The organism is Nostoc sp. DSM 114161, from assembly GCF_052692665.1.
The window spans coordinates 2,657,889-2,715,559 of sequence record NZ_CP195141.1; the positions used below are offsets into that span (position 1 = coordinate 2,657,889).

The 57,671-nt window shown below is 40.9% G+C and carries 50 protein-coding genes, 1 tRNA gene and 1 pseudogene (2 of these 52 cut by a window edge); 30 read left to right on the forward strand and 22 right to left on the reverse strand.

Annotation, left to right across the window (positions count from 1 at the left end):
* The 9 genes from NSTC745_RS11570 to NSTC745_RS11610 form a co-directional block, all read left to right on the forward strand.
* A protein-coding gene (locus tag NSTC745_RS11570) for a hypothetical protein (RefSeq protein ID WP_445637262.1) crosses the window boundary here: on the forward strand, positions 1-563 show its final stretch. Its footprint begins 877 nt before the window's first position; 563 of the gene's 1,440 nt are visible here — the last part of the coding sequence; the start codon falls outside the window, past its left edge; it ends in the stop codon at positions 561-563.
* A 238-nt stretch (positions 564-801) separates the two neighbouring features.
* Positions 802-1,263 (forward strand): ribosome maturation factor RimP, encoded by a 462-nt coding sequence (rimP, locus tag NSTC745_RS11575; protein ID WP_445637263.1) that lies wholly within the window; start codon positions 802-804, stop codon positions 1,261-1,263.
* Positions 1,264-1,517: 254 nt separating this feature from the next.
* Positions 1,518-2,819: a transcription termination factor NusA gene (gene nusA, locus NSTC745_RS11580; protein WP_445637264.1), complete on the forward strand. Its 1,302-nt coding sequence runs from the start codon at positions 1,518-1,520 to the stop codon at positions 2,817-2,819.
* Between the two features lie 148 nt (positions 2,820-2,967).
* Entirely contained in the window at positions 2,968-3,237 is a 270-nt protein-coding gene (locus tag NSTC745_RS11585) for a YlxR family protein (protein WP_445637265.1), read from the forward strand.
* 112 nt (positions 3,238-3,349) lie between these two features.
* Positions 3,350-3,589, forward strand: a complete 240-nt coding sequence (locus NSTC745_RS11590) for a hypothetical protein (protein ID WP_445637266.1) — start codon at positions 3,350-3,352, stop codon at positions 3,587-3,589.
* Positions 3,590-3,725: 136 nt separating this feature from the next.
* Positions 3,726-6,866 (forward strand): translation initiation factor IF-2, encoded by a 3,141-nt coding sequence (gene infB / locus NSTC745_RS11595; RefSeq protein ID WP_445637267.1) that lies wholly within the window; start codon positions 3,726-3,728, stop codon positions 6,864-6,866.
* A gap of 96 nt (positions 6,867-6,962) precedes the next feature.
* Positions 6,963-7,598, forward strand: coding sequence for a low-complexity tail membrane protein (locus NSTC745_RS11600; protein ID WP_445637268.1), 636 nt, complete (start codon positions 6,963-6,965; stop codon positions 7,596-7,598).
* A gap of 119 nt (positions 7,599-7,717) precedes the next feature.
* On the forward strand, positions 7,718-7,915 hold the full coding sequence (locus NSTC745_RS11605; protein ID WP_096541352.1) for a hypothetical protein: 198 nt from the start codon (positions 7,718-7,720) through the stop codon (positions 7,913-7,915).
* 433 nt (positions 7,916-8,348) lie between these two features.
* Positions 8,349-10,040 (forward strand): DUF1565 domain-containing protein, encoded by a 1,692-nt coding sequence (locus NSTC745_RS11610; protein WP_445638583.1) that lies wholly within the window; start codon positions 8,349-8,351, stop codon positions 10,038-10,040.
* 503 nt (positions 10,041-10,543) lie between these two features.
* On the opposite strand, the gene NSTC745_RS11615 is transcribed toward NSTC745_RS11610, so the two are convergent.
* A complete protein-coding gene (locus NSTC745_RS11615) occupies positions 10,544-10,837 on the reverse strand; it encodes a DUF3493 domain-containing protein (RefSeq protein ID WP_445637269.1) in 294 nt (97 codons plus the stop codon).
* 33 nt (positions 10,838-10,870) lie between these two features.
* Between NSTC745_RS11615 and NSTC745_RS11620 the strand changes: the two genes are divergently transcribed.
* The 3 genes from NSTC745_RS11620 to NSTC745_RS11630 all read left to right on the forward strand — a co-directional run bounded on the left by NSTC745_RS11620 (position 10,871) and on the right by NSTC745_RS11630 (position 11,724).
* Positions 10,871-10,942, forward strand: a tRNA-Thr gene (locus NSTC745_RS11620).
* 247 nt (positions 10,943-11,189) lie between these two features.
* Positions 11,190-11,399 (forward strand): toxin-antitoxin system, antitoxin component, Xre family protein, encoded by a 210-nt coding sequence (locus NSTC745_RS11625; protein WP_445637270.1) that lies wholly within the window; start codon positions 11,190-11,192, stop codon positions 11,397-11,399.
* On the forward strand, positions 11,386-11,724 hold the full coding sequence (locus tag NSTC745_RS11630) for a type II toxin-antitoxin system PemK/MazF family toxin (RefSeq protein WP_445637271.1): 339 nt from the start codon (positions 11,386-11,388) through the stop codon (positions 11,722-11,724). The genes NSTC745_RS11625 and NSTC745_RS11630 overlap by 14 nt, the downstream gene beginning before the upstream one ends.
* Before the next feature lie 279 nt (positions 11,725-12,003).
* On the opposite strand, the gene NSTC745_RS11635 is transcribed toward NSTC745_RS11630, so the two are convergent.
* The 3 genes from NSTC745_RS11635 to NSTC745_RS11645 all read right to left on the reverse strand — a co-directional run bounded on the left by NSTC745_RS11635 (position 12,004) and on the right by NSTC745_RS11645 (position 15,733).
* Positions 12,004-13,047 carry a M42 family metallopeptidase gene (locus NSTC745_RS11635; RefSeq protein ID WP_445637272.1) on the reverse strand — a complete coding sequence of 348 codons (1,044 nt, stop codon included), beginning with the start codon at positions 13,045-13,047 and terminating at the stop codon, positions 12,004-12,006.
* 288 nt (positions 13,048-13,335) lie between these two features.
* On the reverse strand, positions 13,336-14,283 hold the full coding sequence (locus tag NSTC745_RS11640; protein WP_445637273.1) for a glucosamine inositolphosphorylceramide transferase family protein: 948 nt from the start codon (positions 14,281-14,283) through the stop codon (positions 13,336-13,338).
* Between the two features lie 229 nt (positions 14,284-14,512).
* Positions 14,513-15,733 (reverse strand): glycosyltransferase, encoded by a 1,221-nt coding sequence (locus NSTC745_RS11645; RefSeq protein ID WP_445637274.1) that lies wholly within the window; start codon positions 15,731-15,733, stop codon positions 14,513-14,515.
* 936 nt (positions 15,734-16,669) lie between these two features.
* Between NSTC745_RS11645 and NSTC745_RS11650 the strand changes: the two are divergent.
* Positions 16,670-16,852: pseudogene (locus NSTC745_RS11650) on the forward strand (sugar transferase); the annotation flags it as partial.
* Positions 16,849-17,880 (forward strand): UDP-glucose 4-epimerase GalE, encoded by a 1,032-nt coding sequence (galE, locus tag NSTC745_RS11655; protein ID WP_445637275.1) that lies wholly within the window; start codon positions 16,849-16,851, stop codon positions 17,878-17,880. The pseudogene NSTC745_RS11650 and the gene galE, both read left to right, overlap by 4 nt.
* A gap of 45 nt (positions 17,881-17,925) precedes the next feature.
* Here the strand turns inward: galE and NSTC745_RS11660 are convergent, their stop codons facing one another.
* Positions 17,926-19,344 carry an S-layer homology domain-containing protein gene (locus NSTC745_RS11660; RefSeq protein ID WP_445637276.1) on the reverse strand — a complete coding sequence of 473 codons (1,419 nt, stop codon included), beginning with the start codon at positions 19,342-19,344 and terminating at the stop codon, positions 17,926-17,928.
* A gap of 536 nt (positions 19,345-19,880) precedes the next feature.
* The gene (locus NSTC745_RS11665) at positions 19,881-20,108 is read right to left on the reverse strand and encodes a hypothetical protein (RefSeq protein WP_445637277.1); all 228 of its coding nucleotides are present in this window, start codon (positions 20,106-20,108) and stop codon (positions 19,881-19,883) included.
* Positions 20,109-20,961: 853 nt separating this feature from the next.
* On the opposite strand from NSTC745_RS11665, the gene NSTC745_RS11670 reads away from it, so the two are divergent.
* Entirely contained in the window at positions 20,962-22,167 is a 1,206-nt protein-coding gene (locus NSTC745_RS11670; RefSeq protein WP_445637278.1) for a histidine kinase, read from the forward strand.
* 56 nt (positions 22,168-22,223) lie between these two features.
* Here the strand turns inward: NSTC745_RS11670 and NSTC745_RS11675 are convergent, their stop codons facing one another.
* Together NSTC745_RS11675 and NSTC745_RS11680 are read right to left on the reverse strand one after the other, a co-directional pair.
* A complete protein-coding gene (locus NSTC745_RS11675; RefSeq protein ID WP_445637279.1) occupies positions 22,224-23,255 on the reverse strand; it encodes a GGDEF domain-containing response regulator in 1,032 nt (343 codons plus the stop codon).
* Positions 23,243-23,443, reverse strand: coding sequence for a hypothetical protein (locus tag NSTC745_RS11680; protein WP_096541380.1), 201 nt, complete (start codon positions 23,441-23,443; stop codon positions 23,243-23,245). Before NSTC745_RS11680 ends, NSTC745_RS11675 begins: the two co-directional genes overlap by 13 nt.
* Positions 23,444-24,173: 730 nt before the next feature.
* Here NSTC745_RS11680 and NSTC745_RS11685 point away from each other — a divergent pair.
* Positions 24,174-24,434, forward strand: a complete 261-nt coding sequence (locus NSTC745_RS11685; protein WP_445637280.1) for a chlororespiratory reduction protein 7 — start codon at positions 24,174-24,176, stop codon at positions 24,432-24,434.
* Positions 24,435-24,576: 142 nt separating this feature from the next.
* Here NSTC745_RS11685 and NSTC745_RS11690 read toward each other — a convergent pair whose 3' ends face one another.
* Complete coding sequence (locus tag NSTC745_RS11690; protein ID WP_445637281.1) at positions 24,577-25,149, reverse strand: DUF2854 domain-containing protein; 573 nt, start codon at positions 25,147-25,149, stop codon at positions 24,577-24,579.
* A 549-nt stretch (positions 25,150-25,698) separates the two neighbouring features.
* Here NSTC745_RS11690 and NSTC745_RS11695 point away from each other — a divergent pair.
* On the forward strand, positions 25,699-25,878 hold the full coding sequence (locus NSTC745_RS11695; protein ID WP_445637282.1) for a hypothetical protein: 180 nt from the start codon (positions 25,699-25,701) through the stop codon (positions 25,876-25,878).
* Positions 25,879-26,121: 243 nt separating this feature from the next.
* Here the strand turns inward: NSTC745_RS11695 and NSTC745_RS11700 are convergent, their stop codons facing one another.
* Entirely contained in the window at positions 26,122-26,535 is a 414-nt protein-coding gene (locus tag NSTC745_RS11700; RefSeq protein ID WP_096541392.1) for a response regulator, read from the reverse strand.
* Positions 26,536-26,819: 284 nt separating this feature from the next.
* A complete protein-coding gene (ppk1, locus tag NSTC745_RS11705; RefSeq protein ID WP_445637283.1) occupies positions 26,820-29,000 on the reverse strand; it encodes a polyphosphate kinase 1 in 2,181 nt (726 codons plus the stop codon).
* A gap of 819 nt (positions 29,001-29,819) precedes the next feature.
* Between ppk1 and NSTC745_RS11710 the strand changes: the two genes are divergently transcribed.
* Entirely contained in the window at positions 29,820-30,233 is a 414-nt protein-coding gene (locus tag NSTC745_RS11710) for a hypothetical protein (protein ID WP_445637284.1), read from the forward strand.
* Positions 30,234-30,289: 56 nt separating this feature from the next.
* Here the strand turns inward: NSTC745_RS11710 and NSTC745_RS11715 are convergent, their stop codons facing one another.
* Positions 30,290-30,640, reverse strand: a complete 351-nt coding sequence (locus tag NSTC745_RS11715; RefSeq protein WP_445637285.1) for a hypothetical protein — start codon at positions 30,638-30,640, stop codon at positions 30,290-30,292.
* A gap of 239 nt (positions 30,641-30,879) precedes the next feature.
* On the opposite strand from NSTC745_RS11715, the gene NSTC745_RS11720 reads away from it, so the two are divergent.
* Positions 30,880-31,320 (forward strand): hypothetical protein, encoded by a 441-nt coding sequence (locus tag NSTC745_RS11720; protein WP_445637286.1) that lies wholly within the window; start codon positions 30,880-30,882, stop codon positions 31,318-31,320.
* 396 nt (positions 31,321-31,716) lie between these two features.
* Here NSTC745_RS11720 and NSTC745_RS11725 read toward each other — a convergent pair whose 3' ends face one another.
* Complete coding sequence (locus NSTC745_RS11725; protein WP_445637287.1) at positions 31,717-34,599, reverse strand: hypothetical protein; 2,883 nt, start codon at positions 34,597-34,599, stop codon at positions 31,717-31,719.
* Between the two features lie 399 nt (positions 34,600-34,998).
* Here NSTC745_RS11725 and NSTC745_RS11730 point away from each other — a divergent pair, with 399 nt between their 5' ends.
* Positions 34,999-36,483: a sensor histidine kinase gene (locus NSTC745_RS11730; RefSeq protein WP_445637288.1), complete on the forward strand. Its 1,485-nt coding sequence runs from the start codon at positions 34,999-35,001 to the stop codon at positions 36,481-36,483.
* A 500-nt stretch (positions 36,484-36,983) separates the two neighbouring features.
* Positions 36,984-37,778, forward strand: coding sequence for a hypothetical protein (locus NSTC745_RS11735; protein ID WP_445637289.1), 795 nt, complete (start codon positions 36,984-36,986; stop codon positions 37,776-37,778).
* Positions 37,779-37,865: 87 nt separating this feature from the next.
* On the opposite strand, the gene NSTC745_RS11740 is transcribed toward NSTC745_RS11735, so the two are convergent.
* The gene (locus NSTC745_RS11740; protein WP_445637290.1) at positions 37,866-38,942 is read right to left on the reverse strand and encodes a tetratricopeptide repeat protein; all 1,077 of its coding nucleotides are present in this window, start codon (positions 38,940-38,942) and stop codon (positions 37,866-37,868) included.
* A 96-nt stretch (positions 38,943-39,038) separates the two neighbouring features.
* A complete protein-coding gene (locus NSTC745_RS11745) occupies positions 39,039-39,668 on the reverse strand; it encodes a sigma-70 family RNA polymerase sigma factor (RefSeq protein ID WP_445637291.1) in 630 nt (209 codons plus the stop codon).
* A gap of 199 nt (positions 39,669-39,867) precedes the next feature.
* On the opposite strand from NSTC745_RS11745, the gene NSTC745_RS11750 reads away from it, so the two are divergent.
* The gene (locus tag NSTC745_RS11750) at positions 39,868-40,464 is read left to right on the forward strand and encodes a glyoxalase-like domain protein (RefSeq protein WP_096541419.1); all 597 of its coding nucleotides are present in this window, start codon (positions 39,868-39,870) and stop codon (positions 40,462-40,464) included.
* A 469-nt stretch (positions 40,465-40,933) separates the two neighbouring features.
* Entirely contained in the window at positions 40,934-42,295 is a 1,362-nt protein-coding gene (locus NSTC745_RS11755) for an alkaline phosphatase PhoX (protein WP_445637292.1), read from the forward strand.
* Between the two features lie 287 nt (positions 42,296-42,582).
* Here NSTC745_RS11755 and NSTC745_RS11760 read toward each other — a convergent pair whose 3' ends face one another.
* The 4 genes from NSTC745_RS11760 to lysS all read right to left on the reverse strand — a co-directional run bounded on the left by NSTC745_RS11760 (position 42,583) and on the right by lysS (position 49,563).
* Positions 42,583-46,596, reverse strand: coding sequence for a CHAT domain-containing protein (locus NSTC745_RS11760; protein WP_445637293.1), 4,014 nt, complete (start codon positions 46,594-46,596; stop codon positions 42,583-42,585).
* 87 nt (positions 46,597-46,683) lie between these two features.
* Positions 46,684-47,145, reverse strand: coding sequence for a hypothetical protein (locus NSTC745_RS11765; protein ID WP_445637294.1), 462 nt, complete (start codon positions 47,143-47,145; stop codon positions 46,684-46,686).
* Positions 47,146-47,205: 60 nt separating this feature from the next.
* Entirely contained in the window at positions 47,206-47,898 is a 693-nt protein-coding gene (locus NSTC745_RS11770; protein WP_445637295.1) for a hypothetical protein, read from the reverse strand.
* A gap of 135 nt (positions 47,899-48,033) precedes the next feature.
* Positions 48,034-49,563, reverse strand: a complete 1,530-nt coding sequence (lysS, locus tag NSTC745_RS11775; RefSeq protein WP_445637296.1) for a lysine--tRNA ligase — start codon at positions 49,561-49,563, stop codon at positions 48,034-48,036.
* Positions 49,564-49,626: 63 nt separating this feature from the next.
* Here lysS and NSTC745_RS11780 point away from each other — a divergent pair, with 63 nt between their 5' ends.
* A complete protein-coding gene (locus NSTC745_RS11780) occupies positions 49,627-49,848 on the forward strand; it encodes a hypothetical protein (protein WP_445637297.1) in 222 nt (73 codons plus the stop codon).
* Positions 49,842-50,222, forward strand: coding sequence for a Uma2 family endonuclease (locus NSTC745_RS11785; RefSeq protein WP_445638584.1), 381 nt, complete (start codon positions 49,842-49,844; stop codon positions 50,220-50,222). Before NSTC745_RS11780 ends, NSTC745_RS11785 begins: the two co-directional genes overlap by 7 nt.
* 40 nt (positions 50,223-50,262) lie before the next feature.
* On the opposite strand, the gene NSTC745_RS11790 is transcribed toward NSTC745_RS11785, so the two are convergent.
* Entirely contained in the window at positions 50,263-50,691 is a 429-nt protein-coding gene (locus NSTC745_RS11790; protein ID WP_445637298.1) for a hypothetical protein, read from the reverse strand.
* 194 nt (positions 50,692-50,885) lie between these two features.
* Positions 50,886-51,857, reverse strand: a complete 972-nt coding sequence (locus NSTC745_RS11795; protein WP_445637299.1) for a M48 family metallopeptidase — start codon at positions 51,855-51,857, stop codon at positions 50,886-50,888.
* 372 nt (positions 51,858-52,229) lie between these two features.
* On the opposite strand from NSTC745_RS11795, the gene NSTC745_RS11800 reads away from it, so the two are divergent.
* From NSTC745_RS11800 to NSTC745_RS11810, 3 genes are read left to right on the forward strand one after another with little or no spacing between them, the layout of a single operon-like run.
* On the forward strand, positions 52,230-53,804 hold the full coding sequence (locus NSTC745_RS11800; RefSeq protein WP_445637300.1) for a helicase C-terminal domain-containing protein: 1,575 nt from the start codon (positions 52,230-52,232) through the stop codon (positions 53,802-53,804).
* Between the two features lie 17 nt (positions 53,805-53,821).
* Positions 53,822-54,022 carry a hypothetical protein gene (locus NSTC745_RS11805; protein ID WP_445637301.1) on the forward strand — a complete coding sequence of 67 codons (201 nt, stop codon included), beginning with the start codon at positions 53,822-53,824 and terminating at the stop codon, positions 54,020-54,022.
* Positions 54,023-54,042: 20 nt separating this feature from the next.
* Entirely contained in the window at positions 54,043-54,258 is a 216-nt protein-coding gene (locus NSTC745_RS11810; RefSeq protein WP_445637302.1) for a DUF2839 domain-containing protein, read from the forward strand.
* A 343-nt stretch (positions 54,259-54,601) separates the two neighbouring features.
* On the opposite strand, the gene NSTC745_RS11815 is transcribed toward NSTC745_RS11810, so the two are convergent.
* Complete coding sequence (locus tag NSTC745_RS11815; RefSeq protein ID WP_096541447.1) at positions 54,602-54,910, reverse strand: RNA recognition motif domain-containing protein; 309 nt, start codon at positions 54,908-54,910, stop codon at positions 54,602-54,604.
* 755 nt (positions 54,911-55,665) lie between these two features.
* On the opposite strand from NSTC745_RS11815, the gene NSTC745_RS11820 reads away from it, so the two are divergent.
* On the forward strand, positions 55,666-57,132 hold the full coding sequence (locus NSTC745_RS11820) for an efflux RND transporter periplasmic adaptor subunit (protein ID WP_445637303.1): 1,467 nt from the start codon (positions 55,666-55,668) through the stop codon (positions 57,130-57,132).
* 73 nt (positions 57,133-57,205) lie between these two features.
* On the forward strand, positions 57,206-57,671 hold the 5' portion of the coding sequence (locus NSTC745_RS11825) for an efflux RND transporter permease subunit (protein ID WP_445637304.1). Its footprint extends 2,834 nt past the window's final position; the window shows 466 of its 3,300 coding nt (coding positions 1-466); the start codon lies at positions 57,206-57,208; its stop codon lies beyond the right edge, outside the window.

Here is a 57,671-nt window from a genome sequence, read left to right on the forward strand (position 1 = left end):
AATTAATTCGCTGGCTGTCGCAACAAGAAAATGTGCGTTCCTACATAGATATTAATAACGTCAATGAAATAGAAGCGATCGCAGGTCTTTTGGTAAAAACAGTTGTTTACCAAGTGCTACCCGAAATCCAACCAGCGATCGTTGCGATTTTGCGTCACAATATCGAAACCGTCATCCATCAAGTTCCCATCTACCGCAACCTCCAAAACCTTCCAGGCGTCGGGCAAGCCCAAACCCAACTCAGCGAACAACTAGCAACCCAAATCACAACAAATCTTTATAAAACTTTAGTTAGTGCTGTTGAAGACCCTGTTGGTGCAAAACTCACTACTCAACTAGTACAAAGTTTCAGCGACGCCTTGAAAGGGCAAATCAAAGAAAAGCACTTGCTTGGAGAAATTGAGAGTTTACTTTCTGACTTCTTAGAAGAAATCAAACTCAACTACGTTCAGCGTTTGTCCCAAGAAGATATCGAACAAATCATTGAGCAAACCAGACAACTACGAACACAGGCATCACTTCCAGCAGTACTCGATAAAAGCACCACTATTCCAGGGAGATGAGGTAGGGAAGGCAGGGGAAAAGGTTAAAGGTTAAAGGGAAAAGGAATAAATTTAATCTTTCCCCTTTTCCCCTTACCCCTTTCCCTTTCCCCATCCCCCATGTCCAATGCCCCACTCCAAAAGAAATGCGCTAAACTCGAATTAGGGCGAACCACCATTGGTTCGTCACAAGACTTCTTGGAAGATATCCCTATCGCAGGAAGTGGGTCGATGCCCACTTTTTTTATTGAATTTTCTCATGGCTCATCCCTTAATACCAAAAATTATTGATTTGGCGACACCAGTGGCAGAAGAACTGGGATTAGAACTAGTTGGTGTGGTTTTTCACACTAACCAAAGTCCACCAGTACTGCGGGTAGATATTCGCAATCCTCAGCAAGACACTGGGTTAAATGATTGTGAGAAGATGAGCCGTGCTTTAGAAACCTCCTTAGATGCTGCGGAAATCTTTCCAGATGCTTATGTCTTGGAAGTGTCCAGTCCTGGTATTTCGCGGCAATTGGTCACCGACAGGGAGTTTATCTCTTTTAAAGGATTTCCCGTCATTATCTCCACTTCCCCGCCTTATGAGGGACAACAAGAGTGGACTGGTCAGCTGATTCGCCGGGATGAGACAGCAGTTTACTTAAACCAAAAAGGTCGTGTAGTCGAAATTCAGCGCTCTCAAATTACTAGGGTGCAGCTAGACGAACGTCGATAAATAAATGACTAGAGACTGAGGATTAAAGACTGAGGATTAGGGATTGGAGATTAGGGATTAGGAACTAGGAACTGGGGAAGCAGAGGAGCAGGGGAGCAGAGGAGCTTCAGTGCAGAGGGGAAGTTGCAGTCAGTCTTTCCCATCTGCCCTCACCCCTCCGCCCCCCTGTGTCTTACCATGCCCCAATCCCCAGTCCCCAATCCCCAATCCCCAGTCCCCAATCCCCAGTCCCTAATTTTTAAAGGAGATTGCTTATGTCAATGGTTACCTTACCTGGATTAAAAGAACTAATTGAAAGTATTAGTCGCGAACGTAATTTACCTCGTCTTGCAGTTCAATCAGCTATTAGAGAAGCACTACTTAAAGGCTACGAACGTTATCGCCGCGCCCAAAATCTAGAGCGCAGACAGTTTGACGAAGATTATTTTGATAATTTTGAAGTAGAACTGGATATAGAAGAAGAAGGATTTCGCGTTCTTTCCACTAAAATTATTGTTGAAAAAGAAAAACTCAATAACACAGACCATCAAATTTCTTTAGACGAAGTTCAACTTGTAGCTCCCGAAGCGCAGTTAGGCGACTCTGTAGTGCTGGATGTGACACCAGATCAAGGAGAATTTGGCCGCATGGCAGCCATGCAAACCAAGCAAGTACTAGCGCAAAAACTCCGGGATCAACAGCGCCAGATGGTGCAAGAAGAGTTCCAAGATTTAGAAGGAACCGTTCTGCAAGCAAGAGTCCTGCGCTTTGAACGTCAATCAGTAATTTTGGCAGTTAGCAGTGGCTTTGGTCAGCCAGAAGTGGAAGCGGAATTACCAAAGCGCGAACAGTTACCCAACGATAACTATCGGGCAAACGCCACTTTCAAGGTATACCTCAAAAAAGTTTCTCAAGGTCAGCAGCGAGGACCGCAGTTACTAGTATCTAGAGCCGATGCTGGTTTGGTAGTTTATCTGTTTGCCAATGAAGTACCAGAAATCGAAGACGAAGTAGTACGGATTGTTGCCGTAGCTAGGGAGGCAAACCCCCCTTCCCGTTATGTAGGTCCCCGGACTAAAATAGCAGTAGATACTCTCGATCGCGATGTAGACCCAGTTGGTGCATGTATCGGAGCTAGGGGTTCGCGAATTCAAGTTGTAGTCAACGAATTACGCGGTGAAAAAATAGATGTAATTCGCTGGTCGCCAGACCCAGCAACATATATCGCTAATGCTTTAAGTCCAGCACGAGTAGATGAAGTCCGCCTGATGGACCCAGAAACCCGGCAAACTCACGTACTAGTGGCTGAAGACCAACTGAGTTTGGCCATTGGCAAAGAAGGACAAAATGTCCGTTTAGCAGCACGCCTGACGGGCTGGAAAATTGATATTAAAGATAAAGCGAAGTACGATCGTGCGGGAGAAGATGCTAAATTTCTAGCTTCTAGAGCTAAATATCAAGCAGAGCAAGAAGAGGATGAAGATGATGTTGATTTTGAGGAATTAGAGGCTGAAAATCAAGACGACTTAGAAGAAGAATTAGATAATGATACTTTTGATGCTGAGGATGAAGAATAATTTATCAATCTTGTTAAATTTTGTTACTGTTGATTTTAGTCCCAATCTCAAAAATTTTTTGTTGAAAACGAGTTGGTATAAATAAAAAATAGTAATAACGAACTTCTTTCTACATCCACAATGCAGAACCGAGATCCTAACAAAACTGATGAAACCAAATTATCGGCGCTGTATTAGCTGCCGCAAAGTAGGTTTAAAAGAAGAGTTTTGGCGGATTGTACGCGTCTTTCCTTCTGGAAAGGTACAATTAGATCGGGGCATGGGGCGTTCCGCCTATATTTGTCCGCAAGTGAGTTGCCTACAAGCAGCTCAAAAGAAAAATCGACTGGGGCGATCGCTACATGCATCAGTGCCAGAAACGCTGTATCAAAGCTTGTCGCAACGTCTAGCCAGCAATAATACCCAAAATCAAATTTAATTATTTGGAACAACTCAGTGGCGTCATCAATAGAGAAATTGTGCGAAAGTCGAATTAATCGCGCCTTTCTCATATTCTCTGTCGAACGCTAGGGTTAATGCCAAAATAGTAAATGGGTGTAGAAAGCATTCGACTCTTCGATCGAAAGAGGGGTAAGGCAACACTCCCAGAACAAAATGTACTCGATTGTGTTGTGGAAGACTCAGAATCAGCAAAACAAAAAACTACAAAATGGCAACCTGGTAGCGCTCAGGCGCAGTTCGGCGTCAAGGGTTCCCATAAAAATCTTTTATTTAAAAAATTTTTATGGGCATCTCTCAACCATCATTCTTGGTGGGGATGCCATCATTAAACCGAAACATCTCTCTTTCCTGATTGGAGGCACCGGCAAAATCACCAAGGGCAACCTAAAAACAGTAATCAAAGGATGGAGATGTCGCAAACCAGGCAGCCATCCGCTAAAACTGTAAATTAAAGGGGAAGAGTGGATGAACAACGGCAAAGTTAGAATCTATGAATTATCAAAGGAATTGAATTTGGATAACAAAGAGCTATTAGCAATTTGCGACCAGCTCAACATCGCGGTCAAAAGCCATAGCAGCACGATTTCAGAATCCGAGGCAGAACAAATTCGTACCGCTGCACAAAAACTCGCAGCGACAAATGGGACGCCCAGAAAGGAACCAGGTACAACCAGCCATAAATCAAATTCACTACCAAACGGCGGACGTAACCGACCTGCTGCACCCCACAAACAGCAAATTTTGGAAATACGCAAACCGAAAATATTGAGAAATACTACCTCCAACGCCTCAGAGGCGTCAGTTGCTACCAATACCCAAGCTGCTTTGTCTGAAGCTAATCCTCCCTCACCTCCACGGCCTTTCGCTACACCAGTCTCACCCATGAAGCCGACGGCACCAACTCGACCCGTACCCCGGAATCAATCTGAGACCACAGAGCAACCTCCTGTTAAAGACTTGGAACAAACACCTCCTCCAAATCAGCCACAGGAAAAACCAGTTGCCCAAAAATCGGAAAAAGTAATTCCACCCAGACCGAAACCGGACAAGCCTCAAAAACCGCAATTAGTTGCGCCACCGGCCAGGCCAGCAGCGGAACAACCACAGGTAACCGAACAGCAACCTCCGGCAGACAAACCGATCCTCAAACGCGAACGTCCGCGGCCCGCAGAAGGCGATCGCGACCATCAAATTATTAAGCCAAAAGTCGCTAAGCTGCCAACAGACCAGGCCTCGCCAGCGGCACCACAAAAACAGCCTCGTCCCACCACTTTACCCGGCAAACCGGAACCAAGAGGAAATCGGCCATCAGCGCCATCACCAATAGGAGACGGGCAACGACCAAGACCTGCTCGTTCTGGTGAGGCTGTAGCAGCAGCAATGCCAATTGCTACTCCACCAAGACATCTGTCAGCAATAGCGGCGAAAACTGAGGTATTAGGTGACGAGCCAATCGCCCCCGATCTCCTGGATTTAAAACGCCCAACTCCGCCCCGGCCAGCCAAAGGTGGCAAAAAGTGGGTAGAAGAAGAAATCATCGACGAAGTTAAAGAAAAAGCAGGCAAAGCCGGCGTCAAAGGCAAGCGAACCAAGCCAATACTTCTGGATGATGACGAATTTGAAGACGATTTACTCGATGATGACGATTTAGACGCACCAGCCACCGTCCAAGTCAGCCTTTCCATCGCCCGTCCCCCCAAACCCAAATCGACTCGGCCCGCACAAGCCCCAGCGGCAGCCTTGGTTAGTGCCCCAACAGCAAGAGGTAAAAAATCTACTTCTAACCGCGACCAAAACCGTCGCCAAGAAGTCGAAACCAAGCGCGATCGTCCAGAAAAAGTCGTGGTGACAGGGCCAATGACTGTCCAAGAATTGGCTGACCTGTTGGTTGTTGCCGATACAGAGATTGTGAAAATCCTGTTCCTCAAAGGCATGGCAGTCAGTATCACCCAAAATCTGGATATTCCAACAATTACTCTGGTAGCAAAAGAACTAGAAATAGAAGTTGAAACCGCCGAACCAGAAGCAGAAGCTCGGAAAGTTACGGAAATGGTCAGCGCCGAAGATATGGAAAATCTCCATCGGCGTCCGCCAGTAGTGACAATTATGGGTCACGTAGACCACGGTAAAACAACTCTACTTGACTCGATTCGTAAAACCAAAGTAGCTGCTGGGGAAGCAGGTGGTATTACCCAACACATAGGTGCATATCATGTGGATGTAGTACATGAAGGCAAACCACAGCAGATAGTCTTCCTAGATACTCCCGGTCACGAAGCCTTTACAGCCATGCGGGCACGAGGAGCGCGGGTAACAGATATTGCTGTGTTGGTAGTAGCTGCGGATGATGGCGTTCGTCCCCAAACCATTGAAGCTATTAGCCACGCCCAAGCAGCAGGAGTACCCATTGTCGTCGCCATCAATAAAATTGACAAAGAAGCTGCCCAGCCAGACCGGGTGAAACAAGAACTGACTCAGTATGGTTTGACAGCAGAAGAATGGGGCGGCGACACAATTATGGTGCCGGTGAGCGCTATCAAAGGCGAAAACTTGGATACGCTCTTAGAAATGATCCTCTTGGTAGCAGAGGTAGCAGAATTATCTGCCAACCCAGACCGCGCTGCCAGAGGAACAGTCATTGAAGCACATCTGGATAAAGCTAAGGGAGCAGTTGCTACCCTGCTAATTCAAAATGGTACCTTGCATGTGGGAGATATGCTCGTAGCCGGCTCCGCCTTTGGTAAGGTGCGGGCAATGGTGAACGACAGAGGCGCAAGAGTTGAAGCCGCTTCTCCATCCTTTGCTGTTGAGGTATTGGGCTTAAGTGATGTCCCAGCAGCCGGCGACGAGTTTGAGGTATTCGAGAACGAAAAAGAAGCCCGAAACCTAGCAAGCGATCGCGCCGACAAACAACGCCTATCCCGGCTCCTGCAAGGACGCGTCACCCTCACAACCCTCTCAGCTCAGGCACAAGAAGGCGAGTTGAAAGAACTCAACTTGATCTTGAAGGGAGACGTACAAGGTTCTGTGGAAGCCATTGTGGGAGCGCTGAAGCAAATTCCCCAAAACGAAGTCCAAATTCGGATGTTATTGGCTACCGCCGGGGAAATTACCGAAACAGATATCGACTTAGCATCAGCTAGTAACGCTGTAATTATTGGCTTCAACACCACCTTTGCCAGTGGCGCAAGACAAGCCGCTGATGAAGCGGGTGTAGATGTTCGGGAATACAACGTTATCTACAAACTCTTGGAAGATATCCAAGATGCCTTGGAAGGTCTTCTCGAACCAGAGTTGGTGGAAGAACCCTTGGGTCAAACCGAAGTCCGTGCGGTCTTCCCAGTCGGTCGTGGTGCCGTTGCTGGGTGCTACGTTCAATCTGGCAAGCTAGTTCGCAACTGCAAAGTGCGGGTGCGACGCGGCGGTAAAGTGATTTATGAAGGCGTGCTGGATTCCCTCAAACGGATGAAAGAAGACGCCCGCGAAGTCAACGCTGGTTATGAATGCGGTGTCGGTATTGATAAATTCAATGATTGGGCTGAAGGTGATATCATCGAAGCCTATCAAATGGTTACCAAGCGCCGTACTCTCACCTTAACAAGATAGTGCTCTTGGTAAAATGGTTAGAAGTTAGGAGTTAGGAGTTATGAGTTAAAACTCTCTAACTCCTAACTCTTAACTTTTAACTCATAACTTTAATATATGGCTTCATTTCGCTCTGAACCAATCTTGTGGATTCACGTCGCTGGATTAGCAACGTTACCTATTTTTTCAATACTCTGCTTATTGTTCCTGTCTGTGGGCGAGCCGTTTTTGCCCGTCTGGATGGAACTATTCTTAGTAGCGACCATTGGTGTTGTGCCGCTGCTATGGATGCAGCTGCGTCGCCCCTTTTACATCTTTGGCCTTTTGGGAATAGCCTTAAAGCCAGAAAATTTGACTGAGCGGCAGCGAAAAATTCTTTGTTTAACTAATACAAAGTTAAATCGTATTTTAGCCCTAGCGACATCAGTATTGTCGATTTGGGCGTTGTGGCATATCTATCAATTTGCTCCATCAGTAGCAAATACAGCTAAATTTTTACCGCAATGGCGCAGCCTTGGTTTAATACTTGCCGCCTTAGCCTTTTTAGCCAGTAATTTATTTTTACAAATACCCATTAGTGTCATGCGAGTTTTAGTGACTAATGACACAGAATTTGCGGCCATAGAACCGTTATCTTTAGACAAGATTAAACAAGATTTTACAATTCTAGGCGTGCGGGTTAATCAAATGTTGCCCCGATTGTTTGAATCTTTGTTCGCAAGAAAAATAGATTCACAGCAGCCCCCAGAGTAAATATTATTTTATTTGAAGTGGCTAGTAGCAGACGCTCTTACGCCGGGACGCAAAGAAAAACTAATGACTAATGACCAATGACTAATGACTAATGACTAATAACAGAGGAATGAGGAATTATGGCTCAAATTCCAGCTTATAGCGATCGCCAATTTTCTGCTGATAGTGAAATTTGGTATAGCCTCAAATGCGCTATCTCTAATAGTTCCGGTTTTCAACGCTGGCAACTAGAACGCGGCGCTCAATTACAAGGACTTCGCTTAGAACAGCAGGTACAACGATATTTACGAGAAACTTTAGAAACTTTAGCTTATTAGATACCCAGCAAATTTTCTAGGTAACGAAGTTGGTGGTAGACTTTCTCCAAGCGATCGCCACTGCTTCCTATAATGACATCCCAGCATAATTAATTGCGAAATCCAGCTATAGTACTTTGACTCAGCAAGGAATTTAAGCCCTTGTTTGGTTAATTGAGACTTTAGCTGGATTTTGCTTTGCTGTACTATTAGGACTTGACAAGGCTGATTCTCTACTCCTACGCAAGTCAAAAATCAGATCCGATTGCCATAGTAAAATTTTCTGAATTAAAGTATATAACTTATGTATAAGTTCTGTGATTTATCTCAGGAATTTAGCTGAATCAGTGCTTATCATTCGGTATAGTTTTGCATGGGTTTTATAGCAGCTTACAAAACTGCTAGCTTTAACCTTGTTCGACATACCGTAATTCAGCACATCACAGACTCAAAAATGAAACATCGGGGTTTTCAGACTTCTCCAGCGAAAAATTTTCGCCTTCTTTCTCGCAATCATCTCGGATATAGCCTACGCATAGCAGCCGGACTAACGGCTTTGTTAGTTGTTTCCGGTGGGTCAATCGTACTACCTGGTGAGGTAAATGCTGGCGCTACTCACCCAGAAGGTACCGTCCCAATCACAGCCCAAGTTCCCACCACTGCAACAGTCATTTACGTTAATCCTACAACTGGTGCAGATAACACTGGTGCTGGTACTACGGCTAATGCACCTTACAAAAGCATAAGTTTTGCTCTTAGTCAAGCCCAACCAGGGACAACAATTCAACTTGCACCTGGAAATTATAGCCAGGAAACTGGGGAAACCTTTCCCATCTTGCTCAAACCAGGGGTAACACTGCGGGGCGATGAAGCTACTAGAGGTCAGGGAATATTAATTTCAGGTGGAGGTTTCTACACTAGTCGCACCTTTGCCAGACAGGACATTACCATCCTTGCCGACCAAAATACGACTATTACAGGGGTCACTGTCACCAACCCAAATAGCCGAGGTACTGGTGTTTGGGTGGAATCAACGAATCCCATCATCAAAAACAGTACTTTTACTAACAGCATCAGAGAGGGCGTTTTTGTCACTGGTACAGGCAACCCCAAAATCGAAAGTAACATCTTTGTGCAAAATAAAGGCAACGGAGTTTCAGTTGCTAAATCTGCCCAAGGAGAAATCCGCGGTAACTTATTTCAGGATACTGGTTTTGGTATAGCGATCGGTGGTACTTCTACACCCTTAGTTGTAGAAAACCAAATTATCGAAAACCAAGACGGTCTTTTTATCTCAGAGTCAGCTAAGCCCGTATTACGTAAGAATGTCATTCAAAACAATAAGCGGGATGGTGTTGTCGCGACTGTTAGTGCTTTACCTGACCTTGGTACCAATGAAAATCCTGGTGGTAATCTGATTCGTAATAATACTCGTTATGATGTCAACAATGCTACTAAAACTGGTACAATTCTCGCTGTTGGCAATGATATCGATCAAAAACGAATTGCTGGTTCGGTAGATTTTGTTGCCGCAGTTGTTGATGTACCCCCAGGAGGGGCTGTCGCCTTTAAAGATGTGCCAGCAAATTACTGGGCAAAAGCCTACATCGAAGCCTTAGCTTCCCAAAATATTATTGCTGGGTTTCCTGATGGTACTTTTAAACCCAATGAACCTGTAACCCGCGCTCAATTTGCCACCATTATCACTAAGGCTCTGACACCACCAGCCAAGCGCCCAGCTATTAACTTTAAGGATGTAGCAAGCAATTTTTGGGCTTTTGCTGCAATTCAATCTGCTTACCAAAGTCAATTTGTTTCTGGTTATCCTGATGGTACTTTTAAACCACAACAACAAATTCCCAGAGTGCAGGCGTTGGTAGCTTTAGCAAATGGTTTGGGCTTAACTGCCAACGATCAAAGCGTTCTTTCGTTTTACACCGATGCGGGCCAGATTCCTAATTATGCGATCGCCCCTGTTGCTGCTGCAACTGTACGCCAACTAGTAATCAATTATCCGACTGCTAAGCAACTCAATCCTAATCGTCAGGCGACTAGAGCTGAAGTTGCTGCCTTTGTTTACCAAGCACTTGTTAATAGTGGACGTGCCCAACCAATTCCTTCATCCTATTTGGTAACAGTTCAATAGACCTCTTGCAAAAGTGCTTTTTGCACTTTTGTGGGAAAAGGGAAAAGGGAAAAGGTTAAAGCGAAAATAACAAACCTTTTCCCCTTTCCCCCGCCCCTTATCCCCAGAGGGGACCCCACCTTCCCCTTTTCCCGACTTCTGCAAGAAGTCTAATAAAGAGTGCTGTAAAGGCTTAATTGATTAATTGAAAACGCCAGACTGATAAATTACCAGTCTGGCGCTTCCAGTATTGTGAATTTTATTAAATCTCAGGTTTGAGTTATAAAATTTGGGGTCTTTAAATATAGTTGACCCCATTTGAATCTAATTGAGTTTATAGTCAGGGTCTTTATATTGGCTGACCCCGTTTCAACGATTTTTAGTTTCTCAGAAATTTTTACTTTTTGAAATTTCGTAATAATTTCTTTATTTTTTCTTTCCTGATATTTTAATTATTATCAAAATATTTAAGCTTATAAAGATATGTAAAAATACCATCGCAAAAATTAACAATCCAAATGGATTCAGGAATTAGTATTTTTACCAGATTTGCGGCTTTCTTGGCGATGCTGCTCCCAGCGCCAGAGAAAAACCATCAATGTAACGATTCCTATTTGGAGGGCCAAATTCGGCAAAGCGCTGTCAATATCGCGGCCTGCAAGCACTCTGAAAAAAAAGATGAATGCCCCAATTAAACCAGAAGCACCAAAAGTAATATAAAAAAATTGTCGCAAGCCGCGATAAGGGGCTGCCATTTCTGCTTTGAGACGGTTATATTGTTCGGGGCTGAGACGATTTTTGGAATTTGGATTTACCATAGATTAATCATGCTATACTATTGGATTGTGTACGCCGATGTGGCTCAGTGGTAGAGCAGCTGATTCGTAATCAGCAGGCCGTGGGTTCAAATCCCATCATCGGCTTTTGTCAAGTATTACTAAACACTAAAGTTTGGCATAAAGCAAGCATTTAGCCAAATCAGTGTCAAAAAATAGCATAGCTAGATTGAATAACGATGCTGATTCAGGCTAAAAATTCCCAAAAATTAAACTTCCAACTGAGTTTCGCAGAAGGCTTTTAATAAATTAATACAGTTAGCGATCGCTTTGATGGTTAGGGAACACCAAAAACTATAATGAGTGTATAACGTGGGTTACAAGAATCTAAACAATGCAAGTTGATAGCATTTTAGAGCAAAGGCTACTTGAAAAACTTCGGCAGCTGTCTCCTGAAGAAGTTTTGCTAGTTGAAGATTTTATTGATTCTTTAGAGAAGCAGAAAGCAGACAGTAGCCTTACCTTCGCAGCGGCAAAACTTTCTGAACCAGTTCTGCTTAAAATTTGGGATAAGTCTGAAGATGCAGAATATGACACATTATGAATTTGGTGATGTCATTTTAGTGCCGTTTCCTTTTACTGACCAAACTACTACAAAAAAACCTCCAGCAGCAATTGTGAGTTCTAATAGCTATCAACGCGAGCGTTCCGATTTAATATTGATAGCTATTACAATTCAAGCGAATCCAGCAACTTCCTTTGGTGAAATCACAATTACAAAATGGCGAGTAGCTGGTCTTCTTAAACCTTCAATTATTAAACCAGTTTTAACTACTATAGATAAAGAGCTAGTAATTAAAAAGTTAGGTCAGCTTGAAGAACCAGATATTCAAGCTTTGCGAACTCTTCTTCTAAGTATTTTGGGTTGATATAGAAATCTGATTTGATTATTGAAAAAATCTAAGTATGTGTAGGGTGCGTTATTACGAAGTGTAACGCACCTGATTCTGGGCTTTGGTGCGGCGCTTAGCGACAACACACCCTACATATTTGTTCAAAAATCAAATATAAATTTTATATAGCAATCCTATTTAATTTCGTTCAAATTTACGATGTCAAGATATCCGACTTATTTAATAAGTAGGATATCTAGCTTGTGAGACGGTAACCAAGAAAAAGAATTTCATCTCAATGAAAAGCTGAAATTCTCACTGCGATTCAGTTTCAGAGAAGGCTTTTAATAAATCAATACAATTAGCGATCGCTCCTAAATGAGCAATTTCATAACCGTGGGTATTTTGAGTAGGAAATGCTAAACAAGCAGCACGTCCAACATGTCCAAATTTCATGGCAATTGAAGCATCGCTGCCAAATCCACTCAGAGTTGTAAACTGAATTGACATATCCAATTGCTTAGCACATTGGCGTATTTGTCCATTTAATCCCTCATCATATATCCCGTAAGCATCTTGAGATAAAAGTACGGGAATTTCCCCATCTTTAACAGGATATTCCTCAGATAATGGACAAATTTCTAACGCAATTAAGGCATCTAAAGGCTGATTTTGAGTAAAAAATAATGCGCCAATTGCCCCGACTTCTTCTTTTGCTGAAGCCACCAGATAAACATCGACAGCTGGCTGTTTTAGGCTTTCAGCTAAAGCTAACAAAATGGCAACAGAGGCTTTGTTATCTAATGTGTAACTCCCAATATGATCCTTTAATCTAATTGGCGACTTGCGATGTTTGCCAATCACCATTCTCGTTCCAGGTCGAATCCCAGCACTTTCTAGTTCAGCCGTAGTGCGTTTGGTTTCAATCCAGGCATTTTCCCACTTGACGCTAGTATCTTCTTGCTGGACTTTTTGCGGAGATTCGTGGGAAACGTGGCGGGAACCAAAGCTGAGAATCCCACTGATGGTTTCATTGTCTCCCAGTAAATCTACCACACCTTCGCCGTAAACCCACGGGAAAGACCCGCCGAGTTTGCGGACTTCAACGCGACCTTCATTGGCGATATTTTTAACAATCCCACCAATTTCATCTTTATGGGCTGTAATGGCAATAGCTCGGTCTGGACTTCGCCCAGGAATTTTTGCAATAATGTTGTCGGCGCGATCGCACCAGACTTCTACACCCAGTGCTGTAAATCGTTGGATTAACAACTGGTTAATTTCGGCTTCTGCACCACTAGGAGAATGATGCATCACCAACTCTGCAATAATTTGAAATAAGCGATCGTAATCCCACATTAATAATATTCTTGTCAACTGTATGAGACGATTGTGCGCTAGAAACCAGACCCGCAGTCGTAAGTGCCGACCTTTTTTGCTGGCGCTTGAGTACTCCTACTGTACCGAAAGTAGCAACTGCCAACAATGTCCCCAACTCTGTCGAAGGTTCAGGAACAGACTTAGCCTCAATCGCCGCCAGTGCAGTGTCCGCTATCCCCTGATGAGTAACGGTGGTTGGGTGGTAATAATCCCAGATGAGAAACTTGTTGTTGACTGGATTACATATATATATCTCGATGTCTATTGTCATCCTCTACCATCTACACAAGCAATCCATCGATCTTCATGAATGAGATGAGGATCGATATGATGCATTCCAGAACTATTCCAACCATAACCACTTGGTGTCAGCACCAGACTTTTTTCTATTTCTCTTTCTTGATAATTTGTAGTTGTTAACTCGGTAATTTCAAATGCTCTTACCTGAGTACCATAATCTGGCTGACAGTCTTGAGTAAAACGAATAATTTTATCTTTCATCACTAAAACTCTACCACCAGGTCTAGCAATATGTGCATTACCATTAATAATTGGACTTTTTGGGTGTTCCAACCAATTGCTAAGCAAATCATCAGCATAATAAAGACGGAGAGTGTCAAGTTTAAACTGAGGATTAGTTTCAGCAAACATCCACCATTTGTCAGCGTAACGAAAAATAGAAGGATCTAAAAACAATCCCTCACTTTTGATATTCCCAATAAAATCCCATTTTAGGGGAAATTTAGAAGCTTTATAAAGTCGAATCGAGTTAGCTTGATAACTTTCTGGAATTAGATAATATTCATTTTGCCATTCAAAAACGTATGGATAAGATAAGTGAAATGGTTCTGCTAATACAATCTGTTCATACTTCCAGTTAAGTGCATCCTGACTAGTGGCACATCCAATTTCTCCCCGACGCGTACTTTGATTAAAAACTTCAAAGAACATGAACCAGGTTGATTCAACTTTCAGCATAAAAGGATCGGCAACAAACCTTGCTCTGATGTCTGAGATCTGGCGACGAGTCATCACAGGATTTTTGACATCCAAAGGAGCAGTTAGAGAAAAAGGAGATTTGCCACTATAAATGCCAATTGACCATCTTTCTTTACTACTTAATGCTGCTAATGGTAGCTGATTTGCCATTGATACTGGCAGGCTATTAACTACTAAATAATGAAATTCTTTGATAATTTTTTTTAGGTATTTCATTGATGAATTATGTTTACAGTAACATCTGATTTTCTTATAATTAAATTTAACACTTAAAAAGTATCGTAGTTTTGAAAAAGTACTTTACCAAATTGGGAAGTTTTACTATTAATCAACTGAAGAAACATTTGCTCTAACTCGCCGAAATGTTTCTCTTAGCAAGAAATACCGCGATTTTGACCACCTAATATTTCTGTATTACCAAAAAATGAAGGGATGATTAAAATATTCATTCAATTAATTCAGTCAAAAATTTTGCGAATTGCTGGTGATTTTTGCATGAATCAAAAAAATTTCTCTGTATAGAAATAGCCTCTTGTCTGAGAGAGTAGTAAGTCTCAGGTTTGCGGAAAATCTCCGCGATTTTATTAACAGCGATCGCCACATCGAAATCTTTTTCCAAAAGGATACCACCACCATCAATGAGCATCTCAGGCACAGCCCCAACAGCTGTAGCAATAATAGGAACTCCAAAACTCATAGCTTCCATAATTGAAACTGGCTGTCCCTCTGAGGCACTTAAGTTAATAAAAAAAGAAACTTCGTTCGTCTGTAAAAAAGACATCACAAACTCGTTTGGCTGCCGACCAAGTGCTTTAACAGTGAGGTTAGGAACAGAATCAAGATCGCTTTCTATACCGAGTTCGTCTTTTGCAGCCCCAATGTGAGTCCAAGACACACTCAAATCAGGATTAATTGCTGCAAACATAGAAATAAATTTTGCAATAAGTGGCAAACGTTTTACTTTCCTGGCATAAGAACACGAGAGAAATGAAATTTCACTTTTATGACCACTTGCATTAAAAGGTGCAGGGGTATGAGATTCAACACCAAGTTTATGCACCGCGATTCTCGATGGTTCTGTTTCATAATGCGCCATCAAATAATCACCTGCTGAGTTTGATAGCACCACAATCTTATCGACAAGGCGCACAAGGTTATGGCGATATGGAATCCACCCTCGGTTTTGCTCTCTCTCAAGATAAATATCGTAACCGTGGGCGCGAGTAACAATCAACTTTGCTCTCGCCCATGCCAACCCAATTGTCTCGCCAGCGAACCAATAAGTATAGAACAAGTCAAATTCACACAGCTTGCTACTAAACATGTTGGCGCTAACTTCTGCACGTATACTGTCCTTCCAAAATTTCTTGCGGAAAAGTAGTGATGGTCGCTTCAATAGCTCACCCCAAAACTGTGGATTTTTTAACAAATTCAAGGAGCATATACCAACATTTCCTACTGAATAGGCATTAGCAAGCTCGTCAGATATTACAACTTCCTTAGGAATATCCGAGTCAATCGTACTAAACTTTCTAACAGGCATTATTGTTACCTGAAAGCCAGCGTTTACAAGATAGCGAAGTTCAGGCAAAATGAATACTTTCTCAGTAGACCCCTTTGCTGGATAACTATTCGTAATTAAGAGGATTTGTTTCCGAATATGCATTTTAAAGTTTTACTGTTTAAAGAATGAATAATATGTTTGAAATTATGCAGACAAATCCAAGATATGGTTCTTTATCACTTCATGTGATAGATCTGCCTGCTAAAAAGTCTGAAACTATTACTAGACAATAAAAGCAGTCATTAATTTTAGCATTTTATGCCTGTGGACGAGATTCAGACTAACTAGTATCGAACACAATGCTGTCAAACTAATAGCTTAAGCACATGATTTTAAGCTCATAACTTCTAAATATTGCTCTATTACTCGGTCAATACTTCCCCCAACTAACTTTTTTGGCAACCAGTAAAACTCGTTTAAATGCTATAAAGTAAGGTTGGATTTATTCACAGATTTTTAAATAATTTAAGTAAATTCTTGGCAATTCTCTTATTATATGCCACGTAAATAGCAATAACTTTCAAAAATCTTATAAAAATCTGAACAAATTGAATTTAGTTCTCGAATTTAATATTTTTTTATCTTATTTTATTTCATGTAATATTAAATACATTCAATAGTATTATATTATTTTTGAGATAGATATCAAAAATTATGACTTGATTTGTTCAAAAACAACTTCATTTTCGAGATTTTCAATAATCCTGATTTTGTCAATATATTGTTAGAATTATCACGAAATATACTTAAATTTAACTTCTAATACTGTAGTAAATTTGCCATTGTATCTGAGATGTTACGAGTCATACACCTAAAAAATAAATACAATTTATTCTTTACAAAATCTTTAAAATAATTCATTTGCGTATAAATATCTGGTATATCTTTATAATGAATAAAATTTTCGTTTTTCCATAGATTTATGTGCTGAAGTAGTGGCACTTACAATGCAGACACTCAAATTGTTGGTTTACGAGCATCAGCACGTATTCTCATCAATAATGCAATTATCAGAGGCATTTCGATATACAAACTGGATATTTAGTCAAACCGGTAATTACAGGTTGGGCACAGGTAATGTATCCCTACGGTGCATCTATAGAAGACGCTGATGAAAAGTTATCTTACGACCTGTATTAGATCAAGAACTATTCCTTATGGTTGGATTTAGCGATCGCCTTCAAAACTATCCGAGTAATCTTGTTAGGTAAAGGTAGATGAACAAGAAAGTTTTAGTCACTGGGGGCGCAGGCTACATAGGCTCCCATGTAGTCCGTCAACTTGGAGAACTTGGTTACGATGTGGTAGTCTATGACAATTGTTCTACAGGTTCGGCAAACGCAGTTCTCTATGGAAAACTGATTATTGGTGACTTAGCCGACATTGACAAGCTTTATCAAGTCTTTGCTAAACATCAATTTAGTGCCGTGCTACACTTTGGGGCGAGTTTGATAGTACCAGAATCAGTTGCCCTTCCTTTAGATTACTACGCGAATAATACACGTAATACTCTCAACTTACTTCGCTGCTGTAGCGCGATGGGTGTCAATCAATTTATTTTTTCCAGCACCGCAGCAGTTTACGGTGAACTGCAACAAAATCCTGTCTCAGAATCAGCACCAACCATACCGATCAATCCTTATGGACGCTCTAAACTAATGAGTGAATGGCTGATTCAAGACTATGCCTTATCTTCTAGCATGACTTATGTAATATTACGTTATTTTAACGTAGCAGGAGCAGACCCAAAAGGACGAATCGGACAGATATCACCAAATGCTACTCACCTAATTAAAGTTGCCTGTGATGTCGCTAGAGGTGAAAAAAAAGAATTACAAATTTTTGGTACAGATTTTCCGACACCTGATGGCACTGGTATTAGAGATTACGTTCACGTTGAAGACTTGGCAGCAGCCCATCTAGACGCTTTACGCTATATAGATATGGGAGGAGAAAGCCAGATTTTCAACTGTGGCTATGGACAAGGCTATAGTGTGCGACAGGTAATTGAACGAGTAAAGGCAATTTCTGGAGTGGATTTTCCAGTTGTGGAAATGGAACGTCGTCCTGGTGACCCGGCTATTGTAACAGCATGTGCAAATAAAATTCGTCAAGTGCTGGGTTGGCAACCCAAATATAATCACCTTGACACAATAATTTTCACAACTCTTGCCTGGGATAAGCAGCGTCAAAACTCCCAGCTTCCTGTTAATGGCAAGTTAACACGTTTATATTCACTTGTGAGTTAAAGTTTGAACGTACTTGCGACAGCGAAAGAGCGACTTGTGACTTGTTTAATTGGATATTTTATTTTTTGGAAGTTCGTTTAACTTCAAAGCATCAGCAGCCGATACACCCTCACCTTGAGTTCCAAAGTACCACAAAGCTGTAGCAGCTTCAGCACGAGTTACTGGTTTTTTGGGTTGAAACAAGGTCGTATAGCCAAACACCCGCCGAATATTGGATTGTTCCCCATTTTGAAAATCAGCCAAAACTGCTCTTAAAGCCTTAGAATCAATTCGGGCTGCGTCTTGAAAACCCCAGGTTTGTTTGACAGCATCCAAGCTTGCAGAGGGTAAGCCTTGGCGAATATCTAAGGGTAATTTCCACAGCAGTAACACCTCCCGTGTTAAGGGGGCATCAGGACGAAACAAAACAGCAGTAGAATCTCCAGATAAAGGACTGGGAATTAACCCAGCCTCAGCTAATCCTTGAATTGCTGGAAAATCCGGGTCTTTTGAGGATACATCAGTAAAAGCTGGTTGAGTGGTTTCTGGTGCTAAGCGAATTTGTTTAGCTGGATTGCTGGCATACATAGCATTATTAGCAGCAATTAGCCAACGGGCGTATTGGCGACGCGTGACGATTTTCCCAGGTTCAAATTGGTTAGTTGTGGCAGCAGAATTACTCTTAGTTGTCTTTGGTTCTATAGACAAAACACCTAAAGCAGCCAAATCTTGAATGTGTTGTCGCCATTCTTGTGGCGCTTTATTGAGATCGTTGAATGTCTGAGATTCACGTGTGGCTGTGGGAGTTGTTTGGTTATTAGTCGTGGTTGGTGGCTGTGACGCCGAGTTTGCAGGTGCTACAGGCCCAATGAACTGCGGATCTCCTGCTGGGGGAATGTTGCTACTAGTGTTGCTAGGATTTGTACTTGGAGTAGGTTGTGCTGTTGCAGTACTACTATTTGGTACGTACTCAATCAGTAATTCAGTAGCTGTTTGGGGCTGATTCGGTGTGGCGTTGGTAACTGATTGAGGCTGAATCGAAACTTTCAACAGTGAATTATCCCGACGTGCCTCAAAGACACCTACTCCATCATCTGTTGGCTGTTGCGAAATTTGCCAGTTATTTGTTTGCAATTGGTTACGATAAAAGCTAGCAATTAAGTTGCTAGGATCGGAACTTAGCCAACGAGTTGAGACTCTGTTTTCTGAATCGCTAGCAGGTGTAACTTCCTGTAGCTTGGCATTGGAATATAGTGGAATATCTTTAGGAAAATCAGCTGGTAACTGAACTGTTGAGTCGTTTTGCTGTACTTGTGGTTGGTTAGTCTGAGATTCTCCAAAGACAACCGGATTATTTTGCAGTCTAGGATCTGCTGCCAAAGAGTCCTCAAGGTTTTTGGACACTGGAGTGTTAGCACAGGCTGTTAACGAAGTGAATAAAACAGCCAAACTCAGAAATACAGCTGGACGTTTAGCAGGAAGCACAGGAAATCACAAATTGAGTTTCAGTTCCTACCCTAGCGCAAACTGTTGATGAAATGCTGACTGGGTATTGGGGATTGATTACTGGTAAGAAATTTTCCCAATCCCTAGTTCCTAGTCCCCAGTGCTTTGCGTAGCGCTATTAATGATGTCTCAAAAAATTAGTAAACGGTAGCAGAAGCTACCGTGTTGTCTTCGTTTTACAGCCATTAGGTTTTGATAATTCCCATGCTTATTTATAGATTTCCCTAAAATTCTGCGAAAGTAACATTTTTGGGAAAAAAACATAAATAAACCCACAATGGTGGCGATACAAGAGTATTGCGCTCTAAATACTCAAGTTTTAGGACAGCGATCTGGGTTTAACGTGACTAAGTATGATAATTGATTCATAGGTTGCCAAATAACAATCTAGCAACGAAAAGCTTGATGCTACGCCCAAATGCACTAGTTTAATGCGATCGCCAAGCAACTGAAGTGATAGACTATGAATAAAGCCCCCCTTAGCCTCATCAAAAGAGGGGAATCAATGAAATTGGCTAACGCTGGCTTAAATTTCGATTCTGAAGATTATTCATCTGACGATGGTAAGCTGGATAATGAAATGTCCGAAAAATGCCAGTGTTGAGTAATTCCAGGAACTTAGCGTCAGTTTTTAGTTCTTGAGAGTAGGGGTTATGTAAAGCAGTTAACTGGTTTTGGATTTTGGATGGAAACAAACCACGAGGCTCCCGCACTCCTGAGGATTTTCGATTTGTTTCACTCATTAGGGGTGAGGCATCTAGCTTGCTAAAAACCAGCAGTGCCAAAAAATCTAAAATCTAAAATTTTTAGTTAAGTTCTATCAATGATTCTTTACGAAAAGTGCTACTTGCACTCTAGTCAAGACTTTTTTGGTAGCGCAACATAGGCGGCACACCACCCCGGATAAATCAAACAAACCTTTCTGCTCCTCACTCCTGTATGTTTATTAAAAGCCTCAAAAGTAGTGAGTGCTTCCTCTTAAATTGCGTAGTTTACCGCCGTAGGCATCGCTGTTATGTTATCCAAAGCTCCTTCAAAGCAACCCACCCTCTATTCTCTGGAATAGCAAAGCAGTTGTTTGAGAAAGATCCCTAACAGCACGTCCCTAGCAATTTATCAAGGCAGTAATTACTATGACTATTTGCCAATTCTACTGATGATTGGATAAAGGCACAAAAGATACTTCATCGAACGCACTGGCAGTTGAAAAAAAACTACACATTCGATCTAAATAGTTAACACCTACCTGATAGATCGGATACAATTAGCATCTACGTTTGGTTCAGTGTTCCCTCGTTCAAAGCGACTACTCATATTCACATACTGCTGTACTAGCCAATTTGACATGCTGACTATGGTGAACAATTTTGATTCAGGGCAAATTAAGGCTTATATTCAAGGAACATGAGTGTTTTTTGGAGATGAAGTCAGCCAAAAGAAGGCAAAAGGCTCAAAAACATATATCTTATGTCAAAAATGCACATCTGATATGAGTATGAAAAATCTAAAATAGATATTAAATTGAAGAAAAACGAACGACCATCGACAACCATTAGTCCATTTTACTTTTTGTAAAGCGTCGCCGGGTTGTTACCAGTGCTGAAACACGATTACATGCAAGTTTCCCAGGATCAGCCTATTTATTCTGAGGCTCCACTCCAGCTGCTACTTTTTGTCGATGGACGCCCAAAGTCCCGACAGCAAGTGCAGCGAATACGTGCTTACTTAAAAGAGTTGCAGGCTGAGTATAGTTTTGAACTGCAAATAATCGATGTCGGTCAACAACCTTACTTGGCAGAACATTTTAAATTAGTAGCAACACCAGCTTTAATCAAAATCCATCCGGAGCCACGGCAGATTTTAGCTGGGAGTAATATAGTAGCGCAATTGAAAAACTGGTGGCCTCGCTGGCAAACCGCCGTAGACACCTACTTAAAATTACAGGAAGACTTACAAGAACGTATAGACGATAATGGTCGGGTGACCTCGCCCAAATCTACAATTCGTTCGGTGGCCGTTTCTGCCGAACTCATCCGCCTCTCAGACGAAATTTTTCGCTTGAACCAGGAAAAAGAAAACCTTCAAGAACAGTTACAGTTTAAAGACCGAGTAATTGCGATGTTGGCACACGACCTCCGCAATCCCCTAACTGCTGCGGCGATCGCCATAGAAACTCTTCAATCTAACTACAATGTAGAAACAGGTGAATTCCAGCGCCTCAAACCTTCAATGACGGCACATTTATTAAAACAAGCCCGCGGTCAAACTAAAATTATTGACCGGATGATTGCCGATCTTTTGCAGGTAGGTCGTGGCAAAGACACAGAAATTCCAATTTTCCCACAAAAGGTAGAGCTAGGTAAACTGTGTTTAGATGTACTAGAAGAATTGCGCGATCGCTACACCGCCAAATCCCAAGAGGTAGAAACAGACATTCCCAAAGACCTGCCCTACGTATATGCCGATCCAGAACGCATCCGGCAAGTGCTAGTAAATCTGTTGGATAATGCGATCAAATATACGCCCAAAGGCGGGAAAATTAGCATTGCAGGATTACACCGCACCACCCAGAAAGTTCAGTTCAGTATTGGCGATACCGGGCCTGGTATTCCTGTAGAAAATCGCGATCGCATCTTTGAAAACCACTTCCGCCTGCAACGCGATGAAGGTACAGAAGGTTACGGCATCGGCCTTTGTTTATGCCAACGGATTGTTCGAGCGCATTACGGTCAAATTTGGGTAGATTCTGCCCCCAATAACGGGGCATGGTTTCACTTCACACTACCAGTTTATCCTTCTTAGTCATTGGGTATGGGGCATTGGTTCTTGTGAACTCACAAAGGACTAATCACTAATGACTAATGACTACTTGAAACAAAGCGATCGCGCCCACCAGCTTTTGCTTGGTAGAGGGCTTTATCTGCCTGCACGATCAAATCCAAAGGTGAGGATTCCCAAGTGGGAACAACAGTTGCTACCCCCATGCTTAGGGTAACGTACTGACTCACTGCTGAACCGTCATGAACAATTTGCAAATCTCTGACTGCTGCTTGCATTCCTGCGGCAACATGAACAGCACCAGAGGCATGTGTATATGGCATAATCACAGCAAATTCTTCACCACCATAACGGGCTACTAAATCCTGATGTTTTTGTGCCTTTTGGCTTAAGACAGTACCCACCTTTTGTAAACAGACATCGCCGCCAGGATGACCATATTTATCGTTGTAAAATTTAAAATAGTCGATATCACATAAAATAAGTGACAGGGGGCATTCCTCCTGTGCTAAGTTAATCCACTGAGTATTAAGATAATCGTCAAAACGACGACGGTTTGGTAAGCCAGTTAAGCCATCGACATTGGCGAGGTGCTGCAAAGCTTGGTTTGCTGCTTCTAGCTGTTTGTATACTTGAGCTTGCTGTAGCAGTCGGCGTAGCCGTTGGCGCAATACAGGCCAATGAATTGGCTTAGTAACATAATCAGTTGCTCCCGCCTCAAAAGCACGGTCTACAGATTCCTCATCGTCCAAGCATGTGATCATCAAAATGGGAGTTCGCTCCCATATCTTAGAGATCACAGTATTGCCAAGCACAGAATCAGTATCAAAGGTTGCTAGTGCTGAGATCAGATTATTTCTAGCAATTTGAAGCAATTGTTTACAGCAAGTAAAGCCATCCATCACAGGCATTACAGCATCCAGCAACACTATATCTGGTTTAATAGTCTCGTAAGCATCTAAACATTGCTTACCATCATTGACCTCCACCACTCGGTAACCTTCTTGCTCCATAGCTTTACGCAGCAACACTCGAATGGTCTTGTCGTCATCAGCCACTAGAATCAGTGGTGGTTGCTTAGAAAGAGAAAATGGGCTGCTTATGCCTGACATGAGTTAAATTCTACTTGCGAGACTATCCTGAAAAAGGCTGAGCAATCAGATGGTATGGGAGCGATCGCTATTTCGATCGATGCCAGCATTTGTGGCAAGGGTGCGTTTGGCTTGACAATCAACTGTTTTTTGAGAATAGACTGCTCAATATTATTGAGCCAAGCAAGCGGTAGATAACTAATTTGCATATACAATCTATAATTGGAACTCAAAGGCAATTGCTACCTTTTTATTCCTCTATGGTTATGGCAGGAAATGTTACTGTTATATTTCCCCATTATTAAAGTCAAATTACAATTATCTTGAGAATTGTAAATATCGACCTTAATTATTTAATTTTGTGATTCCTTTAAAAACCTAGCTAGATAGGTCAAACTAATTCGTAAACTGCACTGAAAATCTACCTAATACTAAATACTCACATCGCTTTACTTAAATTAATTGAGCCTATTCGCCAACGATTGTAGTGATTTAGTATAATTACATAAGATTGATATTATAATTTGTGGAAAGCTTTATTTTTTGATTAATCATCCTTGAAAAAATCAGTAAAAATTCTTATATTTCTTATGACTGTTGGATAGTGAGGATACCTAACTAATTTTAAAGTAGATTAATTGAGTAATTAAAATTTCATAGATAACAACTAATAAAAAATCTTAAATTTTATATTTAACAAATAAATTTATAATTATATGAAAATTAAAGACCAAGCCTTTAGCAATTTGTGATTGTTTATGAATTTAAAAATATAAGCGATCGCCCAAGCAAGAGAGAACAGAGACAAACAAAGCAGGCAGATAAAATTGTTACAAAAATCAATTACTTAATTGCTGAGTAAATTCTTTTTTATAGAAAACAAATACTAATTTCTTTGCAAAGAAAATCAAAAACTATCTACATTCACTAAAACTAAAAATGCCAAATCCATTAATGTATCAGCAGGATAATTTTGTTGTTCTAGAAACAAATCAACCAGAACAATTTTTGACATTATCAGAGTTATTAGAAAAACTCCAAACAACTCTCCAGCAACTTAAAATTCAAGATTTGCCACCTGACTTACAAAAATTTGATACTGTGGAGGCCCAAGCACAATATTTACTCGACACCAGTTGTGAATTAGATATTGGTCCCGGACAATATTTGCAATGGTATGCAGTTCGTCTAGAAAAGTAATACCATTTTGAATTTGAGATTTTGAATTCGGAATCGCTTTGTGCGTCTCAATTGTGTGAATTAGGTAGGGAGTAAAGGGGCAGATGGGAGAGCGATCGCTTCTCGATCGACAGTCCCACTCCCTAGTCCCCAGTCCCCAATATTATTGACTATTAACTATTGATTCTTTTTGAGCATTTTTTATTAATGCTAATTCAATTTGATTTTCAGATGGCTGGGTTATTTGAATTTCCACTCCAGGGCCGAAATAATTGGTCATCTTTTCTTGTTTTTTTTGCCATAAATCAATTGGTATTAAGGGCGAATCAAATTCTAAAATTAAGGTGTAATTTCCATGGACTTCTGTTTCTCGCAACCCTGTAACTATTGGTCGTTCTTCATCGCTGGGACTCAAACCCAAAAAATCAAGTGTTGTATCGAAATGGGCATCTTGACCATAGCAATATCTGGTAATGTCTTTGCGAATTTTATTTTGAGTTACAGTTGCTTGCTGCTGACGCAATTCTAATGTTGATGGTGATGTAGGTTGGCTAAAGGGTATTGGCTTGAGTTCATTAGCTTTCAGTGCCAGCCCCCCTAACAATAGAGGAATCCCATAAAAAAATCCGACAAGATTGAGTGTCGCGTTATCAGCAGCATAGGCAATGAAGCCAATAATGGTTAATATGGTACCGATAGTTAAACCGAGTGTTCCCAAAGAGATTTGGCCTAGCATGAGCTTAGATGAGTATAAATTGCTAATATCTCATACCATTTCTAAAAATCTTGGCAACAAATGAATTGCCTGTAGGGGTTTACAGTTGTCTGCCCCTACCTACGTATTTGTAGTACGAGTTTTATGAAATGATATTAGTTTTATTATCATCGGCTATGAGCTACAAATTAGGAAAGAGTATTAGCCCATCTTGCTTGCAGCATTCTCAATGAGTCATACCAATTTTGTTTGAATTTTAGATTTTGGATTAAAAGCCTTTGCTAAAAAGCTGTCCCAATAATTTCAAACAATACTTCCTATGCCAATTTGGCGTCAATCAGCCCGCAATAGCTGAAGTCCACTCATAGTAAGTTCAGCCAAGGATAGTAACTTGGGCCGGGGGTAGGAATTAATAATAGCCTGTTTGCTGGCAAAAAACCCTTCGTCAACTGTCTTTAGAAGGAAATACGCTTGGGTTAAACGAAGTCAAACCCAGCCTACTTAGTATTCCAGAATATTGGATTATGAGTTAAGTTTAAACTTAAAGGTACTTAACACAAAGAAAAAGTAATGGATCTACAGACTATAAAAGAACGAATCGCCGTAGTCCAAAGTAAGCGGGACTACTTGCTGAGTCTACTGGAACAGCCAAACTTGGGAACTTTAAGAATTGACGTAAATCAAGCTTTGGAAGAACTAGATGAGTTAATTGATGAATTTAGACGCACGGTTCCGGAAACAGAACTATAGTTAGGGAACTCGAAGAAATTAAAACAACTACTTGAAGTTGTTGATTGATGACCCTTAACTGCGAACAGTAGGATATTTTTTTATTTGGAAGCCGCTTAAGGCTTGCCATTAGAGTAGAAAGTATCAAAAATTGCGTCGGTGTAGCCTTGAACTTCAGGATATACCGACCTTTCTCAGTAATATAATGTCTTGAAATCCCTGCAATTAAGCTAAGCCTGGGTTGCTAATGCAATAGATTATCATTCACTCTGTAATGCCATTTACTGCACGCTTACCTAGCTGCCTAACTAAAGCAATCAGTTCAGAGGTAGGTACATCTTTTTTACAAACATCATCAAAGCTAGACATTTTTTTTGTCCCTTGGAAATTTACATCCTCTACCGAAGAGTAAGCAAGGATTTGAGTGTTAGGAGATATAGCTTTGATTTGGCTAGATGCACTCCAGCCATCCATGACTGGCATTTGTAAGTCTAGAACAATTACATCAGGCTGCCAACGTTTAACCATTTCTATAGCTTCTTGACCATTAGTGGCTAAGCCTACTACTTGGATATTTTCCTGGCAAGAAAAAGCCAATTGTAGAGTTAAACGAGTAAGTTCGTGGTCATCAACTACTAGAACGCGCAATGTAGAAAACTCACAGGATAACATTAACATTGAGGGAAAAGACAAAATTATTTACAATAACCCCTCTAGTTTATGGGAATAAGTGCCAGCACTTACTCTATCCTATGGTTGAATAACTTCTATAAACCTATGACAATTAACTTAGATAACTTTTCAAAAAATTAAAATTTTGTAAAGAAACTAAGTAAATCTAGTTTTGACACTCCCCACAATTACAAGCTGGCGGATTCTTGCTTGATAGGGATTCTAAATAGGTAGAAGCTAGCGGCTTGCGTCGTCTGATTTGCGATCGAAACACGTGGAACTTAATCTTTTTAATCAATCAGGTTTGAGGCTACACTAGTTGAGCGTAAGGCCATATTGAGCAGAGTTTTTTGGGAATTGGCTTCTGGAGAATCATCATAAGGACGGCGTTGAATATAAGTACCATCAGCTTGTAACTCCCAAGCTTGGCGATTATCTGCGAGCATAATTCCCAAGATTTCTTGCAAGTCTTTAGCAATATCTGGATCTTTAATTGGGGTAATTACTTCCACTCGTCGGTCTAAGTTGCGGCGCATCCAGTCGGCACTGCCAATATAAATTTCTTCTTCTGTGTTGTTATGAAAATAAAAAATCCGAGAGTGTTCTAAAAAGCGACCGACAATGCTGATTATGTGAATGTTTTCACTAATGTCTTTGAGTCCAGGACGCAAACAGCAAACGCCTCTGACAATTAAATCAATTTGTACTCCGGCGCGGGAAGCTTCATATAAAGTGGCAATAATTTGTGGATCGACTAAGGAATTCATTTTCGCAACAATGCGCCCAGAAAAGCCTTTTTGAACATTTTCGATTTCCCGCCGAATAAGTGCCAAAAAGCGATCGCGCATATTCACAGGTGCAACCAATACTTCTCGATAAGACTTTTGCCGAGAGTAGCCTGTTAAAAAATTAAATAAATCTGTGATGTCGGCACCTACTTCTTCACGGCAAGTAAACAATCCCAAATCTGTATACAACCGTGCTGTTTTTGGGTTATAATTACCAGTCCCAATATGTACGTAGCGACGCATCCGGTCTTTTTCTCGCCGTACCACCAAGACGGTTTTACTGTGCGTTTTCAGCCCCACTAAACCATAGACAACATGAACTCCAACTCTTTCTAATCGTTTTGCCCAGTAAATATTATTCTCTTCATCAAACCGCGCTTTTAATTCCACCAGCACAGATACCTGCTTGCCATTTTCGGCGGCGGCGATTAAAGCGTTAACGATGGGTGAGTCGCCAGAAGTCCGATAGAGAGTCATTTTGATGGCTAACACATTCGGGTCATAGGCGGCGTAAGTAATAAACCGCACCACCGAGGCAGAAAAAGATTGATAGGGGTGGTGTACTAACAAATCTTTTTCACGAATTACCGCAAAAAAGTCTTTTCCTTCGTCTGTTTCCAGTGCATCTGGGTTTAAACTCGGTTCTCTAAGACGTTGCAGGCGCGACGGTACAACAGATTGACGTGGTGGATCTTTGAGTTCTGGTAGTGGTAAGGACATAAAAGACATCAAATCCCGCAGTCCCAAAAGACCATCTACTTCGTAAACATCACTGTCTGTTAATTCCAAGTCGTGCAATAATCGCGATCGCACTGGTTCAGGTGTTTGGGATTGAATTTCTAGCCGCACTGGACTTCCACCCAAACGCCGTTTTCGCAGTTCTTGTTCGATCGCTAATAATAGATCGTCGGCTTCATCTTCTTCTAAAACTAGATCGGCGTCGCGGGTAATGCGGAATGGATGATATTCTTGAATATTCATCCCTGGAAATAAAGATTCTAAGTTATGAGCGATCGCTTGTTCTAAAGGTATCCCAATCCAGTGAATCGGTTTTTCATTATCTTGGGTTGCCAACTCACGAGGTAAGGGTAAAAATCGTGGCAGAACATTAGGGACTTTTACTCTGGCAAAAAATTCTTCATCGGTGTCTGGATTTTTCACCACAACTGCTAAATTCAGACTGAGATTAGAAATAAAAGGAAACGGATGACTGGGGTCAACAGCCAGCGGAGTCAAAACTGGAAAAACTTGTTCTTCAAAATAGCTGTCGAGATGATTCCGCTGTCTCTGATTTAAATCTATATAATTCAGGATATGAATCCCATGATTTGCTAATAACGGGCGGAGTACTTGCTCAAAATGTTGGTGCTGTTTCTTCACCTGGGGAATCAGGGTAGACCGAATATCGTCTAGCTGTTGTTGTGGCGTGCGACCATCGGGAGTTAACAGGCTGACCTTCGCTTCAACTTGTTGCTTTAAACCAGCAACCCGCACCATGAAAAACTCATCTAAATTAGAACAGAAGATTCCTAAAAACTTCAGGCGTTCGAGAAGAGGAGTGCGATCGTCACAGGCTTCATGTAAAACCCTGCCATTAAACTCTAACCAGCTTAACTCTCGGTTAAGATAATATTGTGGATCGTTAAGATTGATGGGATTAGTGCTTTTTTTAGACTTTGCCATAATGACCTAAAGGCAGGCAGGTGCAGCCATTTAACTTGGGGACAATAAACATAGTAAGTTAAATGGTGCTTGAGCATAACACTCAGGCAACAGTTAGTCATAGCTGCATTTTATAGGTGGTTTTAATTATTTGGAATATTATGTCTTTCGTAGAGGCGCACAGTGCCCCATTGGTGTCAACTTAACGTAAAACCGATGTCCCACAAGGAACTGAAGTTCCTTGCTCATAGCAAAAGTAATCTAAAGATTACTAAATATGCCCCAAGATTTTGAGTCTACTTCAGTAGACTTGAGCTATTAGCCAAGAAATTTATTTCTTGGCGGGTGAGGAAGCCAACACCGAAGCTATTTCTAGCTTAAGTTGACACCAATGACAGTGCCCCTACAACGTTATGTCTTAGAATTCAAATCATTGTCCAGAGTATATTACCCATGAAGATATACTCAAGATTTAGCAAAGATATGACATCAGCATTTCTGAAAGTTTTTCACTAATTATTAAATAGAGCTTACATAGATTTTTGGTATTGCAACAGTCTAAAGCCACACTTAAAGTACTTTTTAGATTTAGTTTTTCTCAATAATAATATTTGTAACCATTACTACAAATGCTATACAGATATTGGCTAGGCAAAAACCTCTATTTTTTCAGATATTAATGCTGTTGCTCGGATCGATACTAACAATTTTGCCCATTATTTTTTTTTATTTATCACCGCTGAAATTTTTCTAAAATCCAGTGTTATTACTGAAATCTTTATAGGAGGTAATGGTTATATTGAAAACGCAAAGATAAACAACACGAGGAGTTTGTTAATCATGAAAATTTCTGCGATCGTTAAAGGAAGCGTTTGCTTATTAGGTTTGGTTGGCGTTGGTAATTTATTTGCCGCACCTGCAAATGCAGGAGATGCTGCTGCTCGTGGTGCGGTTACAATCGTTAGACCATCAGGTGCTTCTATCAGCGTCAGTGCTGAGTTAACCGCACCTACTTCTGCGTATTTTACAGGTCCAGCATTAGTTGTTACACCTACATACGGTGGCACTGCGGGTGGAAATGATGAATCTGTAGTAGATTTAACAATAGATCCAGGTGCAGTTGTAAACCTAGCATCGCCACCTAGTGCCACAATCGAAGCTGCTATTGCAGCACAGATTGATGCCGCTAGTTTTTCAACAGTTGAAGACCTAGCAGCCCTTGTTAGAGCAGCTAGTGCTGGCGGTTTAGAATAGACTGATTGTTAACTGACACAAAATCACGATGGTGTAAAAAACGATGGACTTTTAGTCTAGATGCTTTCACACCTTGCACTGATTTTTAATGTCTTTTTGGATATTGTTTGAGAAAACATCGCCATCAGTTGAGATAAGACGGCTACTACTATCTCCATGCGAGGCATTTGCATCAAAATATTTGGTAATACGCAAATCAATTCTTCGACTGACTCTCCTTTGCCTATATCCATAGTTTCGATAAGGGATAAAGTAAAGAGCGACTCAGATGTAAAAGATTGAATAAAAAATACAGCCCCTTGAATGTAGTTGAGGGGCTGTATTCCAAACCTATCGACTATATTACCATATAAACCCGGTTTCTTGAAGAAATCGGGCTTTTGACATTGTTTAAATAGATACTTCATCAAATCTTCTTAATAAAGCAAGAGGCAAGAGGCAATAGGAAATAGTCAATAGCCAAAAGGCAATAGTAGCAAGACAATAACGTAATAATTACTCTTGTCTTTTGCTCTTTGTCTTTTGGCTTTATTAGCTAAGTGTAAATCCTTATACCAAATTTTAGTAGCCTAGCAAGCAAATTTTCTGGCAAGTTCCCGCTATATTTCTCATGCCAATCTCAAAAAGTATGAGGAATAAATTATCTATGTATAGCGTATTTTGTCAATTGCTTGTAACTCTTAAAAGAAGCATTTACTTGCTGGGCTTTATTAGTATAGGTAATTTTATTACAGTGCCAGTATATGGACAAGAAGCTGTAGCGCGTGGTGCTGTTTCTATAGTTTCGCCTTCCGGTGGTTATCAAAGTGTTAGTGGCGAACTGTCCTTACCTGTTAGTAATAATTTTTTAAATCCCGGCACAAACACAACTCTAACAATAACGCCTACTTTCACAAATATTGGAAGAACTAATCAAAGAATCACTTCTTTATCTCTAACAGTAGGCACAGCTAATAAAATAATCACAAATAATAATTTTCCTTTGAATCAAACTTTACAAACAGTGAATAATCAAATATCAGTTCCCGATACAGCATCTCTCATTCAGACAATCAACAGTACTAATAGCTTAGGGTCTTTAGAATAGTTGGAAAAATATATAATTTTATTGCTGCATCTACGATACAGCGTTTTTCAGCTAAATGAAGTACGCAGGTAGGGGCGAACAGCCGTTCGCCCTTACAATTATCTGTACCTCACAAAGTTGCAATCTGCTGTATTTAATTAGGACTTACGCACACTCTACGAATCCTTGGCGTTCTTGGCGTCTTCTCTGCGAGACGCTACGCGAAGGCGGTTCGATAAATTAAGCTTTTTGGTCATTTTTGCGTAAGTCCTGTTAATAATTTTTAAGCAAGAGTCAACAAAAAAAAGCTGTTTGATTTTTCTGATTTTTTATCCAGTCAAATAATAGTCTTATATATTGTATAAATAATTAATATCTAAAATTTTATCATTTTTAGTGGCCTATTGGCTCTTGTATTTAAAATCGATAACCACCTTGAATTTGCAAATTCAATCCTTCTTCGCCAGTACCAATTTTAGATTCTATAAAAACATTATTCTCAGGAAAGCTATATCTAAAAATAGCTCCATAATTGAACCCAGATAAGCGGGTATTTAAACCGATATTTTTGGTAGAATAATTTTTAATATAAACACCAGCAGATAAATTTCTACTGAGTCTTTGTAAACCTTGTAGCTCATAGAAAAAACTTTTACCCAACTCTAGGTTGGTAGTAATATTCAAGCCCGTGCTAGTACTAAGTTCGCCACTAAACAATCCTAAAAACTCACCATTGCTATTCTCTTGAATAAAAGCTATTGCAGGTGCTAAAGAAAAACTTAAATTTCTTTCCTGATGATTAAAGTAATAGCTTAATACAGTGGAAAAAGGATTATTACTATTTGATGCACTATTCCAATCAATTTTCAAGGATGGTATGTGAGTATTGATAGCTACAGGTTTTTTATTTGAGTTTAACTGGACATGAGTTTTAATATAGTTAACCAGAATATTGGCATATATACCGAGAGATGGTTCTGGTAACCCTAAATTATTATTAGAAACTTCAGGCGCTGACTTGGCATTGATGTTAAACCAAGTTCCTACACTAGCGCTATAGTTTAAATCCCCAGAAGAACCCGCAGCTAATAATTCTACTGAAGGCAAAGATAAATAACCATCAAAGCTTTTAAAACTCACACCTATGAGATCGACTCTGGTGAGTTCAAAATAATCGAATGCTAAATCAAATGTCCGGACTGGAATTGGTACTATAGTGTTATCTTCCGAATTAAATCGTTGTACAAATTGTTGACCTTGGGAGTTAGTCAAAATAACTTCAGCACCGCTAGATTCATTAATGGGATTGATACCAGTATTAGGCAAAGGTATTTGATTGCCGATGAAAGTCAGAGGACCAAATCTTTCATTAGAAAGTCTGAGGTTTGAAAAGAATGTATCACCTGGATCTAAAAGTTCAACATCTCTTTGTAAAAATTGAACTGCGCGTTTGTGATTTCCTGTTCTCAGTTCCAAAATACTAGAATTATTGGGAGTAATTTTACTCTCAATTGTCATGTTTCCAGATACTTGTTCGAGGTGAGTGGCTGCATTAGAATAAGCTAAAGTACGATTCAGCCTATTATTAATTTGTCTTCTTTGATTTGGTGTAGCCTTTGTATTTAATTCAAAAAAGCTTTCTCCGTTTTTAAAGCGTTCTCGTGCTTCTGCTAAATTTTCGTCAATATCATCTATATTAATGAATTCAAAAATCCCACCTAAAGCCAGTCCTAAAGTAGAATTAGCTGTTTGTATACCATCGATACTAAAGTCACTAAAATTAGCTGTAATAGAGAATCCCGGGCCTGCAAAAACATTAGAATAACTAGCACTAATTTTTTCTGGATCGTATTGAATGACGGTGCGGTTATGAGGATAGCTAGCATATAACCTGTGCCAATTGGAAGTGGTTTTTGTCTCCGATAAAACTTCAAATGTAGGGTCTCTTTTGCCGAAAGAGAACCAAGACAAAGAATTTAAATAAGACAAGTCTCTTTCAAGTGGTGTCAAATAAGGATTAACTGCTATATTTAATAAATCAACATTATCAAATTGGCCTCTCTGGGCAATCTTAATACCTGGTAATGAAGAGACAGGAGCAGTAAAACCATAACCTTCACCTGTCAATATATTTCCCCAGAAAATACCAGCCGCTTCTAAAGCGCGATCGGGAATAATTTCGCCTAGTTGGAGTTTAACGCTTCCGCCATTTAGTAAAGGCTTTAAATTTGTGGTAGGAAAGGCTTGTAGAATTTTAGGTGAATTATTAGCATCTAATAAATCAAATAAAGCTCCGCCGCCATCATTACTAAAAGTGGAACCACCACCAATAATTGGTGTACTTCTTTCCAGAACTGTGACATTAGGATCGTTATAATTAATTCCGCTATTAATTACCACTCTACCAGCAGGTATCCCTTCAGGATTAATTAGTTCTCCTGCTATAGAAAGTATAGAAAAATCTTGAATTGCAGTTCCGCCGGTTAATTCATCAAAATTTACAGGTAAAGTACTAATATTTTGCAATCCCCAAAATCCTTGGGTTGATGTCATGTTTTGGGTAGTGTAAGTTTCAGTAGCTCTACCTTGGGCAAGAATACCTGCTTGTGTACCTTTAGTCTCAATTACTAATCGATTTTTATCGAGAACCCAGTAAAACTGATCGTTTTTAGGAAATTTAGCATAGGTAAACTTATCAATAAAATCATTGTCTCCAGAAAATCTGATCTTTAAATCTGTATCTATATAATTTTCGTCTTCATTTGGTTTAAATAATTGAGGTTTAAAAGTCAGGTTATCAGTAGGATTAGTAATCCAAGGATACCTGTTAGCGCTGGCAGTCAAAGCATTAATAATGATTTTCTTTTGGATCGCTTGTGGTTGCTTTTTTGTTCGACGTAGTTTTTCTATTAGTATTCGTTGTGGGAGTGTGTATGGTTTTGGTTGATTTGAATTTGATGGTTTAATTGTATCTGGTTGAGGTTTTTCTTCATCTTCTTCCGGTGGCTTGGGAGGTTTGTCTTTATATTCTTCAATTGGGATAACGTCAGCTAGGATCCTTCTGGGTAAATGTTTTGGCTTGTCTGAATTAGATTTAGCATCTTTTAAAGCTTGTATTAAATTTGCTTTGCTTTGAGAATTATCTATTTTATTAGGCTCATTATTAGAGATGAAACCGATATTGTTTTTACTATTTATATCTAAAGCGATCGCAGATACTTGAATTAATACAATCCTAAATGAAATTGTTGAATATAATAAACAAATTCCAATGATTTTTCCATTAATTTTGAATCTCATTAGGGAGATATTGATAATTGTCTGAATTGAAATTTTCAAGATATTCACAATAAAATTTCTCGGAATTCAAGTGATCTGAAATTGGCTATTAGCTGAGTGATCTGAAATTGGCTATTAGCTGAGATTAATCATTATTAAATATTTAAACGTCAGATTGATTTTGATGGATTTAACAACAGTTTCAGTAAATCTCGATATAAACAGTTAAAGAAAATCAATTTTTTATCTTGCGTGTAAAGAATAAAATAAGATTAAGCAGATTTACCGCAACAAGAGTGTAATTCTTGAGCAAAAATTCAACCTCAGCAAAATCACCAAAACTCAACTTTTGAGCTATTTTTTAGCCGTATAAATACGTAATATGAAGATATTTAAGTCAAAAAAATGGAGTAAAAAAACATGTTTCAGGCTACTCGGCGCCGTCTGGCTATTTGGTACACTACGGTGACTGCTGTATTACTACTACTGTTTGCAAGCGGCGTTTATTTATACGTCCGTAGTACACTGATTGAGCGAATTGACGATACCCTTAACCATGTAGTGGAAATAGTAGAGCGATGTTTAACAACAAACCCATGTGCATCTAGACTCATAGTTGAGCCAGCCAATTCCAGCGCTGATAAATTTCTGATGAATGTAGAGGCGAGTTTTCCTGAGAATGGTAACAGCGTAGAAGATGACCACATCGACCTAGAATGGTTTAACCCCACTGGTGAATTAATTTGGTCAACGCTATCTGAACCCTTAGATATTCCCATTCATGCCAACCGCACAGGTGAAACCGTCCGCGTTGTCAAAAAAGAGAAACAAAAAGATGGAGATGATAAATTTTCCACTCCCTACTTCCCACTCCCCACTCCCCACTCCCCACTTTTATTGCGACAAGTCACACAACGAGTGGAAGTCGGACGGCAAGTATTAGGATATCTGCGTGTTAGCCATCCTTGGTTTGAAGTTACTAAGCCCAGTCGCCAATTAATTTTTGATTTGGGGTTGGGTATTGGATTAATGCTAGTTTCTGTGGCAGCAAGTGGCTGGTTTCTTTCGGGTAAAGCTATGGAACCAGTAGGTGAATCTTATCAACGTCTCAAACAATTTACTGCTGATGCTTCTCATGAACTGAGAAGTCCCATCACTTTGATTCAAACCAATGTGCAAGTTGCTCTTGCTGACTTGGAGTTAGCAGAGGCAGAAACTACTGCTTCTATGCAGTATCGGCAACAGTTAAAGATGGTGGAACGGTTAACGCAGCGTTTAGGTAGGTTAGTTAATGATTTACTCTTCCTTGCAAGGCAAGATAGTGGTATCAGCAAAGATGTCTTTGCGCCTTGTCCTTTGGATGCTTTGCTAATGGAAGTTCTTGAAGAACAACAACTATTATTTCCAGAAAAAAAAATTGCTTTAACTTTAGATTTAGTCGATCCTCCCGCTTCGGAAACTAGCCCGGAATTACTAGAAAATTGGTTTACCCTTGTGGGCAATTGGGATCAATTGGTGCGACTGTTCACAAATTTGATTGCCAATGCCTTGCATTACACACCGGCAGGTGGACGGGTGAAAGTAGAATTAGCGCGGATAGAGGGAATAAATCGCGTTTCTGGACGACGTTACACTGGCAGCCAGCTGCAAGTTAAAGTTAGTGACACCGGAGTTGGAATTCCACCGGAGGCGCTACCGCGCTTGTTTGACCGCTTTTATCGGGTAGACCCAGCACGCACTCATAGCACTGGGAATAAAGCTACAGCCAGCGTTACAGGTTCAGGATTGGGATTAGCGATCGCTGCTGCTATTGTCGAACATCACCAGGGTCATATTCAAGTTGAAAGCACCCAAGGCATTGGCACTACTTTCGCTGTAACTTTACCAATAACTCTTGAGTCTTAAATTCTCAATTCCATAATTTGCTTTGATTTTGAACTTTTTGTCTAGTAGTAAGTGAGGAATCTAACTTTTCGAGTTGATGGCAAGTTTTTTGAGGCTATCACAGAGGAGTCTTATATTGTTTCTCGTGGCAGATGTAAAGGCTTAATTTTTTTGCTATGAAAAAACAAACTAACTAATACAAAATTTTCTGCAATCAAAAAAAATAATTAGAGTCTGTAGACTTATTGAACGCTCCAGCTTTTCAGTCTTCAGAAGTAAATATCACGTGTAAATATATGCGATCTACAAGTCTATAGTTAGATGTACAACTTTTAAATAATCGTTAATTTAAGAATGTAATTTAGAACTCAAAATTCACAATTTAGAGTCCTTAAATAACAAGGTTTATATACCTAATGAATATACTAATATCACAAAAATGTTGGCGAATTTTGAGTTCTAAGTTTTTTACATTTAAAATTTTTCAAAATCAGACAATCAAAGTATTTCAGGAGTGAATAATGGTTAATAATTCTCCAATTTTTCGTAAATCTGCTGAATTTTTAGGCGCTATTTGCGGAGGCCTACTAATTACCTTGCCAGCGATTCCTCACGCAGTGGCACAACAATCTACTCCAGGTGTTAACCCTTGTCCTAGTATTTTCTACGAAGAACCACATAACTCTCGCGTTGTGGTACCCCAAGGATGTCCTCCAAATGCGCTAACTCAAAGATTAGCAGCACAAGGACTTCTTCCCGTCTCTGCGACTCCATCACCAGACCAAGTAAGATTAGGTGTCGGTGGTGAAGAACCTCCAGTACCATCACAACCAGGTGCTATTCCACCAGGCCCAGTTCCCCCAACTCAGGGGCAAGTACCTCCTACCTCACCACAACCAGGTGCTATTCCACCAGGCCCAGTTCCCCCAACTCAGGGGCAAGTACTTCCTACATCACCACAACCAGGTGCTACGCTACCAGTAGAACCAGCACAAACCCCGAACACTACGATTGCACTCACAAATAGTAGAGTTGATATCAGGTTGGTCAATGATACTGCGGCTAATGTAACTTACCAAGTCATCGGGGATACGGCACCGCGATTGCTAAGAGGTAAATCCAGTGTCACACTCCAACGCGTAACCGTACCCGTAACAGTAACATTCCAACGGGAAGATGGCGGACAAGTAACTGTAACTCCACAAACCTCATCAGAAGCAGGAACTTTAGAAGTTACATTTAACGAAACCGCCGATGCATCTCAAGGCAGAAGTGCTTTGAGGATTGAACAAAACGGTTCAGTGTTCTTTAATTAAAAAAGAATTCAGAATTCAGGATTGAGAACGCAATCAGTGGGGGATTTAGACCCGCCACTGATGGCCAATCTAAAATCCAAAATTGCTTTACCGCTTGAGCATTTGAGTCAGCTTGTCCAGCAATATTACTTCTTGTTTGCTGTCTTCTAATTTTCGCGCCAGTATAATCGCTCTTTCGTAAAAATTACGAGCAGTTGGGTAGTTACCTAACTGCTCGTATAACTGAGCATAGGATTCAAAAGATTTTAATTCTTCTCGCACATTTTGTAATTCTTTGGCGAGTATTAAACGCTCCTGTAATAATTCAAAAGCGCGTTCGTGGCGACCGGCAGCACTGTGAGCTTTCACTAAACCATCAATTGCTCGTAATTCGTTAGTGCGATCGCGGTTAATTTTAGCAATCTGCATTGCTGCACCATAAGTGCCAATGGTATCTTGATAATTTCCCGATGCTAAATAAGCTTCACCTAAATTATTTAAAGTATTTGCTTCACCGATGGCATCGCCACTTTGACGCCGAAAAATTAAAGCATTTTCATATAATTTAATTGCTTTGTTGTAATCTCCCAACCTCGCTGCCACTAATCCCAAATTACTCAGAGATAGTCCTTGACCTTCAATATTTTTGACATTCTGAGCAATTGTAAATGCCTCTTGGGCAGTTTTTCCAGCAGCTACAAATTCTCCTTCTTGGAGTAAAAATGTCGCAATATTATTCAAGACAAAAATCTGAGATTGAAAATCTTTAGTATCACGAGCGATCGCTAAACCTCTTCGTAAAGCATCTTCGGCTTCTTTTGAACTACCAAGCTGGATATAAGCCTTAGCAAGCAAATTATAAGCCAACCCCTGAGCTTTCAGGTCGCCTATTAAGTGATATAGTTCTAGCGCCCGCAAGCAAGAGGTAATTGTTTTGTTGGCATATCCTGAGGCATATTGTTGTTCGCCGATACTCAGCAAACTGTCTGCTTCATCTCTTGATTCTCGCCCAACGGAACTATTTAAAGGACGGTGGAGTTGTTCGGTAATATCAACGGCACCCGCGGCTATGGGAGTCAGCAGAAAAGTAAACAATAAAAAGCCGTGCAAAAGTACTTGGCGCTGAAAAATCGCAGTTACATCAACGTTTACCTTGTGCCTGGGAAATACAAGCTGTTGTCTCATAAAACTTACCCATCAAATTGCAGGCTTAAGTAGAAGATCTAAAGTGAAGTTTTAAGTTTAATTTGAAGACAACTAATACTCGCATTTATACGTAAGCTAACCTTGAGCAAAATCTTCACCAAGATAAATAGCACGAATATCTGTGGGTAATTTGTCCTCTAGCATACGATAGCCTTCTTGGAAAAAATTGGCTACTTCGTTAGGAGCGATCGCTTCTCCTTCAGCTTGCAGATAAGCAGCAATTCTAGTGTCACTCCAATGAAAAGTTTGAGACATCAACACAATCAAGCGCAAAATTGGAGGTAATTGATCTAATGCTTGTTCTACATAGCACCACAACGGCGGCGAAGTTGCTTCCAGAGAATAGTGAATTGCTTCTGTGGGTGGTACTTTAATTTCGTTAATACAAAAAGCGGTCATGTTAATTAACCAATTTTGTATGGTTAAGGTTTCTTGACCTGATTCACCACGATTTAAATTTAATCCACCGAGTTCGTAGTAAATATGGCGCCAAGTGAGGGCAAACAGATAATCTGCTTGTACAGGCGATCGCGCCGAATGCCGAATTAAGGTATAGACTATGGGGCTATAGCGGCAAAAAATCACTGTAAAATACTTGCCAGCATCGGGATGCTGCTGAAACAGAGTCAGTAATTCATCGTCACTGTGATGAAACAGTGATTTAACCAGGGGGTGATTAGCTTCAGGAAAAGAAGGAATTTGCATCAGCCTTGAGATTGATAGTTGTTAAAAATAATTTTGGCAATTGCACTCTTGTAGTTAATCGCATAATATCTTGGTGTTGCTCAAGTTGTAGCCCCAGACTCAGACTAGTTAAATATTGATAAACTAAAAACAAGGACTTGATTTTAGTCTTAATCGACAATCATAAAAACCTCTCCCTTTATAGAATCCTTATTTGTTCATGGTTATAGCAGTTAGCGCGATATCGTTCCTTTTCAGTCCCCTTACTTTAGCCTCCTTTTTGCCCTCCCTGCCTTTGGATAGCCTCTTCTCCACCCAAGGGATCATGGTGATGCTGTTGGCGGCTTACGCTGGTGCCATGTGGATGTTCCTCACCAGTGCTCCAAAAGTACATACTGTGATGGTGTCCGATTTGGAGATTGCCCGACAGTTGTATGAAGGGCTGCTAGATTTACCAGCAGCTGAAGTGCCTTTGCACTACTACTACAACTACGAACAAACCATAGGTGCAACTGGAATCGATCCGCTGTATATGTCTACCTCACCGAGTTTGTCTAGCAAAACGATGAATAACGGCAGTGAAGGACTGTGGTATCAATTAAAGAAAAATACCCAGCTACACGTCATTACGGGTGCAAGTTTAGGTAGCAAAAATCAGCAACGTCACGTCTGCTTTGACCACGAATGTCTGGAAATGATTTTAATGCGAGTAGAAGTGCGCGGTTTAAAATTCAAGATTCGTAACAGCAAGCCCCTGAATTTTTTGGTCAAGGACTATGAAGGCCGGATTATTGAACTAGCTGAAGTAGCGAATTAGTTCTGAAAATTAATTTTAGATAATTTGAAATTGGGTGGGGCCATCGCTTCACCCAATATTTATTTTTGGATTTAGAATTTTGGTGCAGCATTACCGCAAGTTAAGTCAGTAGATAGATTAAATACAGTAGGCGATCGCTCACAATATTCAAAGGCTTTTTAAAATTTATTTAAAAATAATTAAATATGCAGTTCTTAGCTGTTCATATTTATATTCTTCATCGCTAAATTTTTGCCGCATAATAATTTCAACAATAATTAGTAATACTTAACACGAAAATTATACAAACTTATTCAATAATTCTTCAGCTAAATCCACCAACTAAATTTCATCAAATTCATCACTGATTTCGAGTTAAATACTTCTTGAATAACCCGGAGTTAAACCAGCCATTATCTAAGCTTAATCTGAGCCAAATAACTTTTCACTTGATCCGCTGGAATATCAAGAACAAAGACTAAGCAGAAGAATGGGATTTTCAAGACGCAGATTTCTTTCCATAGCTGGTGCTAGCGCAGCTGGTGTTTCAATGCTTTCGCCCTTGGAAGCTTTATATGCGAGGGCTGCTCGCGGTCAAGTTGCACGAGGAGTTGGTTATGGCCCCTTGGAAGCGAAACTGGCTGAAAATGCAGGTGAACTCGTTGGTGTTGCTTTTAATGGCGTTGAATTAAGCACAAACCCCGTATTGGAACTTCCTCCAGGTTTTAACTACACCGTAATTTCATATACAGGCCAACTCATGGATGATGGTAACAAAGTACCAAGTAATCATGATGGCATGGCTGCTTTTCCCAGCCCGAACAACACTACAATTCTGGTACGAAACCACGAGTTAAATCCGACTCCTAATGGTGCTTTTGCAAAACCCGAATTTGTATATGACCAAATTGGAGGAGGTACAACAACAATAGTTGTTGGCCCTGACCGTCGGGTAAGAAAACATTTTGTGTCTCTGGCGGGGACTATTCGTAACTGCGCTGGCGGGCCGACTCCTTGGCGTTCTTGGGTTAGCTGTGAAGAGACTCTGACTATTGCTGCCAAAAGGCATGGCTATAATTTTGAGGTTCCTGTAACATCTGAGATTAAGGTTGCCGACCCAGTGCCCCTGGTAGCAATGGGTCGCTTTAACCATGAGGCGCTCGCAGTCGATCCGGCAACTGGATGGGTATATCAAACTGAAGATGATGGAACTAGCTCCTTCTATCGCTTCGTTCCAAATGAATATGGCAACCTCCGAAGTGGTGGAACCCTTGAGGCGCTAGTCATTGACGGAATGTTTAGAGTGAATACTCGAACCAATTTCGCTCAATATAAAAACCAACCACTACCAGTCAGTTGGGTAAAAATAGGGAATGTCGATCCCGGCCCGAATGAAACTCCCGTGAAGACTCAAGCCCAAAATAATGGTGCGGCGATCTTCTCACGCGGTGAAGGTTGTTGGTATGGCAATGGCTTGGTCTACTTCACCTGTACCGATGGTGGCAATGCAAGACAAGGGCAAATTTTTGCTTATAACCCCACCGACGATACTATCACCCTAGTTGTGGAGTCTAGCGGTAGTGAGGAACTTAATGCTCCTGATAACGTTACCGTATCTCCCTTTGGAGACCTCTTTGTGTGTGAAGATGGTAGCGGTATAGAATACGTCCAAGGCGTTAACCAACGAGGTGAAGTGTATCGCTTCGCAGCAAACGCTATACCTGCTCCCTTTAATGGCAGTGAATTTGCTGGTGCTTGCTTCTCGCCAGATGGTAAAACATTGTTTGTCAATATCCAAAGTCCTGGAATTACCTGTGCTATTTGGGGCCCTTGGACACGTCGTCGCAGCTAAATTTCATGCCTCTTGTGAACTACAGAAACTAAATTTTAGTAGTCGAAGAATGAAATAAGATTAGGTACATAAATTTTTGGTTGATGTATTAGGGTCTGAGGTGTTGAAAGTTTTACTTATACCTTAGTTACATCAACAATCCGGCATCAAATCAAGATATTAAATGTCTTACAGTTATTGTTATTTATAACTGTAAGATTTTCCTATATGAATATTTGATTATGGCTTACGTGAGAAAATTGGTGATTTAAAGGTTAATTTACTGAGGCGATCGCCTGATTAATTATTTACCTTAAACCGTGGCAAATAAAAGCAGCCCAATAACGAGAATCTGAAAAGGGAAACTCTTCGGGTAAATTTTTGACTTTATCAATCTCCAGCGTCATACCAGCGTACTTTTTATATTCGCGATCGCATTCCAAATATTCTGCTGAACCAGGTGGATATTGTTTTCGCTTATTTCTCGCTTCTTTGCGCTTAAGTTCGACTTGTTGGGATATTTCTAGTAAATCTGCTTTTTTGAGTTGACGCAGTTTAATTTGGGCTTGCCGTAGTGCTTCAGGTCTACTGTTGCCATATTTACGGTAGTGGTAATAGAAGATAGAAAATAGTGATGTAGCTAGGTCATTTACTGACCACAAACTACTAACTACACTTTTAGCACCAGCACATAAAAAGCCAGTAGAAATCGTAAATATATCACCTGTGAGCAATTCAGGCACTCCCAGGCCAGTCTCACAACAAGCGAGAAACACATCACAAAGCTGAGACAGACGCCAGCTAGGAGTCATTAACTGCCCTAAAGTGATATTACCATCCCCCAATTTCAGCACCGATTCCAAGGGGCGATCGAGGCGAAATTGGGCGTGGTGACAACAGTGAAGTACCTGAACTTGTTTGGCTAGCTGTAGGTAGTTGCTGCAAGTGGCTTGACTGCTTCCTCTTAAACGCTGGCTTTCTGGAATGTTAAATATTTTGGCGATTTCTTCACCTTCAAAACTAGCCCAGGGTAGGTCATCTGTAGCATTTTCTACAATGCCGTAACTTAAATAGGTGTTTACTTCACCAGGCTTTTGACAAAATTCCAATATTTGACAGCTAGGAATGTAGCGAATAAGAAAGCGATCGCCTAAATATTGGTTATTTCCAATTGGTAATGCAGCAAAAGGAATTAGGTGCAAACCCAAGTAAGGTACTATAATTAATTCTTCAATTCCTTGGAGATGATTGGTAATTAATTCCTCTAATTGAAGCTTTTTTGCTACTTCATCTAAAACATAATTAATTATTTCTTTTTGTTCAATATCTTGCCGATGCCAATTAGACAAAATACAAATTTGTAAAGGCATCTGCTCGTATTCTGACACAGGTATAGTAATCAATTCTGCGGGATTTATTGGCTCTAGTTGCCCATTTTCTGCTCCTATCCAACCCTGTGCTTTTTTAAATCCCTGACCTGGAGAGGTATGACAAGAAAGTTCATTATGCCGCAGGACAAAAACATGAGTATCATTACTAGTTGTGTAAAAGCTGAGAATGGCTGTAGTCGGCTGCTGAATTAGTCGTTGCATACCGTAAAACTGTGGCGCAGTAACTTGTTTTTGGGCAGCGAGTAGGGGGTCTTTTTGACGGAGTAGTTGCCAAATTGACTGCTTTTGTTTTTCTAATTCAGCAATTCTTTTAGTGTAGGGTGCATAGGCAGCGCGATCGCTAGTTCTGCTAACTATTTGGATGTTTTCTGTGCCATCACCATCAATGCGATCGCGTTCTTGATTAATTATCTTTTGCAAGTAGTTGTAATGCTGCAATAACTCTTCAATTTCTTGGGGAATTTCTCCATCCTTAAAGTCATTATTTACCATCAATTCCACGAGGCTTTTCCCACGGGAACGCTCAACATATTCCAGTGCCTTACCCAACTCACCTTTGTTAATGCAGGCTTGCACCATATTTTCGTAGAGGTTACCGGCTTGTGGGAGTAAGCCTTGACGACTGGGTTCGGAAGCGATCCAAGTACGAAGTTGTTCATAGCCTTCAATTGCTGCTGCATAACCTTTGATCGCTATTTGCCAATCTCCAGATTTAAAAGCAATTTCGCCTAAATTTATGCCAGTGGTGAAGCAATTAACGGGAAAAGATAAGGGAGTAAAAATTTCTAATGCTGACTCAAAACATTCAATTGCCTGTGCGATCTGTTCTAGTTGAGTGTAAATCAGACCTAAATTTTTTTGGGTAGATGCCCACTTATTTGGGAAGGCATCATGGGTGTAGATTAGCAAGGCATTTTGAAAGCAGGTTATTGATTGTTGCAAATTTTCTTCCTGCTTACCCTTGATACGTTTGCGGTAATGGCTTCCTAAATTGTTTTGAATTTGTGCCCAATTTTCTGGAAATGCTTGCAAGGTGTATACCTGTAAGGCATTTCGATCGTGCTGAATCGCCATTTCCAAATTCTCTGCTTTATCCCCCAGTATGCGAATCGAATAAGCATATCCCAGGTTCAATTGAGTTGTAGCCCAATCTTTGGGAAAAGCTTGACGAGTACGAACTTCCAAAGCAGATTCAAAACAAGCGATCGCCATTTCTACGTTTTCTGCTTTCTCACCCCGTATGCGAAGATTATAGGTAATCCCTAAATTATTTAAGCTTTGGGCCCATTTTTCAGGCAAAGCTTCACACGTGCGAATTTGTAAGGCATTTTCAAAGCAAGTGATTGCCTTTTCCAGATTTTCTACAGGATCGCCTTGAATTAGGTCATTGTAAACAAGTCCCAAATTATTTTGAGTTTGCGCCCATTTTTCCGGAAAAGATTCGCGGGTGCGAACTTGCAAAGCATTTTGATAACAGGCGATCGCTCGATCGTAATTTTCTGCCTGTTGGCCGCGAATGCGCTTGGCGTAAGCATTTCCCAAATTATTTTGAGCTACAGCCCATTCCACTGGAAAGGCTTTGTATGTGTAAATTTCTAAAGCTTTTTGGTAGTAGACGATCGCTTGTTCTAAATTCTCTGCGCGATCGCCCCGAATGCGATTTTCGTAAGCAAGTCCCAAATTATTTTGAGCATTCGCCCAATAATCTGGGGCTGTCTTCAAAGTAAATACTGTTAATATTAGCTCGTAGACAGCAATAGCAATTTCTAAGTTAACAGCATGGTTCCCTAGAGGAAAATTCTGGATTGAACTACTCAGGTTCATTAAAAATTCTGCTACAGCCTCTTTATAAGATGGACTTTTTTGAGATAACGTCCGCTCCCACCAAGTTTTGATAAACTCAATCAAATCGTCAGTTAGTTTATCCAAGTTGTTTTGCAGTATGGGATAAACAAATTGCAGGTTACCTTGGCTGTCTTGAGTTGCTTGCAATAGCTCAATTAATAAATCTTCATACTGCTCGTAGTTTAGTCTTGCTGCAAAGCGTCGCAACGCATCAGCCCGACTCTCATCGCCTCGCTGTTCGATGGCATCTGCTACTTGTTCCATCATCTGTACCAAGTAACTATCGAGTAGTTCTTGGTGAGCGTTTAAGAGATTTCTATCTTCACCTTCAGCACAATTAATTAAGTCGTGGACAAGCTTGAGATAGGGAGACGGATTTTTTATTTCATCGGCTATCTGAGCAGCCAATGTTCGCAACCAATCAGGATGATAATCTCGTCCCTGTTCTTCCAATAAATCAGCAAACTCTTCCATCTTTCGTACCAAACCATAATTAAATAAGTCTGGACGAGAGTTAAGAAGTTGACGCTCTTGACCTTGGGGACAACGTAGTAAATTCTCAATATGTTTTATGTAAGGTAAACTGTTCCTACGAACCAATGCTTGACTTAGCTCAGTCATTAGATTTAATAAAAACTGATAAGCATTGGCACTACCTTGGCTTCTTAGCTCAACCGCTACTTCGCTCATCATTCTGACAAAACTGCCGTCAAGCAAGTTTGGGTGAGCCTGCAAAAGTTTTGATTCAGAACCACTCGGACAATCTAGTAGCGCTTTAATCAAAGCTAACTGAGCTTTTTTCCGTTTTTCATCAGTAATTTGTTTATTCTTGTTAAAAGTTTCTTCAAACTTAGCTGATGGCACGCCAATACTCATCTCAATGGCTGGAATGAGATTGATTAAAAAATTAGCCCCTTCCTGATTATCCAGTTTTACTAAAGAGAATGCCATCTGCTGCATTGTCTCTACTAAAACATTATCAATTAATTCTTGGTTAGCAGCTAAAATTTTGACTTCCTCATCTTTGGGGCAGCTGAGTAGTGCTTCGATAAGAGTGCCATAGGTTTGTTGGCATCTTTTATTCATGTTTAATTTTTCATAGTTAAATTCCCAAGTAATTTATAAAATTTACAAGAGTTAATTGAATATTAAGAATTAGTTACTTTTTATTTATTATTTCAACTCTGCCAACTTTTCTAAAAGTTCTTCTGCTAAATCAAGTAGTTCAATTTCATTGATTGCATTACTATTTTCACGGGTAGTTTCTAGATTTGTTACTTTACCAGCTAACAAATTTTTAATCGCCAAAATCTGGTCTTCTTCTGTGAATAAACTCAGACATTGTTCCAATTCTTCTATAATTTCTGGTATCGATTTATTCTGTAACTGTTCGCGTACCTTGACCGCCACTAAATCATCGCTTTCGAGAAAAGTCGTAAATATTTCTACATAACTACGTTCATCGTCGTCTTCTCCCCACTTTTCCAACCAATCTCCATCAACATCATCACTATACAAGTAAGCGGCATCAAGACCATGCTTGAGTATATTATCCTGTAATTTTTGAGCTTCTTCTACTGCTTCTAAAAATTTAGCTAATCTCTGTTGACGGTCATTTGGTATTTCATTAACCATGATGACTAAGTTTTGGTAAGGTAAGTTAATAGAAAAACAAGTAAATAAGTGACATATTAACTACAAGTTTAATTTCAGATAAATACCTATTTTCAGGTTGTCACTGTTATCTAGTACAATGTTAATTATCTGATTTATAAAATCAGTAATACTAGGATTATAGCTTAAAAATAATCCTCTCTCTATTTCCCAAAAAAGTAGAGTTTTGTGCCAATCTTCAAACTTCTCTTGATTAAATTTTGCCGAAATACTGGTAAGTTGGATACACAGTGGTTTTGTTTGGCTACTGCTAACAATTATATCAGTTGCCATAGACAAGTCTGCTATGTAGCGTTGCACCACAGTACCGCCAAAATTTTCAATACTACTGCTAATAGTGCCAATTAACTTGGCATCCTGTTGACTAAACTCCCCTGCCATCAGTTTTCGTTTCCAAATATAAAATTTGGGATCTTTTTGGTTTAGCCATTTAGGAAATAAGTAACCATACCAATATTTTAAAGTAGGTTTCAAGGCGTTCAAGGCTAATTGTTCTTCTTCATAAGGAAGGGATTTTAGTCTTAGCCAAACTATAGCATCTGCAATTATTTGTTGGAGAAATAAACTGACAAATGGTTTAGCCATCAGCGAACCAGGCTTGACATTTTTAACCCAGCGGTTTATTTCTTCTAACTTTTGCGCTAAATTGGAGTCGATTGTAGATGCTTCCTCAATGAGTGACTTTAGTCGATTTTTAATTTCGTTAGCTTGCAAGAAATACCAAACCTAAAAAATTAAGTTACATCCGTAAATTCTACGATGATTGTATGGCATTTTGCATAAAAAAAACCTGTAAAAATGCAAAATCTCACTTTTCTACAGGTTTTTTGATTATTCAATTTTGGCTTTTTACTGAGTCGCTGATTCTGGGGAGGATTCAGATTTTTCAGGCTTCAGTAGGGGGAAGGCAATTACATCCCGAATACTGGCAGAATCAGTTAGTAACATTACTAAGCGATCGATTCCAATTCCTAAACCACCAGTAGGCGGCATACCATATTCCAAAGCTGCTAAAAAGTCTTCGTCTACGCCCTGCGCCTCTAAATCGCCAGCAGCTTTTCTAGCAGCTTGCGCTTCTAAACGTTCTCTTTGGTCGATCGCATCGGTAAGTTCTGAGAAGCTATTGCCAGTTTCCCGCCCGACTATAAATAACTCAAATCTTTCCACCAAACTAGGTTGAGAACGGTGGGGTTTTGCTAAGGGCGAAATTTCTACAGGATAATCAATTACAAAGGTAGGCTGAATTAAATTGGCTTCTACCTTCTCTTCAAAAGCCAAATTTAGTAACTTACCAATTGATTGGGCTTCATCTACATCCGGAATTCCAGCATTTTTACTTGCTGTTTTTGCTTCTTCTAAAGTTTGGAAAGATTTGAAATCTAATCCTGTAACTTCTTTAACTAAATCGTGCATTGTCACTCGCCGCCAAGGTGGTGTTAAATCTATAGATTCACCTTGGTAGGTAATTTTTAGCGTGCCGAGTACCTCTTGGGCAACAGTGGTAATAATCCCTTCTGTTAGCGCCATCATATCGTTGTAATCGGCGTAGGCTTGGTAGATTTCAATAGTTGTAAATTCGGGATTGTGCCGAGTCGAAATTCCCTCATTGCGGAAAATTCGCCCTAATTCAAACACCTTTTCAAACCCACCCACAATTAACCGCTTTAGATGAAGTTCTGTGGCAATTCGCAGATACAACTCCATTTCTAAAGTGTTGTGGTAAGTGATAAACGGACGCGCATCTGCACCCCCAGCTTCACTTTGCAAAACAGGCGTTTCAATTTCTAGAAAATCCCGCTGTTCCAAATAGCGACGAATACCGGCTGTGATTTGGGCGCGACGGCGGAAAGTTTGCCGCACTTCGGGGTTAACAATCAAGTCAACGTAGCGCTGACGGTAGCGCTTGGCAACATCCGTTAATCCATGCCACTTGTCGGGTAGGGGCAACAGAGATTTTGTCAGGATGGTGTATTGTTTGACGTAGACAGATAACTCGCCCTTTTCAGTCCGTTTAATAGTACCTTTGGCTCCCAGGATGTCACCTGCATCTGTGAGTTGTTTCAAGTGATTGAACGCATCGGCATCAATATCTGCCATGCCTTCTTGGATACGATTTTTCTCTAAATAAAGCTGAATCGTGCCGGTTTCGTCTTGTAAGGTGAAAAAAGCCAATTTACCGAAAACCCGACGCGCCATAATGCGTCCGGCTATGGCAACTTCTAAATCAACTTCTTCGCCACTAGCTAAATCGGCAAATTGTTCTTGTAACTGCGCTGCGTGATGGGTGGATTCCCAACGATAGGCGTAGGGATTTGTGCCTAACTGCTTTAGCTGGTTTACTTTTTCCAGCCTCGCGGCACGGAGATCTTCTTCCGACATGGTAACGAACTAAATAGGGCAAGATTAATTATAGATGCTGCAAAAGTTGGGAGTAAGAGATATTTGTCCTTGAGAACGCAGGCGATCGCCAAACCAAATACAACGATCCAAACCAGAGTCCGTTTGTGGAATATAGATGAATATCACCGGATGCTTGAAACGGGTATTATCGCAGCCGATGAACGGGTGGAACTGATAGAAGGGCAAGTTATCCCTATGAGTTCAAAAATCCCCCACACGCAGCCACAACCCTATGTGCATCCGATCGTCTCAAGCCGCTGTTAGCAGAACTCGCCCTAGTTCGCGTACAAGATCCTATTCAATTAAGCCAATATTCGGAACCCGAACCAGACATTGCCGTTGTCCGAATTGATGCGCGAAAATATATCGATCGCCATCCCGCACCGAATGAAATTTTTTTACTCGTTGAAGTGGCGGATACAACATTAGAAACAGATCGCAAACAAAAAGCGCCTTTATATGCTAAAGCAGGAATTATTGACTACTGGATTTTAGATGTGAATCAGCGTCAGGTTTTTGTCTTCCGCGAACCTGGCTTAGAAGCCTACAATCTAGAGTTTATTTTGCAAGAGGATGCAACGTTATCCTTAATTGCATTTCCAGAAATTGAAATTCAGATTGGTAAATTATTTCCATAAGTGTGGCGATCGCAAACATTTTACTCTACAAATCAAACCTTTATTTTTGATTTACTTTTAGCGAATACCGAGATAAAATCGCCTTCATTTTCAAGTTAGTAAACTTCAGTATTGCGTCCACTAATTCTTGCTGCTCTGGTTGTAAATTGAGTTTTTTTAGGGCTTGATTCATATCATTACCAGCCCGCAGATTGCGAGCAATTTGGGCACGCTGAGATAAATTTAATACTGCCTGAATTTCTTTATTTCTTCTCTGACGTATACCCTGGATTTGTTGGCGTTGTTGGGGAGTCAGGTTAATCTCTGAAATCGAAGTAAAATCGCTGGCAGCTTTGGTAGTTTTGGGGACAATAATACTAAAATTAGTATTCATTTTAACGGGCGCAGCTAAGGCAATTCCCGGCATGAAGAGAATAAAAGCAAGGATATTAGCTAACACAAAAAGCCGTTTTTTCAAGTGAATTGCCATATGGAAAAATGCCTAATTTAATGCTCAGATATGGGCTGGGGATTGGGCATAGGGCATAGGGCATGGGGCATTGAAAATGGGAAAAGGGGAAGGGGTAAGGGGGAAAGGGGAAAGATTAAATTTATTCCTTTTCCCTTTAACCTTTTCCCTTTAACCTTTTCCCCTGCCCCCTTGCTCCCCACTCTCTAGTCCTTTTACGAATTATTATCAGGCCTTTTCATTCTGTTAATTTCGCGTTGTAATTCTTCAATTTGACGGCGCAAAGCTTCTTTTTCATTTTCGGAAGAATCTGCGGGGACATTTACAGCTCCGGAGGCGGGCGATCGCTGATAGTTTCCTCGGCGAATTTGCTGATATTCTTCTGATACTGCCCACTGTTGTAAGTAATGCAAGCGCTCCACAGGAAAAGGATGAGTCATCATTGCACCTTGAAACCCAGTGTACATTAAGAATTTATACACTTGATTGAGTCCATCTTCATCTAGTGCTTGATAATTTTCAGACTGCTTAATAAATTCTTGTAAACTGCATTCATTGGCATATTTGATACTACCGCCCGTGACTTTCATCATCGTAGTCATTACAGGATTTAAATCATCCATTACTAATAAAGCGGCGCGATCTGAGGATAACTCGGCTTTGCGTCGCCATTCGTAAAAAGCAAGCAACAAACCTTGACTGACGAAATTACCAATGCCAAAGGTTAATTCACCAACTGTAGAAGCGAGACTCCTCACCCATATCGCCATTTGAATTAAAATAGTATGACCACATTTAATGTGCCCCAGTTCATGGGCTAGCACCGCCCTAATTTCGACTTCGTTTAGTAAGTCTAATGTACCTGTATTTATGACTATGTAAGGATGCTCTTGTCCAAGTGCGTAACTATTAGCTTGGGAATTTTGCTCAACAAACAGTGTGGGTTCTGGATAAATGTCCAAATCTCGCACGCATTCCCGAAAAATCTGGTAAATGGTGGAATATTGACGCGGCCCGACTTGGATGGTGTTGCCCATTAAATAAACTAACTGAGGGCGTTCAGCGAAAAATTCCACAAATTTACGGGCTAAAAAATCAAATCCTGGTAAATTACGTAAAGCTTGCTCAGCTTGGGTATCCAGGGGATGCCTAAAGGCTTCGCTGGAAATTCCTGTGTAGGTTGGCATAATTAGGTAATTGGTGATTGGTCATTAGTAGAGACGCGATTAATCGCGTCTGTACAATAGTCATTAGTCATTAGTCATTAGTCATTAGTTTTAGACAAAGAACAAATGACTAAGCCGAAAGTTAAAAGCTAAGGCTTCCTCTGATATTCAGACGCCAGTTGCTATCCTACGGTAACCCTAACAGCGAACAAGCTCAAAGGCCTGTGGAACGCAGTGGCTCAACGCCAGTTCCTTTAAGCGGGGGAACCCCACCAACGAACTGCCTAGACTTTGTAACAGAGGACAAATGACAAATGATAAATGACAAAGGACAACATAATAGAAATTGGGGCTTTATTGGTAAAAGTCACTTTGTTATGGGATTAAAAGCGTGTGATTGAGGCAGAAGTTCATTTGTCACTACATAACTTTTTGCGATCGCAAGCGGGGTTCCCTTCCTGGCCCCATCATTTGACGATGGCACGGTTGGTAGCACGCGCCTTGCGCCTGGAACGTAGCGCCCTCATTCAAGTGGGGGCTGTTTGTGGCTATCAAGGACGATATCGTACCAGTTTCGTAGCATCAGCCCTGATGTGGCATGGCCCTGTAATTATTGTTGCTCAAGAAGCAGTGCAACAACTTCTGTTGCGGGTGGAAATTCCGCGGCTACAGCAGTGGCTACCAGCCAACAAACCGATTAGAACAGGTGACGCTTGGCCTGATGCCCAGTTCCAAGGGCTACTGTTGACCTCCCCAGAAGCTTGGTTAAAAGGACAGTTAGCTGATGGCGATCGCTTTCCCCCAGGTATTCCTACAATTATTGATGGTGTAGACGATCTCGAAGATTGGGTTCGTCATCAGCTCGCCCAAGAAATTCAACCCCATGATTGGGATCGACTCATGCTAGCTTGCCCAAACCAAGCTGAAGCAATTCGCGAAGCACGGATACAACTGACACACGAACTTTTTCAGCATCCTGCTAATCCCTATGAGTGCTATCTCATCTCTGGACTAGAAATAGACATTTTAAACCGTCTTTATTCTACTTTAGACCTCAGTAATCTCCCAGATAATTGGAAACATTTCTGGCAAGAATTTCAATTGCTCAACGAAAATCTTTCCTCCCCTGCCCCCCCTGCCTCCCCTGCTTCCCCTGCCCTCTTCTGGGCGACTATTGCCCGTCGCCAAGGTTTATTTTCTTTACACTACGCCCCAATGGAATTAGGGAAAATACTTTCCCCCATTTGGCAGCGACAACCAGTGGTTTTAATTGGCAGTGCTATAGAACCAGAAACAGAGGCTCCCCTTTTCCGCGAGCGTTTGGGTTTGGAAGACGTAACTTGCCTGAAATTTTCTTCTGAAAGTCAAGCCGAAGCAATTCAACTCTATGTACCCTATAAGTTACCCCTACCTAATACACCAGAATTTCAAGCGGCATTTATTCACAAAGTCCGCACGCTGGTTTGTCTGAGTGCTACAGCACCAGGATTAACCGTGATTTTGGTTGGCGATGTCCCACTCAAGTCCCAAGTCGGGACAATTTTGGCGTCAGAATTTGGTTCGCGGGTACAGGTAGAAAAAACTTGTTTAGATGAAAATGGTATTTTGGTGAGCGGTTGGGAATTTTGGCGAGAACATCAGCGAGTCTTGCCTGCACCCCAGCTGTTAATTATTGCGACTTTGCCGCTACCATCTTTGGAAAATCCTCTAGTAGCTGGTAGGGTAGCTCGTTATAAGCGATCGCATCAAGATTGGTTCCGTTTATATTTATTACCAACCGCCTTGAATGAATTACAACGAGCCATCGCTCCAGTGCGAGAAAGTCAAGGTATTGTCGCTTTACTTGATAGTCGTGTAGTTAACCGCAGCTACGGCGCCCAAATTCTCTCAGCTTTAAGCCCCTTGGCACGCATTAACTATCTCGATCCCAGTCTATTTTCCAATACAAATGAGGAAAATTCGGCATAAGGATTGGGCATTGGGCATTGGGCAAGCAGCAGGTGTGGGAAGTGTGGGAGGTGTGTGAGGATGGGGCAAGCTCATTAGGTGTGGGAGGATGGGGAAGAAATCTTTCCCCCCACACTCCCCACACTTCTCTACCTCCCCATCTCCCTCATCCCCATGCCCCATGCCCAATATTAATTGTCCATAACCACAATTCCTGGCAAGATAAAGTTAGAGCTTAAGTTGATTTCAGTTCCTAATTATGGGTGAAGCAAAACGTCGGAAAACTGCACTAGGGGAAACATACGGTCAAGAAGCTCGCATCTTACCCTCGATTCCCATCACGAAAAGTCAAGCTCAATTATTTGTCACTTGGACTACTCGCGGTGCTTGGATAGGCATTGGTATCATGGTTGCAGCATGGCTAACGATTCGTTTTATCGGCCCTGCTTTTGGTTGGTGGCAAGTAGTTGCTTAATAATTATTGAGCGTTTTGAACACCAGCTAAAATTAATGCGATCGCCTCTTGAGAGTGTTGCTCTAACATTGCAGCACTCAAAAGTACCTTGTCTTGGGGATAATGCTGAGCATTTCCTATACCAAATTTCTAATTGAGCAACAGACTTGTCATATTATGTCCGGTAAAAGACTTATCGCAGGCAACAAGCGACGGGCTTAAAAATCTTTTTTTTATATCAGGATTTTACGCTCGATCTATGTCCTCAGGTAGTTGGCGATCGCTATATTTTCTATGCAAAAAGCTCAAGCATTGCTGCCTGAGCTTTTACTAGATTAAATTAACTTACTGCTGTCTAATTGCTTTAGTAACGATTGCGGTTGTAACCACCACCGCCACGGTTACCACCACCGAAAGAACCACCTCTGTCTTCTCTGGGCTTGGCTTTATTTACTTTCAAGTCACGACCCAGCCATTCAGCACCGTCAAGAGCTTCAATGGCAGCTGCTTCTTCAGCATCTGAACTCATTTCCACAAAACCAAAGCCGCGCAAGCGACCTGTTTCACGGTCAGTAGGCAACTGAACGCGCTTTACAGAACCATATTCTGCAAAAACAGCACTCAGAGCTTCTTGTGTAACTTCATAAGAGAGGTTACCTACGTAAATTGACATGAAATATCTCCAAAATCATAAAGTATGCAGAGATTTAGATTTCGGAGAGAAGTCTGTAATACCACAAGGAAAAAGCCTGTCAATACTAAGAACAAACACTGTCGCCGAATTAATTCTCATTTCACTACCCATAATGACACAATAGTCAACCTTCTGGGGAAAAGTTTGAAAAATTTTTATAAAAATTTATATTTACTTGTTCAGTAACCCTGTGGAGGTAGAGGAGCAGAGAGCGAGTAATAACTTCTCTATTAAAAATTAACAGCCAATAGTCAGCACTCCCAATACCCAATAAATAAATGTTTACTTTTCTGAATTGAATTGATAAACTACCAAAAATCCGCGTATCTTACGTACAATAGGATAATTATCTTAAAATAAGGAAAATTTAATACCGCCATGTTTAAACATGGAAAAAAGAGTTTCATGTCTTGTGGTAAAGCCAGTTTTCTCCTATGGGTAGATTACAGAAAACTAAAAAATATTTATACTAAGTTTATAATTGATTAGCTGCAAGAAGATTGTCTACCTCTGCATAAGAAGTAGAGCGGTGAGAATTTTGGGACTTTTATGGGAAAACAGTAATTTTCTGAAAACAGAGATTTTCTGTTAACAGCTTATTCGTTCTCGCCGTTTTTTATTAAAAATATCTCTCAGAATTACTTGGGAAAACACGGCTGTTTAATCCCGAAAGCTCCCCATAGGAGAAAACTAGATGATTTTGGACATAAACTAAGCCGCACACACAGGTGAAAATGAAGGATTCTGTAACCAATACCCAGCTAATTAATATCGAGTTAAATTCAGTTGCAAAAACTGAGGTAGCGATACGTGCAGCGGTCTGCGACTACGCAGATGTCAAAAGCAAACTTCTGGCAAAAAGCAGTTATGCAAAACGTGGAAAGGGGGAAAAATATTTTTTTGCCTCTACTCCTTTGAAAAGTTTTTTAATACCCTGTTTGGTTGGTATAGGCCTGCTAACAGCAAGTTGTGGATCGCTACCTAAGGAATCAGCTGAGGCACAATCTCAGAGTCCTGGCGGACGGGCACGGGGTGGGGGTGCAACACCTGTAGATGTGGCGATCGCGCGAACAGATTTATTGCAAACACAACCAGAATATACAGGTAATACAGTACCCTTCCGGATTGTGTCACTGCGATCGCAGGTTGAAGCGCGGTTGTTGGCTTTGAACCTAGATGTGGGCGATAGAGTTAACCAAGGCCAGACTGTGGGGCAATTAGATGACGCCCTGTTACTAACAGCCTACAAACAAGCAGAAGCCGAACTTGCAGCCCTAAAATCAGAAGTAGTCAGGGCAACTACTCAAGTAAGTAATGCCCGTGCAGACGTGGAACGGGCGAGGCTAGAAGTAGTGCAAGCCCAGGCAGATTCACAACGCCAGCAAAAACTATTCCAAGCAGGAGCGATCGCTCAACAAACTGCTGAACAAGCGCGTACCCAGGCACAAACAGCTGCCCAGGCATTGCGGGCGGCTCAAGAGCAAGTCCGTACAGAACAGCAAGCCGTCGCCGCCGCTCAAGGCAGAGTATTAGCCCAACAGGCCTTAGTTGCAGAAGCCAAAGAACGCAGATCTTACGCTCGGCTGACATCCCCCATTACTGGCGTAGTTACAGAAAAAGTCACAGAACCAGGCAATCTTTTGCAAGCAGGTAGTGAAGTCTTAAAAATTGGCGACTTTAACCGCGTGAAAGTTGTCGTCCAAGTTTCGGAATTAGAACTAGCACAAATTCAGCTTGGACAATCCGTAAAAGTCCGTTTAGATGCTTTCCCCAGTGAAACATTAATTGGCAGAGTGACGCGGATTTCTCCAGCTGCTGATGCCACAGCTCGTTTGATTCCCGTAGAAGTAGTAATTCCCAACAGCGATGGGAAAATTGGTAGCGGACTACTGGCACGAGTCAATTTTGAAACTCAAATGGCGCAACGGGTAGTAGTGCCGCAAACAGCCATTCAGAAACAGGCACGGGGGCAGAAAAGCAACACAGACACGCAAAACAAAACTGGAACCTTATTTGTTGTCAGTGATGCAGAAGGCAAAGCAAAAGTAGCGGCGCGTGCTGTCACCTTAGGGAAAAGAGCTGATAGCAAAGTGGAAATTCTGTCTGGCTTGCAACCGGGGGAACGCTATGTTGTTCGTAGTGGTAAGCCGTTAAAAGAAGGTGACACTGTAAGTCTCTCAATTCTTTCAGAAAAACAATAGTAGGGTGAGCAATACACCATACCAATGAAAAAAGTACTTAGTAGTCAGCACTTAGCACTTAGCACTCAGTATCATGCAACAAGCAAATAATAATGGCAATAGCGGATTTAGTCTCAGTACGATCGCTATCCGCCAACACATTGGTACACTCATGCTCACCGTGGCGGTAATTGTCATTGGAGTGTTTTTTCTCACAACTATCCAAGTCGATCTCTTACCAGCAATTACCTATCCACGAATTAGCGTTCGGCTAGAAGCCCCCGGTATTTCCCCAGAAGTCGCAGTAGATGAAATCACCAGGCCCTTAGAAGAAACTTTATCAGCAACCGAGAATGTAGTACAGGTTTTTTCCCGTACCCGCGAAGGACAGGTGAACCTGGATTTATACTTCCAGCCAGGAGGCGATATTGACCAAGCCCTAAACGACGCGACTGCTGCTTTTAACCGAGGTCGAGGACAACTGCCAGATACCATAGAGGAGCCACGCTTATTTAAAGTCGATCCCTCCCAATTGCCGGTTTATGAATTGGCACTGACAT

Coding starts and splice junctions, on each gene's coding strand:
- rimP (WP_445637263.1), top strand. CDS start 802: ATGGCTCATCCCTTAATACCAAAAATTATTGATTTGGCGACACCAGTG.
- nusA (WP_445637264.1), top strand. CDS start 1,518: ATGTCAATGGTTACCTTACCTGGATTAAAAGAACTAATTGAAAGTATT.
- NSTC745_RS11585 (WP_445637265.1), top strand. CDS start 2,968: ATGAAACCAAATTATCGGCGCTGTATTAGCTGCCGCAAAGTAGGTTTA.
- NSTC745_RS11590 (WP_445637266.1), top strand. CDS start 3,350: ATGGGTGTAGAAAGCATTCGACTCTTCGATCGAAAGAGGGGTAAGGCA.
- infB (WP_445637267.1), top strand. CDS start 3,726: ATGAACAACGGCAAAGTTAGAATCTATGAATTATCAAAGGAATTGAAT.
- NSTC745_RS11600 (WP_445637268.1), top strand. CDS start 6,963: ATGGCTTCATTTCGCTCTGAACCAATCTTGTGGATTCACGTCGCTGGA.
- NSTC745_RS11605 (WP_096541352.1), top strand. CDS start 7,718: ATGGCTCAAATTCCAGCTTATAGCGATCGCCAATTTTCTGCTGATAGT.
- NSTC745_RS11610 (WP_445638583.1), top strand. CDS start 8,349: ATGAAACATCGGGGTTTTCAGACTTCTCCAGCGAAAAATTTTCGCCTT.
- NSTC745_RS11615 (WP_445637269.1), bottom strand. CDS start 10,837: ATGGTAAATCCAAATTCCAAAAATCGTCTCAGCCCCGAACAATATAAC.
- NSTC745_RS11625 (WP_445637270.1), top strand. CDS start 11,190: ATGCAAGTTGATAGCATTTTAGAGCAAAGGCTACTTGAAAAACTTCGG.
- NSTC745_RS11630 (WP_445637271.1), top strand. CDS start 11,386: ATGACACATTATGAATTTGGTGATGTCATTTTAGTGCCGTTTCCTTTT.
- NSTC745_RS11635 (WP_445637272.1), bottom strand. CDS start 13,047: ATGTGGGATTACGATCGCTTATTTCAAATTATTGCAGAGTTGGTGATG.
- NSTC745_RS11640 (WP_445637273.1), bottom strand. CDS start 14,283: ATGAAATACCTAAAAAAAATTATCAAAGAATTTCATTATTTAGTAGTT.
- NSTC745_RS11645 (WP_445637274.1), bottom strand. CDS start 15,733: ATGCATATTCGGAAACAAATCCTCTTAATTACGAATAGTTATCCAGCA.
- galE (WP_445637275.1), top strand. CDS start 16,849: ATGAACAAGAAAGTTTTAGTCACTGGGGGCGCAGGCTACATAGGCTCC.
- NSTC745_RS11665 (WP_445637277.1), bottom strand. CDS start 20,108: ATGAGTGAAACAAATCGAAAATCCTCAGGAGTGCGGGAGCCTCGTGGT.
- NSTC745_RS11675 (WP_445637279.1), bottom strand. CDS start 23,255: ATGTCAGGCATAAGCAGCCCATTTTCTCTTTCTAAGCAACCACCACTG.
- NSTC745_RS11680 (WP_096541380.1), bottom strand. CDS start 23,443: ATGCAAATTAGTTATCTACCGCTTGCTTGGCTCAATAATATTGAGCAG.
- NSTC745_RS11685 (WP_445637280.1), top strand. CDS start 24,174: ATGCCAAATCCATTAATGTATCAGCAGGATAATTTTGTTGTTCTAGAA.
- NSTC745_RS11690 (WP_445637281.1), bottom strand. CDS start 25,149: ATGCTAGGCCAAATCTCTTTGGGAACACTCGGTTTAACTATCGGTACC.
- NSTC745_RS11695 (WP_445637282.1), top strand. CDS start 25,699: ATGGATCTACAGACTATAAAAGAACGAATCGCCGTAGTCCAAAGTAAG.
- NSTC745_RS11700 (WP_096541392.1), bottom strand. CDS start 26,535: ATGTTAATGTTATCCTGTGAGTTTTCTACATTGCGCGTTCTAGTAGTT.
- ppk1 (WP_445637283.1), bottom strand. CDS start 29,000: ATGGCAAAGTCTAAAAAAAGCACTAATCCCATCAATCTTAACGATCCA.
- NSTC745_RS11710 (WP_445637284.1), top strand. CDS start 29,820: ATGAAAATTTCTGCGATCGTTAAAGGAAGCGTTTGCTTATTAGGTTTG.
- NSTC745_RS11715 (WP_445637285.1), bottom strand. CDS start 30,640: ATGAAGTATCTATTTAAACAATGTCAAAAGCCCGATTTCTTCAAGAAA.
- NSTC745_RS11720 (WP_445637286.1), top strand. CDS start 30,880: ATGTATAGCGTATTTTGTCAATTGCTTGTAACTCTTAAAAGAAGCATT.
- NSTC745_RS11725 (WP_445637287.1), bottom strand. CDS start 34,599: ATGAGATTCAAAATTAATGGAAAAATCATTGGAATTTGTTTATTATAT.
- NSTC745_RS11730 (WP_445637288.1), top strand. CDS start 34,999: ATGTTTCAGGCTACTCGGCGCCGTCTGGCTATTTGGTACACTACGGTG.
- NSTC745_RS11735 (WP_445637289.1), top strand. CDS start 36,984: ATGGTTAATAATTCTCCAATTTTTCGTAAATCTGCTGAATTTTTAGGC.
- NSTC745_RS11740 (WP_445637290.1), bottom strand. CDS start 38,942: ATGAGACAACAGCTTGTATTTCCCAGGCACAAGGTAAACGTTGATGTA.
- NSTC745_RS11745 (WP_445637291.1), bottom strand. CDS start 39,668: ATGCAAATTCCTTCTTTTCCTGAAGCTAATCACCCCCTGGTTAAATCA.
- NSTC745_RS11750 (WP_096541419.1), top strand. CDS start 39,868: ATGGTTATAGCAGTTAGCGCGATATCGTTCCTTTTCAGTCCCCTTACT.
- NSTC745_RS11755 (WP_445637292.1), top strand. CDS start 40,934: ATGGGATTTTCAAGACGCAGATTTCTTTCCATAGCTGGTGCTAGCGCA.
- NSTC745_RS11760 (WP_445637293.1), bottom strand. CDS start 46,596: ATGAATAAAAGATGCCAACAAACCTATGGCACTCTTATCGAAGCACTA.
- NSTC745_RS11765 (WP_445637294.1), bottom strand. CDS start 47,145: ATGGTTAATGAAATACCAAATGACCGTCAACAGAGATTAGCTAAATTT.
- lysS (WP_445637296.1), bottom strand. CDS start 49,563: ATGTCGGAAGAAGATCTCCGTGCCGCGAGGCTGGAAAAAGTAAACCAG.
- NSTC745_RS11790 (WP_445637298.1), bottom strand. CDS start 50,691: ATGGCAATTCACTTGAAAAAACGGCTTTTTGTGTTAGCTAATATCCTT.
- NSTC745_RS11795 (WP_445637299.1), bottom strand. CDS start 51,857: ATGCCAACCTACACAGGAATTTCCAGCGAAGCCTTTAGGCATCCCCTG.
- NSTC745_RS11810 (WP_445637302.1), top strand. CDS start 54,043: ATGGGTGAAGCAAAACGTCGGAAAACTGCACTAGGGGAAACATACGGT.
- NSTC745_RS11815 (WP_096541447.1), bottom strand. CDS start 54,910: ATGTCAATTTACGTAGGTAACCTCTCTTATGAAGTTACACAAGAAGCT.
- NSTC745_RS11820 (WP_445637303.1), top strand. CDS start 55,666: ATGAAGGATTCTGTAACCAATACCCAGCTAATTAATATCGAGTTAAAT.